This is a genomic window from Kribbella sp. NPDC031520 (genome assembly GCF_055580825.1).
Genome location: NZ_JBVIKS010000006.1, coordinates 112754 through 167091, shown reverse-complemented (window position 1 = coordinate 167091; position 54338 = coordinate 112754). Strand labels below are relative to the sequence as shown.

The window sequence follows — 54338 nt, the reverse complement described above, 5'->3', positions numbered from 1 at the left end:
AGGAACAGTGAGACATCGTCGTCCGAGACCCAGTAGTTGTCCGCGTCCGCCGGCCGGTACCCGAGCTCCTCGACGACCTGCACAGCGTCCTCGTCGGAGTCTCGGAGGATCAGCGTCATGCTCTTGAAGGTCCGCTCGGCAGTCACGGAACACTCTTATCAACGATTCGGGTCGTCATCCGTAGGTCACCCGGTGGGATCGTGCTCAGGGTTGAGCGCGCTGGACCGACCTGCTCACGCGTTGACGAAGTAGTTCGTCAGGGCCTCTGCCAGCGTTTCAGCCGGGAGCGTGTGGAACTCCCCGTCATAACCGGCCGCAGTCCCGTGCGGCAGCGCAGCCACGGTCTCCTGCACCGACCGCTGCAGCCACTCCGGGCTTCCGTTGCTGTAGAGCCCCAGTGTCGGTACGTCGATCGAGCCGAGCAGTTCGAGCGGTACGGCGCTGTCCCGCATCTGCAGCGCGTCGTACACCAGTGTGGGCGCCATCGCCTCCAAGCCTGCCCACATGGGTGTCTGCCGGATCTGCTCGACCACCTCCCGCGGCTGACCGACCGCCTCCACGATGAACAGCTCGGCCGCACCACCTGGGTCCCCAGCCGCCACGTACTCCTGCAGACGCTCCACGTAGCGCTCCGGCACCGGCGGTGCTCCCTCGACACGGAACGGCGGCTCCATGACGGCCTGCTTCTCGAACGGCTGTCCCGCCTGCAGCAGCACCATGCTCCCTGAGGAGAACGCACACGCGTACCGTGCGTCAGTGGCTGATCGCAGGGCGTCCAGGTCCTCCCACTCACGTTCCACGGCGTACGGAGTGGTGTCGCCGGAGTCACCGCGACCACGCCGGTCGTAGTTGACCACCGCGAACGCCGACGACAGCGCCTCGGCGTAGTGCGCGTAGTCCGCGCGGCTCGTGAACGCCCCCGCGATCAGTACCAGCCCGGGCCCGCTTCCCGTCACGTCGTACGCGATCTCCGTACCGTCCTTCGAAACGACCTTGTCCATCACACAGCTCCTTCTGGCAGATGTACTTCTGCCAGAACGTCGAACAGCCCAACGCAGGCGAGACGTGCTGTGACCCAGATCACAGCCGGGCGCCGCGGGCTAAGACGGTGGGGCCGTGCTGTTGCGGATCACCAGGCTGGTGGGGACGGCTAGCGGCGTGGGCTGGTGGTCGGTGGCGTGGATCTGCGCGAGCAGGGTGTCGACGCTGCAGCGGCCGACGTCGGTGAAGGTCTGACGGATCGTGGTGAGGGGCGGCCAGAACTGAGCCGCCTCCTCCATGTCGTCGAAGCCCACCACGCTCACGTCGTCCGGCACGGCCCGGCCGCGCGCGTGCAGGGCCCGCAGTACGCCGAGCGCCATCTGGTCGTTGGCGACGAAGACCGCGGTGACGCCGGGATCCGCGGCGAGATCGCAGCCCGCGTCGTACCCGGAGGCCGATGTCCAGTCCCCGATCAGGAACGGCGGTACGTCGCGGCCGTGGTCGCGGAGCGTCTGCTCCCAGGAACGACGGCGCTGGTCGGCCGCGAACGACGACGGCGGCCCGCCGACATGCCACACGGTCCGGTGCCCCAGTTCGAGCAGGTGCTCGGTCGCGAGCCGGGCGCCCTGCGTCTGGTCCGTGTCGACGACCGGATGGTCGTAGTGCGCGCCGGCGTGCACGATGACGACCGGAAGCCCGACGGGCAGCTGTACCTCGTCCAGGATCTGCGCCTCGATCATCATGATCACGCCGTCGACGGCCTGCTCCCCCAGCCGCGCGAACGCGTCGGCGACCGCCTGACGGTTGACCGAGAGCACAGGCATCAGGTTGACCGTGTACCCACGCGCGGTGGCGGCGGTGGCGATCGCGTCCAGCGTTCTCGTCGTACCGAAGGTGGACAGCTCGAACGCGATCACGCCGATGCTGCGGAACTCACCGTTGCGCAAGGCGCGGGCCGCGCCGTTCGGGCGGTAACCGAGCTGGCGCATCGCGTCCTGCACCCGGGCGCGGGTGACCGCGTCGACGTTCTGACGGCCGTTGGCGACCCGTGAGACGGTCTGCCCGGACACCCCGGCCAGCCGCGCCACGTCGGCCATCGACGGTCCTCGCCGCCGCCTTCCCAGCGTTCCCTCCACCCGGCACCTCCCGTGTGCCAGGAGTCTAGACATGTTTGCGTCAACACAGCGGCCCGTACGGCGAGCCACCCAGGCTCGTTCCGGATGACCGATGATTCCGGGCCGGGGCGGCGGTATGTACCGGCGCAAGCACCCGATCGAAGGAGCAGGATCATGGGCCACGTCATCGTCATCGCGTTCGTCAGCCTCGACGGCGTCGTCACCGACCCCGACGGGTCGGGCGGTACGCCGGCCGGCGGCTGGGCGTTCCGGCACGGACCCGAGACCGTCGGCGGGGACAAGTTCCGCCTCGGCGAGCTGATGGACACCGGCGTACTGCTGCTCGGCCGGAACACCTGGGAGCTGTTCAGCCGGCTCTGGCCGAACCGGACCGACGACTTCTCCACCAAGATGAACAAGATGGCCAAGGTGGTCGCCACGCACTCGCTGACCGACCTCTCCGCGTTCCCGAACTCGACCCTGATGAAGGGCGCTCTGGCCGAGTACGTACGGGCCGAGCCGCGGACGATCGCGGTCACCGGCAGCCTGAGCGTGATCCGCGCGCTGCAGACGGACGACCTGGTCGACGAGTACCGGCTGATGACGCTGCCGTCGATCGTCGGGACCGGCGAGAAGATCTTCGGCCCGTCGGATCAGCCCCTACACCTGAGGCTCGACTCGGTCCTGCAGACCGGCGCCGCCTCGCTGGCGACCTACGTACGGCCGTAGCTTTTCTTCTGTGACTTGGCCGGAGATGGCGTGGATCGGTGGAGCCCCTGGCGCGGGGAAGTCGACGATTGCGCGGGACCTTGCGCGGCGCGGCGACCTGCCGCTGCACCCGATCGACCTGTGGACCTACGCGCACCTGGACCGGCTGCCACCGCTCCGGCCACTGGCCGAGGACCTGGCCGCTGGTCCTTCGTACGCGGCAGACAGGTTCGTGGAGATCGCTCAGTTGCGGCTTGAGCTGGTGGCTGAGGACGTGCGCGAGCGGGGGCTCGGCGACGTACCTGCGCTGGTAGAGGGACCACAGCTGTTCCCGTCGATGGCTGACTCGGTTCCGGCAGCGGTCTGGTTGCTGCCCGACGCCGAGCAGACGAGGCTGGCACGGGAGGAACGCCTGGCGCGGGTGGACGACGGCCGGGAACGCTTGGAGAGCCTGCTGGCGCGGGACGCCCTACTGGCGGACCGGGTACGTCTCGAGGCTGCGGAGCGCGGGCGGGTCGTTGTGGAGGTCCCAGCGTCACCGGACTGGGATGCTGTCGCCCAGAGCGTTGCTGATGCGCTGGGACCACTCCCTCGGTTGCAGGCCGGTGACGGATTGCGTAGGCAGCGGCAGTACGAGAACCTCGCCGCGTGCCGCCAGGGGCGGCTGTGGCAGGCGGATCGTGGTCTCACTGAACTGCCGCCGTACCCCTTCGCGTGCGAGTGCGGCACGTCCGGTTGTGCGCGGACGTGGCCAGGAACACCCGACGAGTACGACGCGCGGCGTGGCGAGGGGTGGCTGACGGCTCATCCTGCGTGCTAAAGTTCCGGATCGTTGCAGTTTTGCAGTTCCACGTTCGTGTCGAAGCGCCCGCGGATTTGTGATCCGCCGGGCGTTTTGTCGTATCAGGAGAAAATCATGGCTTTGGGAACAGTTAAGTGGTTCAACGGCGAGAAGGGCTTCGGCTTCATCTCCCAGGAGGACGGCGGCGCCGACGTGTTCGTGCACTACTCGGCGATCCAGACCCAGGGCTTCCGCTCCCTGGACGAGAACCAGCGCGTCGAGTTCGAGATCGCCCAGGGCCCGAAGGGCCTGCAGGCGGAGAACGTTCGCCCGGTCTGATCTCGGCCGTCCTTCCGACGGTTGTTCGCTCGGCAGACCCGGCTCAGGCCGGGTCTGCCGTGCTCCACAGGTACTCGCCGTCCTCCAGTACGTCGGTACGCGCGAGTCCGATCGCGGTCGCGACGGCGGCCGACGCGGTGTGATCCGGATGGATATGCGCCACGATCTTCTGGGCCTTCCGTGCCCTCAGCCAGGTGACCAGTCCCTGTGCTGCTTCCTTCGCGAAGCCCCGGCCCTGCCACGCGGCGCCGATGACCCAGGCAATTTCTGCCGTACTTCCGGTGACTGTCGCCTGAACGAAGCCGATCAAGTTGCCGTCGTACTCGACGACCCAGTTCAGCCACTGCTCGTCCTTGTTCTCGGGACCGGCCAGTTGGCGCCGGTACCGCGCCTCGAGCGCCTCCACGGTCGGCGGTTGTCCGCCGATGAACGTGTAGAGACTCGGGTCGGACAAAACGTCAGCCATCGGTACGGCGTACTCGATCCGCAGCGGTAGCAACGACAGGCGGTCGGTGGAGATCACCCGCGCAACGGTAACCGCCTTTGCCGGACCGGCAATTCGACGTGAGCCCTGCGGCCGGGCGGTACCAGACTGGTCGGCATGATCGAGATCGACTGGGCCGGAGAGGCCGGGCGCCTGCGTGCGTCCGCGCAGGGCGAGAGCGACTGGAACGCGGCCGTGGCCGCGACCTTGGTACGGGACACCGACAAGGTGATCGCGGACGTCGGGTGCGGCGGGGGCGGGATGGCGAAGGCACTCGCCGAGGCGCTGCCCGAGGCGACGGTGGTGGCGATCGACGCGGACCCCGACGTACTCGAGCAGGCGCGCGAGCACACCGGCGGACTGGTCCGCTGCGAGCTCGCCTCGCTGGACGACGGAACAGAACCGTTGCGCCGGGCAATCAATGCGCCGGCGGACCTGATCTGGGCATCGGCGTCGGTACATCACGCGGCCGATCAACAGGCGGCTGTCAGCGCGCTCGCCGCATTGCTCGCGCCCGGCGGCCGGTTGGCGCTCGCCGAGGGTGGGCTCCCGGCTCGGTATCTGCCGTGGGATCTCGGGATCGGCGAACCCGGCCTCGAGCTGCGGCTCGACGTGGCGCAGGACCGATGGTTCAAGGTGATGCGGGAATCGCTGCCCGGGTCGGTGCCGATGGCGTACGGGTGGACCGACGCGCTGGCCCGGGCCGGGCTCGTCGACGTGACCACCCGGAGCGTACTGAGCGAGACGCCCGCGCCGCTGACCGACGTACAACTGGAGCGCGTTGTCCAGGGGTTGCGTACGCGGATCGAGCGGCTGACCGGGCAGGGGCACGGTCATGGACACGGGCATGGGCACGCGGCGGCTGACGAGGAGTGGCTCGAGCCGGCGGATCTGGAGGTCTGGCAGCAGTTACTGGACCCGGAAGGATCGTATTACCTCGGAGGCCGCACCGACCTCGCCGTACTGGCCGTCCGGAGCGTCCACATTGGGCACGCGCCGCGCTGACCCGGCACGCAGTCGCCGTACTGTCGGCCGCTCGCCGTAAGGTGGGTCCTCATGAACGACCGGCTGGTGTGGATCGACTGCGAGATGACCGGCCTCGATCTGGAGAACGACGCCCTGATCGAGGTCGCGGTGCTGGTCACCGACTACGAACTCAACGTGCTCGGTGACGGGATCGACCTGGTGATCGCCCCACCACCCGGCGCGCTCGAGCAGATGGGCGACTTCGTCCGCGACATGCACACCGCGTCCGGGCTGCTCGACGAGCTCGCCAACGGCATCCCGCTGGCCGATGCCGAACAGCAGGTGCTCGACTTCATCACGTCGTACGTCAAAGAGCCCCGCAAGGCCGCGCTCGCCGGCAACTCCGTCGGCACCGACCGCACCTTCCTGGTCCGCGACATGCCGCGCGTCGAGTCCCACCTGCACTACCGCAACGTCGACGTCAGCTCGATCAAGGAACTCGTCCGCCGCTGGTACCCGCGCGTCTACTACGCCACCCCGGCCAAGAACGGCAACCACCGCGCGCTCGCCGACATCACCGAGAGCATCGACGAACTGCGGTACTACCGGGAGACCGTCTTCGTGCCGCAACCAGGCCCCGACTCCAACACCGCACGGGCCGCCGCCAGCCTGTTCACAGCCCCCGCCGAAGACACCCCAACCGCCCCCTGACCTGCGGATTTCATGTCCCGCGACTTCGTCGCTATGATTGCTCAGCCGTCGCAGTTCGGGCGGCAATGGTGGGTGTAGCTCAGCTGGTAGAGCACCTGGTTGTGGTCCAGGTGGTCGCGGGTTCAAGTCCCGTCACTCACCCGATGGTCGGCCATGCCCGCGGAGAGCGCGGGCTTGGTCGGCTTCGTCATTTGTGCGGCTGCGCTTCGCTTGCCGCGTTGCGGGGGCTCCGCCACCCGCACCCCCTGCGCCTTCGCTTCGCTCGGCTGCTGTGGCTGGGTTCGCTTGTCGCTCGGCTGCTGGGGTTGGGATTCGCTTGTTGCTCGGCTGTTGTGGCTGGGTTGCGTGCGAGGATGCTCTGGTGAAGTTGAGTGGGAGCACTTGGTTCGGGTATGGGGTCGTGGTTGTTGTGACGTTTGTTGTGGGGTTCTTGGCGTTCGCGGTTTGGGTGCTTTCCAAGGTCTTCTGAGCTTGGTGTGATCTGACGCGGCTGTGGATGCGTCTCTTGGGGCAGAGGCATCTACGAGAGGCGGCGAATGAGTGCTACCGAGGACTTCGAGGAGTTCGCGCGGGTACAGATACCGCGGCTGTACCGGACTGCTTGGTTGCTGTGTGGGGACCGGCATCATGCAGAGGACCTGGTGCAGGACACGCTCGCGAACCTGATGAAGGCGTGGGGGCGGATCGACAGCCCGGGGGCTTACGCGCGGACTGTGTTGGTGCGGACGTTTGTTTCGCAGCGGCGGCGTAAGAGTTGGGGCGAGCGGCCTACGGAGAAGCTGCCTGAGGTGGTGGAGCGCGCGGGGGACGTTGAGCTGCGGGTCGCACTGCAGAGTGCGTTGGGGGAGCTCGCGCCGTTGGATCGGGCTGTGCTGGTGCTGCGGTTCTTCGAAGATCGCAGCGTCGAGCAGGTGGCGCTCGATCTTGGCAAGAAGACCAGTGCGATCACGACTCGCACCGCCCGAGCCTTGGAACGCCTGCGGGCGGTCCTCGGTGACGGTGCCGACCAGTTGATCGCCCTCTGAGCTCAGGAGAACCCCATGAACAACCTCACCGACCTGATGCAGCGGGCCACCGAGAACCTCGAGCCCGTCTCTCCCGACCTGCTGGAACGTAGCGTCGCGCAAGGCACCCGCCTACGGCGCCGTCGTACGACGCTGCTCGCCGCAGGCGGTACCGGGGCCGTACTGGCGACCGCGGGCCTGATCGCCGGCGGCATCCACGTACTCGGCTCCCCCGCCGACAGCGCCGCCGCCGGTACGCCGATCGCGATCACGAAGCCGTCCGCGAAACCATCCACGAAGCCGTCGATCAAGCCGACGCCGGCCGGCACGCACGCCGTCAACTCCCAGCAAACGCTCGCCACGTTGAAGTCGCTCCTCGCGGCGCCGGGACGGACCTTCTCGCACCCGGAGACGTGGGGCGAGGGCGACTTCACCGCAGCGGCGTACGTCGTCGACGACGGCCACGGCGCCGCCCGGGTCGACGTCATGCTGTCCGGTGGCGGCGAGCAGAACCCGTGCGTCCCGGTCCGCCAGGGCTGCAGCACCCTGCCCGACGGCTCCACCCTGTACTCGTTGAAGGAGTCACCGGAGTACACCGACGGCCGCCAGGCGCAGTACGGCGTCCTCAGCAACTACGTCATGCTGGTCCGCCCTGACGGCCGCAACATCAACCTCACCAGCTACAACGCTCCGGCGGAGAAGGGCAAGCCGCACACCCGCCCCACGCCGCTCCTGTCCGTCAAGGAGCTCACAGCACTCGCCAAGAGCAAGGCGTGGAAGCTCCCGCCGGTCTCAACCGTGAAGCCCAGCAAGTAGGCGAGCAGGCCCGGCGCTCAGGTGGGCGCCGGGCCCTACTTCGTCGCCGCGAGTACTCCGTGCGTCACGAGCTCGACGCCGATGGCCAGCGTGAGGAAGCCGATGATCCGGCTCAGCGCGCCCAGCCCGGTCGGGCCGAGCTTGTCGACCAGCGGCGTACCGAACCGGAGCAGCACCGCCACCAGCGCGGCGATCACGGCAACTCCCACAATTACCGCCAGCCGGTTGGTGATCCCGGGATGCCGCGCGGTCAGTGCGATCACGACACCGATCGCGCCCGGGCCGGCGACCAACGGCAACGCCATCGGCGAGAACGAAACGTCCGGCTTCACAACTCCGTGCGTCTTCTCGTCGGGCGTCAGCGTCTGCCGGGCGACGATCATCCCGAAGCCGGAGTGACCGACCACCAGCCCGCCGGCGATCTGCAGCGCGGGCAGGCCGATCCCCAGACCCTCCAGCACCAGCGTGCCGAGCACCGTGAACACCGTCAGGATGCCGAACACGTACACGCCCGTCCGCACCGCTTGGCGTTTCATCGAGGCCGGCTCGACGCCTGTCGTCAGACCTGCGAAGGTGGCCAGCGCGCCGACCGGGTTCGTGATCGGCAACAATGCAGCCAAAGCCGAAACCGCCACGTGTACGGGCTCCACGGTCGGGAAGCGTACACCCCGTACGACCTGGAACGCGTCACCTCGCGAACGTGGCCTAAGGCGTCGGCTCGACGTACCAGCGGGGCAGTTCGCCCGGCTGCAGACTCGTCGCGTCACCGGGCCGGGACAGCGTGAGGATCGCCTGCTGGATCTCCGGGCGGGCGTTCAGCGCGTCCTCGATCGCGTACAGCCGGGCGGCGACCTCCGACTCGACATCGTTGCCGGTGACATCGACCGCGGCGACCAGGAAGATCCGGTCCGCGCCGACCCACTCCATGTGCAGGAAGCTGATCCGTTCGATGTCCTTGTGCTCGAGCAGCGCGCGCAGCACCCGGTTCCGGGCCAGCGGCGTGACCGCCTCGCCGGTCAGGAAGTCCATGTTCCGGCTGATCAGGAACAGCGCGACGCAGCCGAGCAGCACACCGACCACGATCGACCCGGCCGCGTCCCACGCCGCGTTGCCGGTGAGCTGGTGCATCATGATCGCCAGTGTCGCGATCAGGATGCCGATCAGCGCCGACAAGTCCTCGACGAACACCGCCCGCAGCACCGGGTTGGACGTGAGCCGGACGTACCGCCAGGGCCGCAGCATCCGCTCCAGCGCACCGGCCTTGGTCTGCCGTAGCGCCTGCGCGAACGAGATCCCCTCGAGCACGAACGAGACCCCGAGCACGGCGTACGCCCAGCCGTACGACGTGGCTTCCGCCTCGCCGTGCTCCAACGACTGGATGCCGTGCCACACCGACACCGCGGCACCGACCGTGAACAGACCGAAGGCGGCGAACATCGACCAGATGTACCCGACCCGCCCGTAGCCGAGCGGATGCGTCCGGTCGGCCGGCTTGCGCGCGCGCCGCTCGCCGACCAGCAGGAACACCTCGTTGCCGGTGTCGGCCCAGGAGTGCGCCGCCTCGGCCGCCATGGAGGCCGATCCGGTGATCACCGCGACGACCGTCTTCGCGGCCGCGATCAGCAGGTTCGCGGTGAGCGCGACCAGCACTGTCAGGAGGCTCTCACTCCCTGTGTCATCCGCCTCCGAGCTGCTCACACCCAGACCTTACTCAGCTGACCACCCGGACGACGCGTTGCTCGCCGCCTGGGCGCGCTAGTCGCGGATGAGGCAGCGCGACGGAAGCTCGAACCAGCGGAGGTGGTCGAAGTCTCTGTTCACGTGGCCCTCGGGGTCGCCGCGGTCCTGCTGACAGGTGGACAGCAGGTCGCGGGCCTCGGCGAGGTAGTCGTCGAGCGCGGACTCGGGGGCGGTGTGGTCGTGGCGCGGGTACCTGAGCCTGCCGTCGGCGTCGTACCCGACCTGGGAGAGCCGCAGCGGCGGCTCGACCGGGCCGCGGTGGTGCCGCCACAGACCGTTCGCCGGGTCGAAGCGGTAGTCGCCGAGCAGCCGCCAGCCGTCCCGGGCGACGAGCTTGACGGCCTCGACGACGTACGAGAACACCGCCTCGGAGATGAAGTAGTTGAAGTTGACCCGCACCCAGCCCGGCTTGATCCCCTCACAGCCGTGCAGGATCTCCTCCTCGAACTCGTGCGACCGCTCGAGATCGATCCCGAGCAGCGTGTGACCGTACGGGCCCGCGCACGAGCAGCCGCCGCGCGACTGGATGCCGAACAGGTCGTTCAGAAGCGCGACGACGAAGTTGTGGTGCAGGTACCGGCCGGACGGCGCCTTCACCACGAACGACACGATCGACAGCCGCTCCGCGTCCAGATTGCCGAGGATCTGCAGGTTCGGCTCGTCCTTCCACGCCTCGACCGCCCGCCGCAGGTAGGCGTCCTCGTGCGCGCGGATCACGTCGATCCCGACGGCCTGCTTGAGCTGGAACGCGAGCCCGGCCCGGATCGACCCGATGATCGCCGGCGTCCCGCCCTCCTCGCGGTGCACCGGGTCGTCCAGGTACCGGTGCTCGAGCGGGTTCACGTACGCGACCGTGCCGCCGCCCGGCACGTCCGGGACCCGGTTGCGGAGGAGTTCGCGCCGTGCGACCAGCACCCCGGGCGTGCCCGGGCCGCCGATCAGCTTGTGCGGGCTGAGGAAGATCGCGTCCTTGTAGGAGAGCGGGTTCTCGTCGCGTCCGCCGTACATGTCGATCTCGACGTACGGCGCGGCGGCGGCGCAGTCCCAGAACGACAACGCGCCGTACTGGTGGAGCAGCGCGGACACCCGCTGCGTGTTGCTGACGATGCCGGTGACGTTGCTCGCGGCGGAGAACGAGCCGATCTTCAGCGGGCGGTCGACGTACTGCCGCAGGCGTTCTTCGAGCTGGTCGATGTCGATGTGCCCGTCGGCGTCCTGGCTGATCAGTACCACGTCGGCGATCGACTCGCGCCAGGGCAGCTCGTTGGAGTGGTGCTCGTACGGGCCGATGAAGACGACCGGGCGTTGCTCCGGCGGGATCTGGTCGGTCAGGTGGTAGGTGTCGTCGAGCTCGGCCGGGATCCGCAGGCCCATGATCCCGATCAGCTTGTCGATCGCCCCGGTTGCACCGGAGCCGCAGAAGATGACCGCGGTCTCGTCGTCGCCGCCGACGCTCTGGTGGATGATCCGCCGCGCGTCCTCCCGCAACCGGGTCGTCTGCAGACCGGTCCCGCTCGACTCGGTGTGCGTGTTCGCGTACCGCGGCAGGACCTCCTCACGGATGAAGTCCTCGAGGAACGTCAGTGCCCGCCCGGAGGCTGTGTAGTCGGCGTACGTCACCCGTCGCGGACCGTACGGCCCGGGCATCACCTGGTCGTCACCGATCACCGACGCACGGATCTGCCGCAGCAGCGGCGTCTCCGGCGGCATCCCCGCTTGTGCACCCATGCCTCAGAGTAGGTCGCCGGAGTGAGCCGCGTCTCGTGATCCGTACGCGCTGTCTGGATAGGGTCGGTTCCAGTCGACGGCGAGGAGTGGGGATGACGTTTTCCAGCGAGCTGTGGGATCGCGGTGCGGCCTCGGTGTACGACGAGATCGTCCGGCACCCGTTCATCACCGGGCTGACGGACGGGACGCTCGACCACGACGCGTTCCGGTACTTCATCATCCAGGACAGCCACTACCTGCGGGCGTACTCGCGGGCGCTCAGCCTGGTCGCCGGCCGCGCCACGGACGACGACGCGGTCAGCATGTTCGCCCTGCACGCCGCCAACGCGATCGCGGTCGAGCGGGACCTGCACACGTCGTTGTTGGAGTCACTGGGTCTTTCAGCCGCGGACGTGGACGCTGCGGGCTCCGGTCCGACCACTACGGCGTACATGTCCTATCTGACGGCCGTGTGCGCCACGGGCACGTACGCCGAGGCAGTGGCCTCCGTACTGCCCTGCTACTGGATCTACCGCGACGTGGGCCGCGAGCTGCTCAAGCGGTCGTCGCCGGACCCGGTGTACGCCAAGTGGATCGCGACGTACGGCTCCGAGGAGTTCGACGCGGTCGTCGAGGAGGTGCTTGCCGTGACAGACGGACTGGACGTCGGCAGCGCCGAGCGGGAACGTTGTCACCAGCACTTCGCTATGACGTGCCGCTACGAATGGATGTTCTGGGACGCCGCTTACCACAAGCTCGATTGGCCGGTGGGATGAAGGACTTCTACGACGTCGTCATAGTCGGTGGTGGGCACAACGGTCTCGTCGCCGCCACCTATCTGGCCCAGTCCGGGCTCTCAACGCTCATCCTGGAGCAGCAGGCACACACCGGCGGTGCTGCGGTCAGCGAACGCGTCTTCCCGGGCGTGGACGCGCGGCTGTCGCGCTACTCGTACCTGGTCAGCCTGATGCCCGACAAGATCGTCGCCGACCTCGGCCTCGGCCTGGACCTCCGCTCGCGCGCCGTGGCTTCGTACACGCCTGTACGTCGTGGTGGGCGCGACCTCGGCCTACTGGTGGAACGACCGGAAGGCCCCGGCACCAGGGACTCGTTCCGAACGCTCACGGGCAGCGACACGGAGTACAAGGCCTGGACGGACTTCTACGGAGCTGTGAGCTCGGTGGCGGCCGTCGTAGCCCCCACCCTGCTGGAGCCGCTGCAGCCGGCCGCCGAGATCCGCTCTCGCGTCGACGGCGCACTGTGGGACGAACTGGTCGAGCGGCCGCTCGGTGAAGCCATCGAACGCCGCTTCGCCGACGACACCGTACGAGGCGTTGTAGCGACCGACTCCGTGATCGGAACGTTCGCAGGCCTGCACGACGAGTCACTGATCCAGAACAGGTGCTTCTTGTACCACCTGATCGGCAACGGCACGGGTGAGTGGCGTGTGCCTGTCGGAGGCATGGGCGCAGTCACTGACGCGCTGGCCGCGGCCGCGCGGCGTGCTGGTGCCGCGGTGGTCACCAACGCGGCAGTCACCTCCGTAGAGGTCGACGGGACGCGCGGGTCGGTCACCTGGCTCGGTGGCGACGGAGAGCGCTCTGTTGACTGCTCCTGGGTGCTGTCGAACGTCGCACCGTCGACCCTGGCCACGCTCCGCGGCCAAGGCGGTGCCGAGAAGCCGGAGGGGTCGCAGCTGAAGATCAACCTGCTGCTGCGCCACCTGCCGGCGCTGAAGTCCGGCGACGACCCGGCCCGGGCGTTCGCCGGTACGTTCCACATCGACGAGGACTACAGCCAGCTGGAGTCGGCGTACCGTTCCGCCGCGTCCGGCTCGCTGCCGGCCGTACCGCCGTCCGAGGTGTACTGCCACTCGTTGACCGACCCGTCGATCCTCTCCCCCGAACTGGTTGCCGCGGGCTACCACACGCTGACCGTCTTCGGCGTCCATTTCCCCGCCCGTTTGTTTGCCTCCGACAACGATTCGTCCCGCGCCGAGGCGACCCGGCGAGTACTCGCCGGCCTCGAGTCGTACCTCGCCGAACCCCTCGCGGACTGCATCGCCCGGGACGCCGACGGCAACCTGTGCATCGAGGCCAAGACGCCGTACGACATCGAGGAATCCGTCGGCATGCCCGGCGGCCACATCTTCCACGGCGACCTCCAGTGGCCCTGGGCCACGACCCCCGGCGACACCGGCCGCTGGGGCACCGAGACCGACGTTCGAAACCTCCTGATCTGCGGCTCCGGCGCCCGCCGAGGCGGCGCCGTCTCCGGCCTCGGCGGCCACAACGCCGCCATGACCGTCCTCACCACCTAACCGATTTCGCATCTCCCCGATCCCCCTGCTACGATCCTCTTCGTTCGAAAGCAAGACCGGCGCCGCTAGCTCAATTGGCAGAGCAGCTGACTCTTAATCAGCGGGTTCGGGGTTCGAGTCCCTGGCGGCGCACAAAAGCCCAGGTCGCGCGAGTGTCCTGGGTTTCTTCATGTCTGCTGCGTCCCCTTTACGTCCCTCTTTGCCGGGATCCTGCCGCAGGCTGATCTGTCAGGCTCCTCCGCGCACGGACCCGCAGCTTTCCAACGTGATCGTTCCTGTGCGTCACATCACATCGTTTCGCGTCGCTGCCGACGTCTCGGATTTGCGGGCCCGCCCAGCGTTGAGCTGCCAACCACAACCCGGTTGGAGGCTTGACATGGCGAGGGCACCACTGCCTATCGGAACCTGGGGAAGCATCTCCACGCGCGTCGCGACCAACGCGAAGGGGAAACCTGTCAGCTACCTCTCGAAGGCCAACTTCCGCGACCACGACGGCCATCTTCGAGACGTGACCGCGTTCGGCAATACAAAGACCGCGGCCGAGCGCAAGCTACTCCAGAAGCTCCAGGATCGAGCGAGGACCAACCAGTCCGGTGAGCTCATTGCATTACACAAGGTCGACCATCTCCTCGACCTCTGGGAGAAACGCTTCGAGGCCCTCATCGCCGACGGCAAGAGGTCGCCTACCTCCCTCGACACCTACCGGCGCGTCCTCAAGAACCACATCCGGCCCGCCCTCGGCGAACTCCGCATCGGCGAGGCCACCACCCCACGCATCGACACGGTCCTCACCAAGATCAAAACCACCGCCGGCGTATCCACCGCCAAGACCTCCCGCGCCGTCATCTCCGGCGCCATGAAACTCGCCGTCCGCTACGGCGCCATCACCGTCAACCCCGTCCGCGAAATCGACACCATCGAAGCCCCCACCAAGAACCCACCCCGCGCACTCACCGCAGACGAAATCCGACTTCTCCGCACCAGCCTCGCCACCGACGAACGCGCCGTCGAAGCCGACCTCCCCGACCTGACCACCTTCATGCTCAGCACCGGCGCCCGTGAATTACACGCCGATAACAGAGCTTACGTCAGGTGCAATCGATCTTTTGAAGCTGACACGCTATCCGAACTGTGCGCCGATGATCGCTGCACCAGTACCGCGGCGACGCGTCCGGCGTACGACCCGTGTCGACTCTGCGGGATGCAGCCGGCTGATCGAGGCGACCCGTGCCGCGTACGACGCCGGCGTGCTGACACTGCTCCCGCGCAGGGTGGTTCCGGATTACTCGCGGATCGTCAGTTGTGGGAGGCGTCAGTGGTCAGTTCGGCCGGCACCGGTAGGCCGAGGTGATCGAGGAGGTCGGCCAGTTCGGTGTCGAGTTCTCGCCCTACTTGCGCGATGCGTGGGTCGTTGAAGCTGGCGAATAGGTTGCTGGGCTGGTCGATCGTGAACCACGTGCGATCGTCGTGATCCACGTAGATCGCGGTGCGCAACGGCGCATAGAGCATCACCGAGGGGTCGTGCTGGAACATGCGCTGGGCGAAGACGTGGTTGCCCATCAGGTATTGCACACACGGGCGTGATTCGGCGGCCAATTCCATCAGGGAGCCGACGTCGGTGCCCCAGTACCTGATGAAGCTGTGCGGGGCGTTTTCCTCAGTGGCCTGCCGGACGAGGTCCCAACTGGTCTGTTCTTTTTTGAACTGCTCGTATCGGTCTGCATGTAGCGCCGGTACCGCGCGTTCGTAGCTGTCTCGGAATTCCGAGAAGGTTGTCGTGACGGGGATGGCCAGGCGGAGCACCTCGTGCGGGAAACTCTGGATGGAGCGGGAATCGCTGGCGGTCATGGCGTTTACGGTCCTTCGATGGGTCATGGCTGTTGCTCGATCAAGGCCGGGGGAACCGGTGAAAGCGGCCACGGTGCCGATCGCCGACGGCACCGTGGCGACCCGCCCGCCGGACATGCTCGGTGTGACGTCCTGACACATCGGTGACACTCGATGTGTCAGGACACCAGTGACGATTCGCTTGGTCGGTCAGCAGGTGGCACGGGCCGCGGCGACGATCACGCCGGTGACTGCGTCCGGGTCGGAGATCATCGACAGGTGCGGCGCGTCGACCTTGGTGATGTGCGCACCGGCGCGCTGCGCCATGATTTGTTGCCCCGCCGCTGGGATCACTTTGTCCGCCGTACCGATGAGGTCCCAGGACGGGATGGTCTTCCACGCCGGAACACCAGCGAGGGTCTCACTGAGCGTGCTGGCGGTCAGCGGCCGCTGCGTGGCGGCCAGACCGGCGGCCTGCTTGGCAGGGATACCACCGGCGAAGAGGCCCGCGAACTGATTCGGCTTGATGTAGACGTCGGCGTTGACGACGCTTCCGCCGGCGTCGTGGATCGGCACCGTGACGATCGAGCTGTTCGGGTCCAGTTCGGAGCCGGGCACCGCGGCGGCGAGCGAGCCCACGCTGTCGCCTTGGTCGGGGATGAAGGCATCCACGTAGACGAGGGCCTTGACGTTGGGGTTGCCGGTGGCAGCGCTGGTAGTCACCATGCCGCCGTAGGAGTGCCCGACGAGCACAACCGGGCCAGAGATGGTCGCCAGCAGATCACGCAGGTACTGCGCATCGGTTGCGAGGCCGCGCAACGGATTTGCCTCGACATCGACGGTGTACCCGGCGCTCTGCAGCTTCGAGGTGACGGCAGACCAGCTCGAGCCGTCGGCCCACGCGCCGTGCACGAGCACGATCGTCGGTTTGGGCGACGCGTCGCTCTGCGTGGTTTGCGCGCTGCTGGCGCTGGCGCTACCGACGCCCAGCGCGAGCACGCCGGCGGTGAGCGCCGCGACGGCCAGGGGCAGTGCCTTCTTCGATGTACGCATGGCAGGTCCTTTGCAGGGGTTCGTTGTCCGCTCGGCGGGCTCGCTGGGCGGGGGTTTCAGCGGCGGCACCGAGCTCGGAGAGGGAGCTTCGGCAGCGCGCCGTGAACAGCTCGGCGTGCGTCCGGAGGGGGCGTGTGGGCCCGCCCGTCGAGGACACCGTCGGTGGTGTCGGAATCGACGGTAGGGTCCGGCACACAGCCACTGGCGCCGTTGCGCGCGTTATCCTGCACACCGTGCAGATACCTGTGCACGAATGGTCGACTTACGGTCAGACCGCTGCGCGGTAGGCACTCCAGTGATCGATCTCTTCGAGCGCGCAGGGCCCGGGAGTATTCTGAGCGAGCCGGCGCCGCCTGTCGCGCCCGGGCCGCACGCCCCTGAGCCCGCGGCCCGTGAGAGTACGGAGGACTACGCCGTGTTCCAGATTGTTGACTCGCGCACGATTGCGGCCGGCATGCGGGCCGAGGCCATGCATGCAGTGGCCGCCAGGATCATTCCGGTGGAGCTGGATTTCCCGGAGCCGGGCCCTGTCGTACGAGGGAGGCTGGCCGACCTTGGTGGGCTGCGGATCTCCTCGATCCGATCCAATGTCGCCAAGGTTGAGCGCACCCCGATCCTGGCGCGCGACGATCTGGCACCCAGCCTGATGCTCGGTCTGCAAATCAGCGGGTCCAGCCTCGTCGTTCAAGATGGCCGCGAAGCCGTTGTGCGCCCCGGGGACCTTGTGGTGTACAGCTCGACATCTCCATACACACTGATCGACTCCGAGGGTTACCGACAACACCAGTTCCGCATGCCGTTGGAGAGGCTGGGCCTACCGAGGGATCTCGTGCGGCAGGTGACGGCGACGCGGCTCAGTCCCGGGCATCCGGTTGCAGGCCTGGCCGCAGGCTACTTCCGGCACCTCGCCGGTCGGCCGGGAGGCTTCGCCGACGCCGGGGCCGACGCGGTCAGCCAGTCGTCCATGGAACTCATCCGGGCAGTGATCAGCACGCATCTCGACGTCACCTCGGCGGCGACCAAGGCATCATTGGAGACCACGTTGCAGCTGCGGATCTTGGAGTACGTGCGTGAGCACCTGGGTGATCCGAGCCTCAACGCCGCTCGAATCGCAGCCGAACTCCACATCTCCCGCCGTCAGCTGTACAACGTGCTCGCCGCGGGCGGCATCTCGCTCGGCGACTGGATCCGCAGCCGCCGCTTGAAGGCCTGCCGAGACGACCTCGGCAGTGGCCTGTCACAGCACGTCACCATCGCCTCCGTGGCCCAACGCTGGGGATTTCGCGACCCATCGAGCTTCGGGCGCCTCTTTCGCGCTGAGTACGGACTCTCACCACGGCAGTGGCGTCAAAGCGCGACCAAGGCGCAACCTGCTCTGGCGAGCGACCCCACTCCAGCGACGTCGGCGAGGATCGTCAACTGAAGCAGCGCACGAACGGCAGCACGGCGGTCCCGATCTGTTCCGAGCCGGTATCCCGCTGATCGCCTGCGCCGCGGACAGAGCGATCTACCCGAAGCTGGGCGCGTTGTAGATGGAGTTCTGATCGTCAGAGGATCGATGCTCCGTAACCGGTTGGCGCAGCGCTCTACCGGTGCCACCGGCGGCATCATCAGCCAGGAGCAGGCTGCCGACGTTAAGGCGAAGCTCCGGCAGTTCAAGGCTCGAGTCGATCCCACGCGACCCCAGCAGCCCAGTAGGCATGAGCTGGTCCAGCGACCGATGCCGCGGTGGCAGGGAACACGTCGGCGTCTGCGCCGGAAGACGGCCTGATTTGGTGGATCACACGACAAGGAGAGAGCCGCTATGACGAACGTTCCCCGCCCGAGTTTCCTCGACGCCTATCTGGTCGCTGAGAACTCGATGGGTGCGCCCGCGCTCGGCGTTGTCCGTAAAGAGCGGAACGTCTGGAGAGTCCTACGCTTCGGCGTCAGCGCCGATCAACAGCCACGCGAGGCGTTCGCGACGCGGCAAGAAGCTGGCGCCTACCTGCTAGAGACGGAACAGCCCGGCGGATGAGCCAGGCCCGCGCCGGGATCTAGATCGCCCAAGGAGGACGGGAATATCGCACAGTTCGAATAGGCACTGGTTGCCGGTCCACCGGTTCTGCCCACATCGTGGCACCTGGCTCAGGGTACGGCGAGCGATCATCGTGGCCTGGCCGCCGTTGCGCCGGCGCGAGAACTAGCAAGACCGTGACACCGGCCAGACCACGCGCTGAAGCACCACCCCGGCTGACCTGGCCGGGCCGGTCCAGGTCGCCCTGTCGAAGCCGACCGACCTCATCCGCACTGCCCAGTCCGACGGCGATCTCCGCCCGGACATCAGCGTCGCGGACATCTACCTGCTCTTTTCTTCCGTACCCAACGACTGTCCGCCGACGACACGCACCCGCTGGCTCACCCTCGTCCTCTTCGGACTCAACCCACATGGCCGCACCGGCGATCGCACGAGTGCGCGATGAAGGGAGCGCTCATCCAGTTGATGCGGATCGGCGTCCCTCGGTGGCGGGCCGAGCGGGTCGCCGCGATCAATTGGGCCTTGACCTAGCCCGCCGCCGCCAAGGTTGCCCGTGGAAGCTCCCACCCCTGACGCGAGACCGTGGCGTGCGCGTCATCGTTGGGCTGGGCGAACCGTTTGGCGAGACCAGTCGCAGCGTCTCGCCCGGTACCTCCAGCGGCGGAGTACGCCAAGGCGCTCGCCCAGCGATTGGCCGCCGTGGCACCAAAGACGTCAATGGCGGTGATGACCACGGCGAAGTGCGAGGGTCGGGTGCTCGTCGACTGGAGCCGAACAACCCGGCCAAGACCACGGTCGCCCCACGTCCTTGCGGGTAGGAAACATCCGACCGTCTCGGCGCCGACTAGGGCGTGTTTCGGAACTGGTCAGCGTTGTCGGATCCAGGTCAGGACTTCGGTGACGATCGTGATGTGGTCGGCCGCGGCGGTCGTGTCATGCTGCCCGGTCGCCGCATCGCGCCGCTCGACCTCGTAGCCGCCCAAGCCATTGGGGCGAGAAGCCCCACACCGCGAACTCGGGAATGTCTTCCTGGTCGCAGACCGCGAGGATGTGCTCGTGGATGCCAGCTGAGAGTTGTCAACGAACCCGGGTTTCAGCGACGGCCAGCTGACTCTCTGCCTCGGCACGACGCTGACGCAGATGCTTCAGCGACTCCTCCAAGGCGGCGACCTCACCGAGCCAGACCCTGTCTTGGGCCTCGGCTAAGCGTGCTTCGGCATTGGAGGTCATCTCCTCGATGCGGTGCAGTTGGGAGGGGTCGACGCGCAGAAACCTGCACCGGCTGCAGGCGTGCTCGTGGACACAGGGCGTGCCGTAGGGACGGTGGCAGTCGCCGAAGGCGACCTTGCGCAGCAGGAAGTTTCTCTGCACTTGTCAAATCTGATCTTGGATCGGGTGTCAAAGTCTGCGCACGCGAGTTGTTCCGAAGCGGAAGCTGTCCTGCTGGGCCGCCTCGTAGGTGAACTCGACGCGCCCGCCGTCCATCAGCGGGCGCGCAGCGACAGCGCTTCGAAACATCCGCTATTCCGACGAGCGTGCGTTTGCCGAGGTGCCCGGCGATGCCGGCGCGGTGAATGGCGTTCAGCCATCCGGAGTCTTTCGGGCCGAGTCAGACGACTGCCCCACGTCGAGCGATGTGTTCGGGTCTGGTTTGGACCGGTCGATCACCACGGGTTCTCGGACGATCAAGATCCTCCCGGGGGCGGCGGAAGGTCGCGGGCGCGTTTTGTCGAGGTGTCACGCGGGGGCGGACAGGATCACCCGGACTTCGGTGTTGCGATAGCCGGCGCGGTCGAACGCGGCAGCCATCGGGCGGTTGCCCAGGTCGGTGGTGGCGGTGATCCGGTCCGCGCCCTCGGCGGCGTGGAACCGGGTGATCTCCGCCAGGATCTCCGCGACCAGGCCCTGGCCGCGCAACTCAGGCACGACGCCGAGGTAGCCGACATTGCGGTTGTACGAGGTCGCCGAGGGGATGGCCAGCCCGGCCAGCGCGCCGTCGGGGGTGTGGGCAAGCCGCCACCACTCCCGTTTGCCGGGCCGGTCCAGGTAGAACTCCAACGCCTCGCGGGCGGTGGCCTCCGCGCCATGGGCCGCCTCGTTCTCGCGGGTGTGGGCGTCCAGGCTGCCCTCGGCCACCCGCAGCAGCGCCTGCAGGAACACCTCGTCGTCCGGCTCGGGGGAGAACACCAGCCGCCCGCCCGGCTCCGGGATGCCCGCGTCGGGGGCCCACTCGTATTGAAGCCGCTCGACCTCGGCGGTGAGCCCGGCGCGGTGGGCCGCGTCCTGCCGCCAGGCCACCGCGGCAGCCATCGCGGGGTCGTCCCGCCAGCCGCCGGGCAGCTTCATGATGTTGTACAACGGCGGCCGCTGCGCGCCGGCGTCCAGGAACGCCTTGTGCGCGGCGGTGAGCAGCTCGGCGGCGACGCCGGCGCGGTCGGTGACGCAGTCGTCGGTGACCAGGCAGTCCAGCGCCAGAGGGTGCTCGCTGTCGGTTTGGCCCCACCACACGGCGCGGGCGAGGATCCGGCCGCCGTCCTCGGCGATCCAGGTCCATTCCGGACGGTACTGGCGCTGGGCCGCCTCGGCACGCCAGGCGTCGGCGGCCAGCCACCAGACCGGCTCGGTGACCGGGATGGACAGGGCGCGGTCCTGATCGGACTCGGTTATGGGGTGGAACGACATCTCACGGGACATCTGTGGAGCCTTTCGGGTCAGTGCTTCGGGCGCGTCGGCCCCTCGATGAACTCAAGCAGGCCGGCGTTGAGCTGGTCGGCGTGGTGGCGTACAGGCCGTGGGCCGCGGCCTCGTAGACCTTGGGCACAGCCCTGGGGACGAGTCCGGCGGTCTGCGCCCCGGTGAGCTCGAACGGCGCGTTCACGTCCGCCAGATAGTCGAGTTCGACTGGGGCCGCTGGAGTCCATGACGGGGTTCTCGCCACCGAACGGAGCCAGGAGGAACTGATGGTACGAGACCTCGATTTGGTAAGTCTGTGGCGTAGTCATCACGAGAACGCTACCCGGGAACGGGTCGCCGCTGGGCATTCGCTGCTGGAGGTACAACCCGCTGAGGTAACCGCCCGCCGACTGGTTCTGCGTTTCGTCGATGAAGCGGCGGCTGAAGCCGGTGGGTCCGGTGCGTGGCGGGTCGGGCATCTCGCAACCGTCCCAGCTGCGCGGGGTAGCGTCACCGCTGGTGTAAGCGCCCTCATAGGTGCTGCGGAAGGGGTACTCGTCACACTGCTTGCCCGGTGGGCGTGGCAGGTTTGCCGATCGGCCGAGTACTTCGCCGTTGGCCAGGTTGATCACGACGATGAAGAAGGCGGTGTGGTTGCAGCCGTTGCGGCGGTCGAGCGCGATCCAGGGCGTGGTGTTCGAGACGGTCGCGGAGCAGTTCGTCGGCCAATCGACCATCGGCGCCAGTATCGGCTCGATCGCAATGCAGTTCTTCGGCGGGCTCTTGACTTGGCCGGCCTGCACCTTCGCGGCGAGCGCCTGGCAATCGGCCACGGTTCGCGACGTCGCAGGCGGCGCGGCCGCCGACGGCACGATCCTGGAGCCATCTGCCTCAGGGCCCGGTTTCGCGGCGCCCGGCTGGACTGACGGCGACGCTGATGGCGTCGGCGAAGATGCTTGTGAAGGTGCTGATGGTGCGGCGTAGCTCTGCACCGCCGCCGCACCTAGCAAGCCCGCTGCCGCGAGCATGAGAACCAAACGTGAATTCAGTGCCGCCTGTTCACGTGGAGAACCCGCGCATGCATCCGCATTTCAACTATTGGAGGCCGGAATGTTCGACCAACCCCCGCGGACTGCCAGAAGACGAGGGCTGCGCCTCGGCGCTCTCGCAGTCGGCCCGCTCGCCTATCTACAAAACCCTGTGCCCGATCGCACAACCTGCCTGGACATCACAGCTAGCCGATCGCTGCGCGGATCGACTCTCGTAGGGAGCCCAGGGTCGCGACTACCGCGGTTGGTTCGTAGCCGCAGTGAGCCATGCAGTTGGCGCAGCGCGGGTCCCTGCCGCGGCCGTACCTGGACCAGTCGGTGTCGTCGAGGAGCTCCTGATAGGTGGAGACGTACCCGTCGTCCATCAGGTAGCAGGGTCGCTGCCAGCCCTTCAGCGAGTACAGCGGGATCGCCCACGCAGTACAGTCGAAGTCGATCTTTCCTTCCAGGAAGTCGAGGAACAGCGGCGAGTGGTTCAGCCGCCACTTCTTCCGCCGCCCGTCGCCGAAGGCCTTCCGGAACAACTGCCGGGTCTCGTCCGGGCCCAGCCAATGCTCCTGGTCGGGAGCCTTCTCGTACGCGAACCCCGGGGAGATCTGCATGTTGTCCACGTGCAGGTCGTCGTTGAGGTAGTCGAGGACGTCGATGACGTCCTGGGGGCTGTCGGTGTCGAAGAACGTCGTGTTGGTCATCACGCGGAAGCCGGCGGCCTGTGCCTGCTTGACCGCGTCGACGGCCTGGTCGAACACACCGTCCTTGCACACCGACCGGTCGTGCCGCTCGCGCAGCCCGTCGATGTGCACCATCCAGGCGAAGTTCTTGTGCGGTGTGAACTTGTGCAGGTGCTTCGGCAGGAGCACGGCGTTCGTGCACAGGAACACGATCTTGTTGCGCGCCAGCAGTTGCCGGACGATCTCGTCGATCTCCTTGTGCATCAGCGGTTCGCCGCCCGCGATCGAGACCATCGGGGCGCCGCACTCCTCGACGGCCGCGATCGCCTGTTCGACGGGCATCCGCTGCTTCAGCCAGTCGTGGGTCTGCTGGATCTTGCCGCAGCCCGCGCACTTCAGGTTGCACGCGTACAGCGGCTCGAGTTCGAGCAGGATCGGGAACTTCTCCCGGCGGCGGAGCTTCTGCTTCATGAGGTATCCACCCAGGCGGATGGACTGCCGAAGCGGCATGCTCACGACTGACTCACCTCTTTCGGTAACGAGAACAAGACGTCCTCGGTCAGATCGCCGGTCTCCGTCACCGTGATCGGCCCCAGGCCGGACAGGCAGTCGACGAGTTCGTCGACGAGCGTGGGTGGGGCGGAGGCGCCGGCGGTGATGCCGATCCTGGCGGCGCCGGCCAGGCGGTCCAATGGGAGCTCACCCGCGTCGTCGATGAGGACGGCGGGGGCGCCGGCGTTCTCGGCAACCTCAGCGAGCCGCCGGGAGTTGGACGAGTTCTGGGAACCGAGGACGATGACGAGATCGGACTGCCCGGCGATCGCACGAACGGCTGCCTGACGGTTGCTGGTCGCGTAGCAGATGTCATCGGTACGTGGGCCTTTGAGTGCCGGGAAGCGACGCCGGAGAACGGCTGCGGTTTCCAATGCTTCCTCGACGGCGAGGGTGGTCTGCATCGCGTAGGCGACCCTCGCCGGGTCGGGCACATGGATCGCTTCGGCCTCGGCGGGGCTGGAGACGACGATCACGTGGCCGGGTGCCTCACCTGTGGTGCCGATTACCTCCTCGTGGTCCGCATGCCCGATGAGTACGACGGTGTTGTCGCGTCCGGCGTACCGTCGTACCTCCTGGTGGACCTTCGCGACCAGTGGGCAGGTGGCGTCGACGACGCGGAAGTGACGCTCGGCAGCCTGTGCGCGGACCTCGGGTGCGACGCCGTGCGCCGCTAGCACCAGCACACTGCCCTCCGGGACCGCCTCGACCTCCTCGACGAACACAGCACCGCGACGCTCCAGGTCGTCGACCACATGACGGTTGTGGACGATCTGGCGACGTACGTACACCGGCGCACCGAACCGCTCCAAGGCACGCTCTACCGTCTCGATCGCCCGCTCCACGCCGGCGCAGAACGACCGGGGGCCCGCCAGCAGCACCTCCCGCTCGCCCGTGGCCGCGCTCCAGGCGTTGATCACGCTCGCCGTACGCCGCAGCTCCCGCAACGCACGCACTCCGCGCCAAGGCATCCCCATCCGCCACAGGGGCTCCCCCGGCGAGTCCACAACGGCCCGCACCACGACGCTCCGGCCATCGTCTCCCGCCAACAGCCCCGATTCGGTGTCAACGGCAACAGCGCCACCGTCCGCCAACGCAGCCCGCTCGGCGGGTGAGTCGACGACATGATCTGTCGTGACGATCGGCCCGGTATGAACTGTGCAGCCTTGCCGCCGGAGATTCCCTGCCATCAACACCGCGGCATGACTTGGCTTCGTACTTCGTCCCACCCGGATCTCGGTTGCCACGACGAGGTCGCCGGGAGCGATCCCTTCGACCAGACCGCCGGCGACTCCTGCGATGAGGACCGGACCTTCGTGAGCGGCACCACGAGAGCGACCAGTGTGAACAGGCCCAACTGCTCTGAGCGCGAGCCACTCGGCGAACAGCGGTGTGCAGACCACTCCTGTCATCGTGTGCTCCTCAGGTAGCGGCCCAACGCCCAGATCGGGAACACCAAGCGGTACAGGTGGTAGCCGATGTAGAAGTCGCCGGGGAAACCGGTGCCGGTGTAGCGATGTTCGTCCCAACCACCGTCCGCCCGCTGCGTCTCGACCAGGTAGCCGAGACCCCGCTGAACAGCCTCACTGCGGGCCTCGGCGGCCAGCAAGGTAAGCAGCGCCCACGCGGTCTGCGACGGCGTGGAATCACCCCGGCCGATCCACGACGGATCGACGTACGAACGCAGATCCTCGCCCCATCCGCCGTCCGGGTTCTGGTGCTCCTCCACCCATCGCACAGCCCGCTGGACGACCGGATGGTCCGCTGACATCCCGACCGCGATCAACGCGGGTATAACGGCACCCGTGCCGTACACGTGGTTCGTTCCCCACCGGCCGAACCACGAGCCGTCGTCCTCCTGCGCGTCGAGCAGCCACTGCACGCCTCGCCGGCATTCGTCCGTGTCGGCCTTCCCCTCCGCCGCCAGCATCTCCACCACGTGCGCGGTGACATCGGCCGACGGCGGGTCGATCACCGCGCCGAAGTCGCAGAACGGCAGCTTCAGCGGCGTTGTGTCCGTGTTGTCCGCGTCGAACGCACCCCATCCCCCGTCGGCCGACTGCATCCCGGCCGTCCACGCGACCGCATCGTCGAGCGCCTTCCGCAGCCGCACCGGCTCCGGGTGCTCGACCCGACGGAGCGCAAGAACGATCTCCGCCGTGTCGTCGGTGTCGGGGTAACCGTCGTTCGCGAACTCGAACGCCCACCCGCCGGTGACCAGCCCAGGCCTGCGGACCTGCCAGTCACCCGGCGCGTCGATCTGCTCCGTCAGCAACCAATCAGTTGCCTTGAGCACCGTCTTGTCGTCCGCAGGTACGCCGGCGTCGAGCAACGCCGCCACCGCCAGACCGGTGTCCCACACCGGCGACTGGCACGCCTCCAGCCAGCGCACAGGCCCATCAGCCGTCTCCGCGTGCACCGTGAATCCCTCGAGCCCGCGCAGTCCCGCGGCCAGCACCGGATGATCGACGGGATAGCCCATCAGCTGGAGCGCGATCAGCGAGTACACCCACGGCGGCTGGATGCCACCCCAACCGCCGTCGGCCTCCTGCCGCGCCACGATCCATTCGGTCGCCCGGCGCATCGCCAGTCGACGCAGGCCCTTGAGCGGTCCCCGCGGACCCCATCGCGTGTAGGCGTTCAAGACCACGTCCAGCCGCTGAAAGGCCCCGTCGAGTCTCCACAGCGGCGCGGACGCCTCCGCCGCCGTACCCGAACGCAGCTCGTCGACCGTGAAGCCGACCGGCCGGATCGGGCGATGCGCACTCACAATGGTCAGCGGCACGATCGTCTGGCGGGCCCAGCAGGCCCAGTTGTAGACGTTCAACGGTGCCCAGGCCGGCAGGAAGATCAACTCCGGCGGAAGGTCCGGACAGTCGTCCCACGCCCAGAGACCGAACAGCGCGAGCCAGATGTGCGTGAACACCCGCGCCTGCTCAAGTCCGCCCGCCGACCGGACGAACTCCGCCGCCTTCGCCAGGTGCGGCGCCGCCGGATCGTCACCCGCCATCCGCAGCGCGACCCAAGCCTCCACCGTCGTCGACAAGTCACCAGGCCCGCCGGGGAACGTCGCCCAGGTCCCGTCATCGCGCTGCTGCGACCGGATCCACCGCGCCGTCTCCGCATCCGTCTGCACCGTCGCCACCCCGAGAAAGTGCCGCAGCATCAGATCCTCGGCGTCCATCGTCACGTTCGTCGCCAGGTCGCCCTTCCACCACCCGTCGTCATGCTGCAACGACCGCAGGTACGCCACCGCCGCGTCCAGGCATTCCCGCACGCGTACGTCGGCCCGCACTTCCCCGGCCACGCGCTCTGCCGTCACAGCTGCCGCTCCGCGACGAACTGGGCCAGCTGATCGAACTCCGCACGGTTGGCCGAGTCGACACCCGCCATGTACAAGGCCCTCCCGGCCCGCCGCACCCGCTCACCGGCCTCCGCGAGGGCCCACTCACGCCCGCCGGCCCGTTCCACGAGTACGGCGGCCCGCCGTAGGTCGTCATCGGACGGAACCCCGGGCTCCGTGAGCCACGCGGCCAGTTCCTTCCCGTACGTCCCGCCGTACTCCAAGGACCACACGACCGGCAACGTCTTCTTGTGCGCCCGCAGATCCGAGAACACCGGTTTGCCGGTCTTCTCCGGCGCACCCCAGATCCCGAGCAGATCGTCGACGAGCTGGAACGCCAGCCCCAGCTCCCGTCCGTAGCTGCGGAAGGCCGCGCAGGTCGGCGGGTCGGCGCCGGCCAGTATCGCTCCGAGTTCGGCCGACGCGCCGAGCAGCGAGCCGGTCTTCCCAACGGCCATGTCCACGCATTCGGCCAGCTCGACGTCGTCGCGTTGCTCGAATGCCACGTCGAGAACCTGCCCGCGGATCAGCTCCCGCGTCGCGACCGTCAGCGCATGCCCGGCCCGTGCCGCGTACGGCGACTCACACTCCACCAACACCTCGTCGGCCAGACACGCCATCGCATCCCCGGCCAGCACTGCCGTGGCGTCGCCCCAGATCGCCCACACGGTCGGGCGATGCCGGCGCTGGGCGTCACGATCCATCAGGTCGTCGTGGATCAGCGAGAAGTTGTGCACCAACTCCACCGCGACACCTGCTGGTATGCCAAGGTCAGGCGTACCACACATCGCCTCGGCGACGAGCAATGTCAGCGCCGGCCGGATCGCCTTGCCGGAGCTGCCGGTCACTGGCCGGCCGTCCGCGTCACACCATCCGAGGTGGTACGACGCGACCAGCCGAGTGTGCTCGTCGAGACGACTCACCGCTTGGCGCAGCGACGGCTCGATCAGGTCCCGCCCGCGGGCCAGCAGACCCGGCACTTCGGTTGCCGAAGGCATCGGTTCGACGGCGGTCATGACGCGACGTCCGCGACCGGGAGCGTCGAGGCGCTCAGTACCGAGGCCGCCGCCGCCACACCACTGCGGACGGCACCTTCCATCGTGGCGGGCCAGCCGGTCGCGGTCCACGCACCGGCGAGGTGCAAACCGGTGCGCGCTGTGGTCGCGCCGGGACGGAGCCGGCCGGATCCTGGTGCCGGCCGGAAGGTGGCATGTCGTTCTCGGGTCACGAAGAACTCCTTCACACGCGCGTCGGCAGCTGCGGGAAGCAGCTGCTGGAGGGCAGGCACCAACGTGTCTCGCAACTCGGCGACCGGGGTGTCGATGAGCTCGTCGGCAGCCGACAACGAGACTGCGACGTACTGTTCGGCACCGCCGCCGCCACGGCTCTGCGTCGTCCGATCGAACACCCACTGCAGCGGGCTGTCGACGCCGGCGACGAACGGCTCGTCCAGCACCACCCGGTCGAACACCACGTGCGCGTTGACGATCGGCGAACTGCCGAGCGCATCCGCCCATCCCGGTGGCAGATCAACCGCGCCGTACGGAAGCAGCCGCGCCGCCTCGGTCGGCGGCACCGCCAGTACCACGTCGTCGTACCGCTCCCCCTCGATCACCCATCGACCACCGCTTTCCCCCAGCGACCGGGCCCGGGCCCGCAACCGCACCTCGGCACCGGCGGCGGCCAACGCCCGCGCGGCGGCGTCGCCGTGCAACTGCTGCAACGGCACCAACGACCAGCCGATGTCCGCGGCGTCTTTCTGTTCGAGCAACCCGAGCTGGAACACTGTCGCCGCTACCGCGAGCGACGCGTCATCGGCCCGCGCGTTGAGCGTCGCGATCCCGATCAGCTCCCACAACGCTTCGACGGCCCGCGCGGTCTGACCGTGCGCCGCCAGCCAGTCTCCGAACGACTGCGCGTCCACCTCCGCGGCGGTCCGGTGCACCCGCCCCATCGCGAGCGCCGCGCGCATCGCCGCTACCCGCTCCGCCACGGTCAGCCAGCGGTACGACGCCAGCGCCGGCCCGAGGTGCAGGGGCGCCGGCAACCCGTTGCGCCGGATCCGGCCGAGCCCGCTGTACCGACCGCTTCGTACCGGTACGTCGAGGCGGCGCTGCAGGTGTACCTGGTCCCGCACGCCCAAACGGTCGAGCAGTCGCAGGTACGACGTACAACACCGGAGGAACACGTGCTGGCCGTTGTCGATCCACCGGCCCTGCCGCTGGAACGAATGCGTCAGCCCACCCAGCTTGGACCGCCCCTCCAACAGGACCACTGCACAACCCGCATCGGCCAACTCGAGCGCGGCACTGATCCCCGCCAGACCACCGCCGACCACCGCGACCCGCCTCACGACGGCACCGACTTCCGGGCTCCGGCCAGCGATGCGAGAGCCACCTGGGCCTTCTCCCCCGCCGACAACGACAACCGCCGGTCGTAGACGAGGACCGGGTTCGCACCGATCCGGCGCAGCAGGTGGTGATAGATGCCCGACATCGCTCGGCAGGACGCACCGCTGCGCCGGTCCAGGTACGGCAGCAGCCGCCACCCGAGTGAGTACCAGTCCTGTGCCCGGCCGGCGGCGTACCGGACATACCCTGCCAACCGGCCTTGCGGATCATCGAGCGCACCGTGCTCGTCGAGCGCGATCCGGGCGCCGAAGTGCTCCAACTCGTCGGCCGGCAGGTAGATCCGGCCGTTGCCGAAGTCTTCCCGGATGTCGCGCAGGATGTTGGTCTGTTGCAGGGCGATACCGAGCTGGTCGGCGTACAGCGAGAGCGTCTCGACGTCGGTGCCGGCAGGGCTGGAACCGAAGATCGACAGGCACAGACGGCCGACGGATCCTGCCACCCGGCGGCAGTACACGACGAGTTCCTCGAAGTCGGCGATACGTACGTCGCACAGGTCGGTCTCGACACCTGCGACGAGCTCCTCGAAGGCCCCGAGCGGGACCGGGTACCGGCGGGCGGCATCGGCCACCGCGACATACACCGGCTCGTCGAGGTCGTCGAGCCGCCCGAGGTCCTTGCGGACGCCTGCCAGCGCGGTCCGCTTGTCCTCCAACGGCAGGTCGCCGTCGCCGATGTCGTCGATCCGCCGAGCCAGCGCATACAGCGCCGACAGGGCGTTGCGTTTCGGGGGCGGGAGCAGCCGGATGCCGTAGTAGAAGTTGCGCGCCTCCGCTCTGGTGATGTCCAGACAGGCCGCGTACGCCTCCGCAACCGACGATGTCATCGCGGTCATCGCGCCACCGCCTTGACCAGCAGGCAGATCGTGGCTGCTTTCGACGGCCGCGCCTCGTGGGCCAGCACATCTCCGCCGGTACGGCGCAACGCCCGGACCGTCGCCTGCCCGCCGGCCACGAAACCGGCCACCGAAACCCGCGCCGGCCCACGCAACCGCCGTACGATCGCAGCGCCTTCCTCGAGCATCCGCGCGGCCCGCTCGGTCTCGAAAATGATCAGTTGCCGCAGCGGTCCCGACGCGCTGGGGCGATCGAGATCGCTCTCAGGCACGCCGTACGTCGCCAGGTCCTCCTGCGGAAGGTAGATCCGCCCGGCCCGACGGTCCTCCGCGACGTCCTGCCAATGCTCGACCAGCTGCAGTGCCGTACAGACAAGATCCGACAGCCGCTCGGTCTCCGGATCGTTGACGTCGAAGACACCCAGCACCATGCGGCCGACCGGGTCGGCGGACAACCGGCAGTAGCCGCGAACGTCGTCGAAGGTTTGGTAGGACGTGACCGTCTGGTCCTGCAGGTTCGCCTGGATCAGCCGGTGGAAGGGCTCGGACGGGAGGTCGTGGGCGCGGACGATCGGGAGCAGCCGGCGCAGGACGGGGTGCTCCGGTTGCCGCCCGGTCCAGATCCGGTCGAGGTCGACGGCGAGGGCATGCAGGGCCGCTACCCGGTCCCCTGGGTGGCTGTCGCCCAGTTCGTCGACCGTGCGGGCATAGGCATAGATGGCGTGCAGGCCTTCGCGCCGTGCGGCGGGAAGGAATTTCAACGCGACAGGGAAATTCTCGCCCTTTTCCCTGCTACCGAGGTCGCTCTGCAATCCTTCTGGATGCACCTCTCCATGATCGGAAGCAGATTCCTGCCAACTCTGCCCCGATGGTGAACATTCACCCGGCCAGAATTTGTCACTGCGTTACAGTTATCTCAAATGCGCATCCCCTGAGCTTTCCGCGTGGGAGTCATCGCATGACCGTCGACACCTTCGACCGCGCCGGCCTCGAGAAGGCGCTGCTCAACGGGCTGCCCGACCTGCTCACCGAGGTCCGCGACCGGCTGGCTGAACACTGGCCGGACTATGCGGCGTTCCTGGATACCGACCGGGACGCTGTGCTCGGGCCTGCCGAGCTGTTCGTGCACCGGCTGATCGACATGTCGATCGCCAATCTCAGCAGCCCGGAGCAGACCACGCTCGAACGCGCCGACGAGGCCGTCCGCCGGGTGTTCGAGGAGATCGGCCGCCGCCAGTTGCGGGAGGGCACCGACCTGACCCGGCTGCTCACCGCCTTCCAGCTCGGTGCTCGGGTCGCCTGGCGACACGTCGCGGCCACTGCTCTCCGGCTGGAGTTCGCGCCGGACCACCTCGCCGCGCTGGCGGACTCGGTGTTCGTCTTCGTCAACCAGCTGTCGTTCTCCGCCGCGAACGGATACCTGCAGGAGCAGATCGACGACGCGATCGCCCGCGAGCGGCGTCGCGAGGAACTGGCCAACCTGCTGCTGTCCGGCCGGGCGAGCATCGAAGCGATCCGCAGCGCCGCAGCGCAGGCAGCCTGGCGGATCCCGGAGACCGCCGCGGTGGTCATCTACAGCGGTGACCAGCACGCGGCAGGCACACTGGTCGCGCGGCTCGAGCCCGGTGCACTGCCGATCCGGCGCAACGGACTCGTGGTCGGCGCCATCGTGCCGGAACCGTCCGGTCCTGGTCGCCGGCTGCAGCTCGGTCGCGAACTCGCCGGGATGGGCGCCGTGGTCGGCAACTCCGTCGCCGTGGCGCAGCTTCCGCGCAGCCTGGAAATCGCCCGGATCGCCGCCCGGCTGCAGAACACCGGCGTACTGTCCGACGACCCGGTCTTCGCCGACGAACACCTGGACGCTCTTATCGTCTGGCGGGACGAGGCTTTGGTCGCCGCGCTGCGCGACGAGATGCTCGCGCCACTCGAGGATGAGACAGCGGCCGCGCGGGAGCGGCTCGCGGAGACGCTGGCCAGCTGGCTGCGGCACTTCGGCGACCGGCAGGCGATCGCGCACGAGCTGAACATCCACCCGCAGACCGTGCGCTACCGAATGGCGCGGCTCAGAACCCTGTACGGCGATCGCCTGAACGACCCGGACTCACGCGCTCGCCTCTTCCTCGCCCTCGAGTGGCCCGGTCCGTGATTCGTCCCGCAGCTTCCTGAGTGCGCGGTCTACGTGCGCCGCCAGCGCCGTACCGTCGATCAGCTCGGGGTCGGTCGCCAGACCGATGCCGAGTACTCCCGCCCAGCTCAGCGCCCCCACTGCGAGCGGTGTGCCTGGCACCAGCGGAAGGATCGGGTAGGTGCTGCGGTGCGGTACGCCGGCGAACGTCAGCTGGATCGTCGGCCCGGGCATGTTCGAGACGACCGCATGCAGGAACCGCGGGCCGTAGACGGTCCGTGCGAACCACTGTGCGAACGGCTCCGGCACGATCCGCAGCCCGGTCGCCACCACGAATCGTGACGCCAGCGCCCGCGTCGGCCGCCGCAGCCGCCCGGTCCGCGCGGACACCTCGGCGAGCAGCTCGTCGAACGGCCGGCCGTCGACCGGCACCTCGACGATGATCGCCGCGGTCGCGTTGCCTTCCGCCGTACTGTTCGGCGTCCGCACCATCGTCGTGACAGCGAACCGCATTGCCCGCGGAAGCCCGGACGAAACAGCATGCACGCCGTCGGCAAGCAAGGCGATCAGCAGGTCGGTGATCCGCACGCCGCGAGCCGCCGCGGCCCGCCGTACGATGTCGAGCCGCACGTGGGCCATCGCGAAGTCACGACGCGCCGATCCACTCGGCAGCGGCTTCGCAGTGCCGTCGGTCGCGAGCTGGGCGAGGCCGACGGTGACAGCCGCCGCACGCGCCAGTCGTCCAGGACCGCGACCCGTCGGCACGGCGATCGTCGCGTGAGGCTCGAACAGGCTCAACGCCTGCAGCACGGTTCCGATGCCGTCGGCAATCGCATGGTGCACCAGCACCACCAGTGCATCTGTGCAGCCAGGTCCGTCGCGGCCGTCTGGGCCGATGTCGCGAACGAACGCGATCCGCCACAGTGGACGGTCCCGCGGCATCGGCTGTTCGGCCAGTTCGCCGACGAAGGTCAGCAGGCCTGAGTACCCGTTGGGCGACTGGTGCTCGATGACATGCCAATCGAGGTCGACGCGGTCCGCCGCGACCCAGCGCGGGCGGCGCCAGCGCCTCGCCGGTGCGAGGCGTTGCCGCATTCGCGGCAGCCGCGCGAACCCGGCCGCCACCAGCGCGCGGACATCGTCGATCGACGGCCGCCGCTCAGTGGGTTCGAGGATCACGACACCGCCGACATGCTGCGCCGCGCCCGTACGCTCGATGTGCAGGAAGAACGCGTCGGCGGACGGCACGACGGTGCCTCTCATCGACCCCTCACCTGCCCCTCACCTACTCAGCACCTGCTCGCCGAACCGTGCGGACAAGCGTCGGTAGAGGCCGGGAGCCAGCGCCCGGACGACCGGCGCGATACGAAGCCGGCCAGGCACCCAGATCTCGGCCTGGTCGTTGGCGATGCCATCGACCAGCGCCTGCGCGACCACGGCGGCGGCAACCGGACGCGGGTGCTTGCGGTCGTACGGCCGACCGCGTGCGCCGAAGAACCCGGTGTCGACCACGCCGGGGACGGTGAAGCTCACACTCACACCTGTATCGCGAAGCTCCAGGCGAATGCTCTCCGCGAAGATGTCGAGAGCGGCCTTGGCGCCCGCGTAGACTGCCTCGCCCGCGACCCCGGTACGCCCGGCGATCGATCCGACGAGTGCGATGTGACCGGACCGCCGCTCGATCATCGAGGGCAGCAGGCAACGGACCAGGTGGAGCGGAGCGAGCAGGTCGAGCGTGACCAAACGGTCCAGCTCGCCACTGTCCAGCTCCACGAACGGACCGGACCAGCCGGCGCCGGCGTTCGCGACCAGTATGTCGATCTGCCCATGGACGGCGATCGCGGCGCCGGCGACGTCGGCTGCCGCCCCCGGGACAGCCAGATCTCCCAACACGACCGCACCACCGACCCGCTCGGCGACTGCGGTACTGCGCTCGCCGTCGCGCCCGTGCACGACCACCCGTGCTCCGGCTGCGGCGAGCCGCTCCACCACAGCTGCACCGATGCCCGCCGACCCGCCGGTCACCAGCACGACCCTTCCATCCAGTCGCATCACACCTCCCACCGCGTTACTTGCTCCAGCATGCCCCAGCCAAAGACGCCAAGGCGTTGCCCGCCCTGGTGAATCGCAGATGTAACCAGCCGGTCAATCGTCGCCACAGCATCCGATCTGTCCGGATCGATACCTGGTTGCGGACGAAGGCACCGTCATCGTCGACTTCGGAGGCGGGCGGCTGTTGCGAGTCGTCGCCCCCTTCGCCAAGCCGGACGCGATCAGACGGACAGTTCAGCGCAGAAGACGACCACAACCGCCGCCATGTCCCTGGTGGGTCCGAGGTCCGCACCGTCGATGCCGGCACCCCATCGCTGCCGGCAGCTCAGGGTTGGTCGTGCGTTTCAAGATCGGTGTGAGCCAGCAGGTGCACCAATTGGCCAACTGTTCGCTGCCGTAGCAGAGCCTCTGGCAGCGGCTTGTCGGCCTGAACGTTGTAGCGGTTGCGGCGGCCGTTCTTGTCCTTGACCACGTATCCGGCCTCCACCAGATCGGTGACGATGCCGAATGCGGCGCGCTCGGTGATACCGAGCGTCGTCGCGATCTCCCGCAGCCGGATGCCCGGGTCATCGGCGATGCACAGCAGAGCCTGCGCGTGGTTCGTCAGGAAGCCCCAGGCCATGACCCAGAGTATACCGGATTTTCAGATCTAGGAACCCCATTGCTAGTATTGAAGTTCTAGCGTAGCTTGAAAGTTGTGGAACCGGCTTCGAGTCACGCAAGCCTCTCCACCAAAGGAAGGCACATTATGCGCAGCACGCGCGTTGCTCTGTACGACATCAAGCCCGGCACCTTCGACGAGGTAGTCGGCCAGGCCAAGTCCGGCATGGTCCCCTTGTTCAAGGCAAGCAAGGGCTTCGTCTCCTACGGGATTGCCCAGGTCGACGAGAAGGCCTTCGTGTCCATCAGCACCTGGGAGACCCGGGCACAGGCTGACGACGCCGCGGTCAAGGCCGCTGACTGGGTGAAGGCCAACAGCCGCGACCGTTTCACCCTCCGCAACAACTACGTCGGCGACCTCGCCATCGACACCGGCCACCGCGAGCCGGCGCCGATCACCCACTAGATCGCCCAGACAGCAGCCCCGCCGCGCATCGCGGCGGGGCTCGCTGCTGTCACTGTCGCAGCTGTCCGCCTGGCCGATGACGCTCCTTCCCGGCCTGGTGCCCCGTAGGGTCGATGGGTCAGCGCCATTGAGCCTGCTTCGCGTTCTTGGGCAGAATGGCGCCGGGAGACCATCTCAATGAGAAGGGAAACCATGGCCGACCCCGGCATAACCCGCGTCGCCGTCTACATCGACTTCGACAACATCGTGATCTCGCGCTATGACCAAGTTCATGGCCGTAGCCAGTTCCAGCGTGACAAGGTGCGGGCGTTGGACCGGGCGCAGAGATCAGCCGAACCCGACATCGCGGACAAGCTCCGGCGCGCCACGGTCGACATCGGCGCGGTCATCGACTTCGCGTCGTCGTTCGGCACCCTCGTCCTGACGCGCGCCTACGCAGACTGGTCGGACCCGGTCAACGCCGACTACCGCGGCCAACTTGTCAGCCGCGCGGTAGACCTGGTGCAACTGTTTCCCGCCGCGGCCTACGCCAAGAACGGTGCCGACATCAGACTGGCCGTGGACGCGGTCGAAGACATGTTCCGCCTTCCGGACCTGACCCATGTGGTGATCGTTGCCGGAGACTCCGACTACATCGCGCTCGCCCAGCGCTGCCGGCGTCTTGGTCGCTACGTCGTGGGCGTCGGGGTGGCAGGATCGACCAGTAGATCACTCGCCGCGGCCTGCGACGAGCTCGTGATCTACGACGCGCTACCCGGCGTCACTCCCATTGACACCTCCCAAGCGGCGACCGAACAACGCGCAACCCCCCACGTCGGATCCGAAGAAGGGCCCGACACCTCCTCGCAGCCCGGCTCGCGCCGTACCAGCGCCGCGGGCGCCGCGGTGACCAACGAGACCGATCCCGACTCCGAAGACCCCCAGCAGCTGGCGACGCGCCTCCTCGAACGAGCGCTGCGCCTGGGACACGAGAAGGATGACGCCGACTGGCTGCACAGCTCCGCGGTGAAAAGTCAGATGAAGCGCATGGACCCGTCATTCAGTGAGAGGGCACTCGGCTACCGATCCTTCTCGGAGTTCGTGCGGTCACGAGAAGCCGTAGCCGACCTCGACGAGACAACCCCCGCGCGGCTCGTACGGCTCAACCCGACGCTGGCTGCACGGTAGCGGTTGACGCCAACCGCTCGACCGCCACATCAACCCGCCGCTACCTCGGCCTCGACGCCTTCCACCGCAGCCGACTCACCCTCATCGCAAACTCCCAGCAAGACACCACAACCGGCAGCGCGATCAGCGCCTGACCGCAGAGCAACGAGGGACCAAACGTCGTACACCACATGACGGGACTTGACCTACCAGTCGCGCACTACAGGCGCTCAACGCACCGCTTTACGCACCCCAATCAGCGCGAGAGGATGGTTGCCGATGAGAACCTATGCGCACCAAGCAGCCGCAGAGTCCGTTACCTGTAAGGGGTTCCGAGCATCATTGAGCAACGCTGATCGACCTCAGCTGGAAATCAGCGGGTTCGGGGTTCGAGTCTGGGTCTGTGTCCCAGGAGCGGCAGGGGCGTCAGTGGGGCTGCCGGTACGGCGTCGAGAAGGCACTGCCGCACCGCAGGTCGCGGCGGTCAGTGCAAGGACGGCGCTTGCGACGAGGGCGGCACTGGCGCCGTCGATGAACGTCGAGGCGGAGGTGTAGCTTCCGCTGCCGGCGAATACCGCGACCAGGATCGCCACGCCGAATGTTCCGCCGAGTTGGCGCAAGGTGCTGAACGCGCCGGCAGACTTGCCGACGTCGGCGGGTGCCGCCGTCGTGAGGACGCTGCTCTGCGCGGCCGGCGACGCCATCGCGACGCCGATTCCGGACAGCACCAACGGAGCGATGATCCACGCGTAGTTCATCGTGGGGTGAGCGATCAAGGCGATCCACACCATCGCCAGCGCGTGCAACACCATCCCGGTGACGATGAACGCCCGCTCACCCCAGCGCGGAATCCGTACCCCCACAGCGCGCGGTACGAGCATCACCACCGCGCCCCAGGGCATCAGCCGTACACCGGCGTCCAGCGGTCCGAATCCGAGTCCGGTCTGCAACAACTGCGCCATGAAGAAGACCGCACCCAGAACCGAGCCCCAGAGGAAGAACATCGCGAAGTTGCCCGCGGTGAAAGACCTGTTACGAAACAGGTGAAGCGGCAGCATCGGCTGTTCCGCCCGACCTTCCCAGACGACGAAGCCGACGGTCGACAGGCCCCCGATCGCAAGCGTCAGCAACACCTCGGCGTTGTCCCAGCCGGCTGAACCACCCCGCACCAGCCCCCAGACCACACCAAGTGCGCCAATGGTCACCAGCAGGAGACCTGGAAGGTCCAGCGCCGTGTCACGGCCTCGGCTTTCGTCGATTCGCAGGCGAGCCAACGGGATCAGAACCAGAGCGACAGGAACATTGAGCCAGAAGATCCAAGTCCACGAGACGCCTTGTACGACGAGCCCCCCGAGCAGCGGGCCCAGGGGAACGCTCGCTCCAAGGACCGCTGCGTAGATGCCCAGCGCTTTGGGCCGCAGCGCCGATGGAACCGCCGCACTGAGCAGGCTCAGGGTCAGCGGCGTCACTGCAGCGGCACCCGCACCTTGGACTGCACGTCCGACGATCAACCAGTCCGCGCCGGGTGCGAGCGCACAGCCGATCGAGGCACCAGCGAAGACGGCAACCCCGACGACGAAGACACGACGCCGCCCGTACCGGTCACCGAGTGCGGCCGCCGTCATCATCAAGACAGCGAAAGCCAGGGTGTAGGCATTCACCGTCCACTCGAGCTGTTGTACTGACGCGCCGACCTGCACGCGGATCGTACTCAACGCGGTCGCCACGACCAGGGCGTCAAGCCCGACCATGAACGCCGCCGCCGCGGTGAGGCCGATCACCCACCGCTGGGCGACGGTCCATTTGCGTGTTGCCACTTCAGATCGCGGTTGCATCACGCAATCACCATATCTGCTTGTGCTTTCGTGATGCAAGCTACTCAGAGACGGTCGCGTCAACGACTCACCACTATCCCGCTTGCATCATGCAATCATGAACAGATACCGTCACTTGCGTCACGCAAGTGACAGCATCCGCCCGAACACTCCGGAGGACATCGTGAGCGAGTTCGACTTCGAGCCTTTGAGCCAGACGCAGATGCCTGCGAGCACGACGAGGTATGTCGTCTGCGGCGCCAGCGGGCGCGTTGGCCGGTTGGTTGCCGAGCGCCTGCTCTCTCAGGGACATTCGGTATGCGCCGTTACCCGCGACGCCGGCCGAGTCAGCGACCTGGCCGAGCGGGGCGCCGACATCAGAGTCGGGTCGCCGCAGGACGCCGGATTCCTGGCCGGCGTGATGGACGGCGCCGACGCCGCCTTCGTGCTGACCCCTGTCGACGTGATGCAGCCGGACGTCAACGCCGAGCAGGCCCGCGTCGTACGCGGTACTGTCGACGCGATCCGCCGTTCCGGACTGCGACACGTCGTACTGCTGAGCAGTTGGGGCGCCGAACTCGCCGAACCTGTCGGCGGCGTCATCGCCACCCATTGGTTCGAACGAGGCCTCAACACGATCGACGAGCTCAATGCCGTCTACCTGCGCCCCGTCTGGTTCATGGAGAATTTTCTGTTCAACATCGGCCTGATCAAAGCTGCCGGCATCAATGAGCAGGCGATCGACCCTGATGTACCGTTCCCCATCGTCGCCACGCCGGACATCGCCGCGATTGCCTCCGAGTACCTTGAGTCACTCTCGTTCACCGGCCGAACGGTCCGGTACCTCAGCGGCCCCAGGGACTACACGATGACAGAAGTGACGCGGATCCTGGGGACCTCGATCGACCGTCCCGACCTCCAGTACACGAGGCTCCCGGACGCGGTAATGCAGAAGGCGTTGGTCGACTCGGGACACTTGACCCCGAACGCCGCCCAGCTCCTGATCGAGATCAACCAGGCAATCAGCACAGGCCGGCTCCACGCGGAGCTCCGTACGGACCACAACTCCACACCGACCACTCTCGAGCAATTCGCCGAGAAAACCTTCGCACCCGCGTATCACGCCGCTCTGTAGGTGAACGGGCAAAGCGTTACTACGTGACGGGTTGAGGTCGACGGGTCGCGAGATATTCGGCCGGCATCCCAGGACCTGGCCGGACCGTCACCTCGTCGGCATGAACGGTCCCGCAGGTGGCGCACACGAGCTGCTGCGAGATCGATCCATCGCAGGTTGCGTGAACATATCGGACGGGCGGCTCCGCCGGGGCCGCCCACCGGTCGCCCCAGTGCGTGAGCGCAATCAGCGCCGGGCCGAGCTCGCGGCCCTTCGTCGTGAGCAGGTACTCGTACTGCTCGGGCTTCTCCGAGTACTTGCGTCGCTCCATGATGCCGTTCTCGACGAAGGCATCGAGCCGGGTGTTCAGGATGTTCGTGGCGATGCCGAGATTGTGCCTGAAGTCGCCGAAACGCGTCACGCCGCTGAAGAGCGCGTCGCGGATGATCAGCAGGCTCCAGCGCTCACCGACCAACTCGAGAGCGCGTGCTATCGAGCAGATCTGGTCGTCGTAGGTGTTTCCGAGCATGCTTCCAGCGTAGCGAGGCTGTTTGCATCATGAAAGTGCCATCAACATGCATCGTTCAGCGCTGAAGGATTCAACGGACGGACGGAAGAGATCCCCGGCGATCGACCGCGGCTCAGTCGTTGTCGTCGAAGCTGCTGAGGATCTTCTCGCACAGGAGGCGCAGTTGGTGCTGCTCGGCGGGAGTCAGAGGACTGAGCACATGGTCGCGGACGACGCGGGTGTACTCAGGGCGAGCAGCCTCCATGGCGCGGATGCCCTCGTCGGTCAGTGTCGCGGTGCTCCCACGGCCGTCGGTGGGATGCGCATCACGTATCACCCAGCCCGCCGACTCGAGCCGATTGACCGCGTAGGTGATCCGGCTGGGCTTGCTACGGGTTGCGGCTGCCAGCTCGTTCATCCGCAGTTGCCCACCCGGCGCGTGCCGTAGCTGGATCAGCAACTCGAAGTAGCTGGGCGGCATGCCGGCGCTGTTCTGAACTCGCCGTTCCAGCGCGTCACGGACCCGTTCCCCCGCGTACGAGAAGGCCTCCCAGACGACGCGATGCCCGTCCTCGAAACAGGAGGTGTCGGCCATTTCGGACTCAGCTCCCGGCGAGCCGTCCGCGAGGACCACCGACCAGTCGGCCAACGCATCGATCGCAGGGCGCAGACCCTCGCCGCGGGAGGTCACGGCGTACCACCCGGCCGTGCGGGTCACGACGCCCGCCTCCTGGAGCTCCGTCAGCCTTTCGGTGAGGACGCGGTTCGACAGGCCAGGCAGCGCGGAGGCGAGCTGACCGAAGCGGGCCGGCCCCTGTAGCAGCAGGTCGACGATCTGCCCGCTCCACCGCTTGCCGAGCAGCCCGAAGACGGCTCCGGTCCGGGGACCGCAAGGGCAGACGTCATCCGGTCGAGACATGGCCTCAGGGTACGTCCGGGATCGGCCCGGCACGGTGTAGGTTGGAAATAGTAACCTGCGAGGAGAGCGCACATGGACATCGGTGTCGGGCTTCCGTCGACCATCCCCGGCATACCCGGCCGCCTGATCCTGGACTGGGCGAGAGCTGCCGAACATCAGGAGTTCTCGACCCTCGGCACACTCGACCGCCTCGTTTACGGGAACTTGGAGACCGTTCCGACGCTGGCCGCAGCCGCCGCCGTGACCGAGCGGATCGGGCTGACGTCAGCGGTCATGATCGGTCCGTACAGAGGCAACGGCGCCCTGTTGGCGAAGCAACTGGCCACGGTGGACGTCATCGCCGGTGGCCGGTTGACGGTCGGGATCGCTGTGGGCGCGCGCCAGGACGACTTCGATGCGACGGCGTCGCCGTACGCCGAGCGTGGCAAGGCGTTCGATGCGCAACTCGCGGAGCTGCGTGCAGTGTGGAACGGCGAGCCGCGGGGATACGCCGGTCCCATCGGACCGACCCCGATTCGCCCGGGTGGTCCCCCGCTGTTGATCGGCGGCGGATCCCCCGCGGCTCTCCGCAGAATGACTGAGTTCGGCGCAGGCTGGATCCTTGGCGCCGGCGGGCCCGACGCGTTCGCCGCGATGGCCGGCAAGGCCAGGCGGGCATGGAACGACTCGGGCCGGGCGGGCAAGCCGCGTCTGGTTGCCATCGGCTACGTCAGCCTCGGCGCCGACGCCGCCGAGCACGCCGAGCGGTACCTCGGCAGCTACTACAGCTTCGCAGGCGAGTACGTCGAACGGGTCGTGTCCAGTGCACTCACAACCGAAGAAGGAGTCGCCGACGCAGTCTCCAGCTTCACCGCGGTCGGATGTGACGAGTTGATCCTCTTTCCCTGTAACCCCGACATCGGCCAGCTGTCGCTCATCGCCGACGCCGCTGGGCTGCGCTGAACCCCTCCCCCTCCGAAAGGATTGTCATGTCGTTCACCGACACCGAGCTCGAGTACCTCTCCACCCAACGGCTGGGCCGATTGGCCACCGCGCAGCCGAACGGCACGCTTCAGGTAAGCCCGGTCGGCTTTCTCTACAACGAGCGGACCGGAACGATCGACATCGCCGGACACGGGATGGCCCGCAGCCAGAAGTTTCGCAACGTCACCGGGAACGGCCGGGTCGCCTTCGTGGTCGACGATCTCGCCTCGACGCAGCCGTGGCGGCCGCGGTGCGTGGAGATCCGCGGAGCAGGCGAGGCGATCGCCGAGCCCACCGACTCGGCGTGGGAGCCCATGATTGCGCGAACCGGTTTCGACGGAGCCATCATTCGCATCCACCCGAAACGCATCATCAGCTTCGGCCTCGAAGATTCCGACGACGGAGTCCTCGGCTACAAGGTCAGCAAGCGCACTGTCAGTTGACCGTTCCCATCCCGACCTAACCTGCTGAGACAACGAGGAAAAATCAGATGAGTTTCACCACCCGCAACGGTACTCGCGGCGCTCGCCAGCCGAAGGCCGGTCGCCTGATGAAGTGGTTCAACACCCGCGCCGCCAACCGGATACGCACCAAGGGCGGAAAGATGATGGGCTTCAATGCCTTGGTACTTACGACCGTCGGCGCGAAGAGCGGCGCCGAACGCACCAACCCGGTCGGCTGGTTCCCCACCGGCGAGGACGACAGTTGGCTGATCGTCGCGTCCGCTGCGGGCGGACCGAAGAACCCAGCCTGGTATTACAACCTCGCCGCCGATCCCGACCGAGTCACCATCGAGATGGCCGGACGCACGATTCCCGTGACCGCCGAGCAACTCCACGGACCGGAACGCGAGCTTGCCTGGCAGCGCATCATCACCGAAGCTCCCCGATTCGCCCAGTACCAGGTCAAGACCGACCGAGAACTACCCATCATCCGACTGACCCAGCGATCCAACTGACACAGGTTCCTGGACGTTCTCGACGGCCCACATCCGCGTCCCGCTGGTCGAAGCCTGCGTCCGTCCGGCACTGGACGCTCGCGGCGAACGAGGAGGCAACGCCGGCAAGATCGTCCTCCGCATAGACAACCACGGTGACAAAGGATCGGGTGATGTCGGAAGCCACCACGGGTGGCAACTGAACGCCCTCGGACTGTGGGTGGACGCTTCGGGCGCCCACCCACAGTATCTAGAGGAGATTTACGAGCCGAGGATGGCGGAAGTCACCTGGGCCGGTGCGTCGATGGCCACGTTGTGATGAGCGTGCGGCAGGACGGTCAGCGTGCTGCCGGTGAACGCGGAATGCAGCTCGTTCGCGATGTTGAGGTTGAGGTCGGGGTCTTGCGCGCCCCAGACGAGACGGGTGACAGGCCCGAGCTTCGCAAGCTGGGGCACGCGTTCTCCGTCAGCTCTCACGGTGTTGCCGACATCGGCGGCCAGCGATGTCATCGGCCTGATGCTGCTGGGCGCGCTGTCGAATTGGTGCGCGAACAGCGGTGTGAAGGCGCTCGCGTCCTGCGGACGTTCGAAGAACGTGCTCTCCTCCCACCGGAAGACGGTGGCGAACAGCCCAGGCTCCGTGCTGTAAGCCTTGACCAGGCTGTTGAGCCCGAAGGCAGTTCCTGACGGTAGCGGGCCCAGTGGCGCGGACTGAGGGTACTGGCCCAGGATAAGAGTGGTTGTCAGAGCCGGCGGACCGGATTTGTCCACAGGACCGTAGAAGCCGTTGTTGAGGACGAGGCGCTGGGTCCGGCCGGGATTGTCGAGCGACCAGTTGATGGCCGTCGGGACACCCGAATCGGAGGCGACGAGGATCACGGGCCCGAGGTTGAGCTGGGTGATGACGGCGTTGAGGTCCCCCTCCTGCTCTGCGAATGTGTAGTTGTAATTCGAGGGCTTGTCGGATGCGCCCCACCCGAGGAAGTCGAAAGTGACAACATTACGACCCTTGAGGCGAGCTGCGACCTTGTCGTACAGGTGGTGGTTATCGGGGAAGCCGTGGAGGAGGACGATCGCTGGTCCGGCGCCCTTTTGCTCATAGGCTGCGATGCGATAGCCATTATGCGAGACGAACACCTGGTGCAGATCGGATACATCGGTATCACCACGCGCCCCGAACGAGGGGACAGCGAAGACGGCGCCGAGCGTCACAGCAACCGCAGTGAGGGCGACGAGCAGCGCTTTACGCGCCTTGAGAAATGAGAGCGACATGTCTTCTTCCTTCTGGAAATGGTCGTGGGTATTACTGGGCTGGTATCGGGGCCGGCTCGGCCGAACTCGTGCGCTGGTCGGGACGGGCCGGGAGGAACACAAAGGCAGTGATCGCGCCGGCTGCGGCGACGCACGCGGCGACCACGCAACCGCCGGCGAAGCTGTGCATGAACGCGAGGATCGCCGCGTCGGAGAGGCCGTGCGCGAGGGCGGGGTGCCCGGCGTCTGCGATGTGCTTGGCGGCGGCGGCCGCACCCGCGACCGAGCCGTTCGCGGCGGTGACGGCCGACGCCGGAAGGCCGGCGGGAAGCGTTGACGCCAGCCGGTTGGTGTACAGGGATGCGGCAGCACTACCGATCACAGCGACGCCGAGAGTGCCGCCGAACAGGCGTACGGCGCTGTTGACGGCCGAGCCGATACCGGCCTTCTCCGACGGTACGGAACCCATGACGGCCTCGGTGGCCGGCGCCTGAGTGAGTCCCATGCCGAGCCCGAACAGCGCACCCTGCACGGCGATGACGTCGAACGAGGTCCCCTGGGACACCGTCGCGGTCCAAAGCAGGGCCGCGCAGTAGCACAGCAGCCCACCGGTGACGACGAGCTTGTTGCCGATCCGCACCGCGAGCCTGGTCCCCACGACGGCCGCTACTGCCACCGACCCGGCGACCGGAAGCAGCCGCACGCCGGTGCTCAGCGGGCCATACCCCTTGATGAACTGCATGTACTGGGTCATGAGGAAGATGAACCCGTTCAGCACGAAGAACGCGATCGCAATCGAGCCGCTGGCAGCGGTGAAGCGCAGGTTGCGGAACAGCGCGACATCCACCATCGGATGGGCGGCCCGGCTCTCGACGGCCACGAGTACGGCCAGTACCACGACACCCGCTGCGAGCACGCCGATGGTCCGCGCCGAGCCCCAGCCCCAATCATGAGCCTGGATGAGTCCCAGGACGAGCAGCCCCATGCCGGCGGCAGAAAGGACCAGCCCGGTCCAGTCGATCCGCGGGGTACGAGGATCGCGGGAAGTCGGTACTGCGACCGCGACGACCAGCGCAACCACCGCCGCCACCGGTGCCATGAACGCGAAGATGCTGCCCCACCAGTAGCGTTCCAGCAGCCACCCGCCGATGATCGGCCCGGTGGCGATCCCGACTCCGGTGGTCGCGCCCCACAGGCCGATCGCCACCGCCCGCTCCCGCCGCGCGGTGAAGACGTTGGTCAACAGCGAGAGGGTCGCGGGGAACATCATCGCGGCACCGAGCCCCATCACCGCGCGGGCCGCGATCAGCTCACCAGGAGTGTTCACGAACGCTCCGACCAGGCTGGACACACCGAACACACCGAGGCCTGACAGCAGCATTCCCTTGCGGCCCAGCCGGTCCGACAGGCTCCCGGCGGCCAGGACCAGCGCGGCGAAGACCAGGTTGTACGCGTCGACGACCCATTGCAGATCCGTGGTGGTCGCATTGATCCGTACGACCAGCGTCGGCAGCGCGACGTTCACGATCGTGATGTCCAGGCTGATGATCAGCGCCGCCAGGCACAGGCCGGCCAGGACGAGTCCTCTGCCCTTCATGAAGCCTCCTAAGTTGCTTTTTTAAACTCACTCGTTGCGATGCTAAAGTAGTGAGTTCAATAACGCAACCAACTAGGTGGGCGCCATGCGGCAGACAAGCTTCGCCTCGATGCAGTGCTCGATCGCCCGGAGTCTGGAGGTGATCGGCGACTGGTGGTCGCCGTTGATCATCCGGGACCTCTACTACGGAGTCAGTCGCTTCGACGACCTGGTCGAAGACCTCACCATCTCCCGGAACCTGCTGACCGCCCGCCTGACCCACCTGGTCAAGCACGGCATCGTGTACCGCCGGCCGTACAGCCAGCACCCGGTCCGTCACGAGTACCTGCTGACCGAGTCCGGACGGGACCTGATGCCGGTACTCATGGCCCTGATGGCGTGGGGTGACCGCTGGGCCACCCCCGACGGAGGCCCTCCCGTGGTTCTCGAGCATCGGCCCTGCGGACACAGGTTCACCGCGGTCGTGAGCTGCGACGCCTGTGGCGAAACGGTTCGTCCGGGCGAATTCGACCCCTTGCCCGGTCCAGGTGGACGACCGAGCCGCGGCACCCGGGTACTCGCCGGGATGCTCTCCGCCCGCCGGCAGCAATCCCCCGCGTAGCGCCCTGAACTCTGTACCTATCGGTATGTACAATCCTGGCTGAGTTCGGCGACCACATCGTCCACTGACCACGATTGAACGAAGGCGACGACACCATGCGTATAACCCGCAAGCCCGCCACCAGCGTCACCGCTCCGTCCCAGTGGATCACCGGCGAGGCTTGGATCGAGCCGATCGCCGAACCCGAGGGAGGGTCGCGGATGCAGATCGACAGCGTTCGCTTTGCCCCGGGTGGCCGCACAGTGTGGCATCGCCACCCGCTCGGGCAAGTGCTCATCGTCACCGAGGGCGTCGGGCGTGTGCAGAGCCGCGGCGGGTCCGTCGAGACGATTCACGCCGGCGACACCGTACACATCGAACCCGGTGAATGGCACTGGCACGGCGCAGCTCCCACCGTTGCCATGACCCACCTGGCTATCGAGCCGATCCCGGACGACGGCGCCACCCCCGAGCGTGGCGCCCCGGTCGCCGACAACGAATACCACCACGACGATCACCTTGTGGCCGCTGAGGACATCCCGCCGGTCACCCGCTCGGTGCTGCTGGACCAGCTTCTGTCGGCGCCACAGAGCACCAACCGGGTCGAGGTTCGGCGCATCACGATCGCGCCCGGCCATGCGGGCGGGTTGCATGTGCACAACGGCCCGGTGTTCGGCAGCATCGAGAACGGTTCGGTGGTCTATCAGATCGAAGGCGAACCGGCATCCGTACTCGGGCCAGGAGACGTGTTCTACGAGCCCAAGGGCGTCCGCATCGCGCGTTTCGACGCCGAGGACGAAGGAGTGACATTTCTCGGGTACTTCCTTCTGGCCGCCGACGAGACACCCGAGCTCGATTTTCCCAACTCGTGAGCGCAGCCCTGCATGGTGAACTGTAAAGCCTGGCCGAGCAGGAGAAATTCATGGTGAACACCTTCATCACCGGGCAGATCAACGGCGCGCCTCAACCAGCGAAGGGAACCACAGGAATGGCCCACCCCTTCGCGTCCGTATCGCTCGGCTTCTCCGTCATGGGGGCACACACCCTGTGGTGGGGCGGCTGCGCCTTGGACTCGTTCGCCATGCCCCATCTGCTCAGGGACGAGTCCGACGTCCTGGTCGCCACCCGCTGCCCGGCCCGCGACACCCCGCACGCCTGGGTGGTCGGACGAGAGGCCCCGCCGAAGGGTGACCACGTGGCCCATTTCCTTACCCCGATGCAGCGGGTTTGGGACGACGTCGTGTACACCTGCGGCAACCAGCGCCTGTTCTGCTCCACCGACTGCGTCGACACCTGGCTGCAGAAGACGGGTCAGGAACGTGGCTACGTCATGGATCTGGGTACGCTATGGCGCCTCGCCGCGGACTGGTACGCCGGGCGCCTGGAACCGGGCTACACCCGCCGCGATCCCGCCTCCGCCAGCGCCTACTTCGCGGAAGTCGGCCTCCGCGGTTCCTTCTGGGGGCTGCCCGACTGATATCTGGCTTTCTTAGCCGGCGCGCGTACCGTCAGGTACCTGTCGCTCCGGCATCGCGAGCGCCGGGGTCAGGCCGTCGGCGTAACCAAGGTCGAAAATCATGCCTTCGGAGACGAGCCCCGCCATCTTCTGTGGTTCCAGGTTGACAACGAACAGAGCCTGCTTCCCCACGATCTCACGCGGGTCGTCGCGCTCCTCCTTCATCCCAACAAGAATCGTGCGGCGGTGGTCGCCGAAGCCGACCGTGAGTTGCACCAGCTTCTTGGAATTAGGCACATCATCAACAGCCTCGATAGTGCCCACACGAATGTCGAGGACGTCCAGTGCGGAGATCGAGACGATCGGCTTCACGGGTGCAGGAATCATGTACTTATGCTGCCATAGTTGAAAGAACGTATATAGTACTTGAAAATATCAACTTGTCACGCATAGGCTTGCCTGCCATGGAGAACGATCAGCATGGCGAGGTGCGCCGCGAGGACCCGGACCTGGAGGTGGTCCTGGCGGCATACCGGGCCTTCGCCCTCGGCGACATCGATGCCGCAGTGGCGAACATGGCCGTGGACGTCGTCTGGATCGAGCCCGACGAATTCCCCGATGGTGGGCGACACGACGGTCGCGACGCTGTCGCCGGCTACCTCCGGCGTTCCCGCGACAGTTGGGAGAGGTTGCACTCGGTTCCGGTCGCTCGACGCGTGGGTGACACCATCGCCGTACGTCACCTCGTCGAAGGTATCGGTGCCGACGGCACCGATCGGAAAGCTGAGGTCGCGGACATCTTCACCGTCCGCAACGGACTCATCATCCACATGCAGGCCTACGCCGATCCAGACCGCGCGTTCCGAGACTGATCCACTCCACAGCCCAACCGGCCGATCGCACGCGCTCATCGAGAGAACGACCGAGGGAGGACCGCTGTGATTGTTCGGATTTGGCGTACGGGAATCGACAGGGAGCGGGCTGCGGAGTACGACCGTTTCGTGGTGGAGCGGTCGCTGCCGATGTTCCGGCGTCAGCCCGGGTTGACGACCGTGTACTTCACAAGGACTGGAGAAGAAGACCGGGCTGTCGTCACGGTCTGGGCTGACGCGGCGGCGGTCTCGGCGCTGGACACCTCGGACGAGTATCAAGAGACCACCGCGGCAATCCTCGCCGCAGGCTTCCTGCGGCCACCACAGACGGTAGAGCTGATGCCAGTCGACCAGTCCTGGCCGACCAGCACCCACAGCCGCGAGACAGCCTGAGCCGGCCACGTCCCAATCCGGGACGGCTTGTGCTGGCCTTGATCCCTGCACCACCGAGGAAGTGATCCGCATCGGACCACCTCAGCACTTGGGAAGAACTCCCGCCGAACGCGACCAGACCGCTCGGGCATTCGCCACCATTTGCGGGCGGCCTCGCGGTGAGTTTCGCCGTGGCCTGCGGCACATTGGTAGCGCTCCGCAGGCTGCGACACCGCTCCGGTGTCATGACGGGCACGATCGCGACGGTCGTCGGCGCTGCGACCGTCGTTGGCGGCTTGACGATATACGCGTCGACGCGATGAGTGTCTGCGGCGGCCGAGCAAAGATGCGCGCCGGTTCAGGAGACACGTCCGGCCGTCGTTGCGTCGTACTGTTAGTCAACCTCTGGCCTGGTCGTGAGCGGGCGCAGGCGCTGAAGTAGCTGTCGTTTGCCACGGATCGTTGAGCCGAGCGCCTTAGCTGCCTTGAGGTCGATCATTCCGGTCACCAGTCCGAGTACTGCGCGTGGTGGTCCGTCGATCACCAGGTCTGGGCGATCTACGTGCCCGACCGAGGTGCGGACGCGTCCGGCTTCCAGCGCGATCACCGCCTTCTGGTCCCCGGCGTTGAGCTGGATCGTGGCCGCCGGTCCGTCGGGGTCGGCGTCGGCGGTGAACCACGCCGGGGCGTAGGCCAGCCACGAGGCTTGAAACGCGTCGTCAGCACGGTCGTCCGTCATTCGGCGCAGTCCCCACAGGCCGATCTGTTTGAGAACGGGCTCGAGATCCGCGCCGTCTCGCGTCAGCTCGTACAGCACCGTCGCGACTGGCGGCGGCGCGTCGTAGCGAGTGATCAGTCCGGTCTGCTCGAGTTCCTTGAGCCGGCTTGACAGCAAGTTGGTGGCGACGCCCGGCAGGCCGTTCTTCAGGTCGGTGAAACGGCAGGGGCCTTGGAGGAGGAGCTCTCGCACGATCAGCAGCGTCCAGCGATCGCCGATGACATCGAGTGCCCGGGCTATCGAGCAGTACTGGTCATAGCTGCGCACATCCGCATACTACACACCAAAGTCAAAATGATAGTTGAAAAACTCAAATGAGTATGTCTAGTCTTCAACTATCCCTTTCGAAGCCGCTCATCCTCGTGGTACCGGTCCGGGGCCGGCGGACCCCGGACCGGTTCGAAGAGCTTTCGATTCAGGCGTCCTCGAGGATTTCCGCGAACGCGATCACCACACCGCCGGTGGCGTGCTCGAGGGTGGCGCCGACCAGGGGGCCGGCCTCCGCGGCGGCGGCACTGGCCGCCTCGTAGTCCTCGAAGTACAGGTCCAACAGCCGGTACGCCGGGGTTTCGCTGCCGTCCTCCTTCGGCCAGACCTTCGAGGCCTGCAGCCGGATCAGACCGGGGAGCTTGCGTGCCAGCGTGAGCTGCTCGGCGTACGCTGCCTCAAAGGCCTGCGGGTCCTTCGGGTTGGAATAGACAAAGCTGATCTTGGTCGGGTTCGCCATTGATGACCTTTCAATAATTTCGACGTGAAACCAGCGAGCAACTGCACTCGCGACGATTGTTGATCCTAGTTAGAGGAATACTGACCGACCATGACCGTTTCGCCGGGAAATCTTGCAGATCGTCCGACCGCCGCTCAGCCGGACGATCTGCTCTCGGAGTTGCTCCGCAGCGTCCGGCTGACCGGAGAACGGGTCGCCGCGCTGCGCCGGCCGCCGACCTTCTCGGTCGGCTTCGCCGACGTCGGCAGCCTGCACATCATCGAGGAGGGCGAGCTCGAGCTCCGGATCGACGGCGATCCGGCCGTCAAGCACATCGGTCGCGGTGATGTCGTCCTGCTCCCGCGCGGCGACCGGCACCAGTTGAGCAACGCACGCGGTCGCGCCTCCGAACAGGTGCGCTGGCTCTGCGGGACGTTCACGATCGGCGACCCGCAGGCGAGTCATCTGCTCGGGAGTCTGCCTGCCGCGATCGTCCTGGGTGGCACCGGCACCCCGGTACCCGAAGGCCTCGAAGTCGCCCGCCGGATGCTGCTGATCGAGATGCAGACGCCCTCGCAAGGTTCGGCGGTGATGATCGCCCGCATTCTCGACCTGATCTTCGTCCAGATCCTGCGTACCTGGGCCGCGGGCAAGGACGCCGAACCGAACTGGCTGGCCGGCGCATCCGACTCCGAGATCGGTCTGTCCCTGAGCGCCATCCACCGAGCTCCCGGCCGCGACTGGACGGTCGACGACCTGGCCCAGGTGTGCAACCTGTCGCGATCGACGTTCGCCGCACGGTTCGCCGAGCGCGTCGGGAAGCCACCGGCCACCTACCTCGCGCACGTACGCCTCGACACCGCCGCCGACCTACTCCGCAACACCTCCCTGTCGATCAACCACGTCGCGGCGAGAGTCGGGTACACGTCCGAGGCGGCGTTCAGCCGCGCGTTCAAGAGCCGCTACAACACACCACCAGCTCGCTGGCGCCGAGACGCTACGACGCCCGCTTCCAACAAGTAGCCGCCCTGCGCGGCTCGACCCGCGAGGACCGCGACGCTATCCGCTCCAACAACTCGTCGACTCCAGACGGCTCCGGATCACTGGCGGAGGCCACCGAGCTGGAGGATCATCGCGAGGTCGTCCCGGATCGCCCAGCGCTCGGCGATCCGGCCGTCACGGAGCCGGTACGCGAACGCTACGTCTCGGGTGGAGACACCCCCGGACAGCTCGAAGCCGCGGAACCCGCCGCCGGGCCAGTGCAGCTCGCGCGAGCCGAACTGCACGACCAAGTCCTCCTCGGCGACGACGAACGACTCCACCCAACGGCCGGGGTGCCGGTCACGGCCTGCTGCGCTCAAGAACCGCCTGGTGCCCTCGATGCCCGGCGGCATGTGCGAGCCGAGCGCGTGGTTGACGAGGTCCGGGGTGCACAGCGCGTCGAGGCGGGACAGGTCACCTGTGCCGTTGCCGAGCTCGTCGAACTCCTGCACGACCGCCTTGTTCTCAGAGAGGTTCATGCCCCTCTCGATACCACTCGCCCGCACCCCGGGGAAGCGCCACGCGTCGACCTGCCCGTCCTCCTGGGCATCGTCGCGCTGGCCCAAAGCTGAGCACGCATCGGGCGAGCTCGCCCGTCGCGGCGCTACGCCACCTCGGGGACTTGGTCGCGGTCGGTTGCTCACGATTCGGGGCAGTTGAGGTTGCTGGTGTCGCCGAGTTGGGGAAAGCGGCGCATACTTGAGGTCTGATGCAGACCAATCGCGGGACGACGCGTCGTCATCTGTCCACCAGTCCCTTCACGGTCCAGGCTTCTGAGCCGATCAAGACTTTCGATGTCGGTGAGCGGGTGTGCCACGACCGCGAAGGTCTAGGTCGCGTCTGCTCGGTCGAGCACGATGGCGCGGTGATCATCGACTTCGGCGGCGGCAGGATCCTGCGCCACGTCGCACCCTTCGCCAAGCTCCACTCGCTCTGACCAGCCAATAGTGGTCAGGGCGTCCGCCAGACCGGTGTCGGGTGAGCCGGTCCAGGTCACGTAGCCGTCCGGGCGGATCAGTACGGAGGCCGGGACCGGGACGTCGCCTTCGCCTGGGATGGGCCAGTGGGACTCGGCCGGACGTACTGCCACAGAGTCGATCCGGTCGATCGCGGGCGCCGGGCTGCCGTCGAGGGTCAGGAGGAGCGGCCGGCCGGTCGACAGCAGCTGATGGATCCGGCGGCCGTCCTGCAGGTCGGCGTCGGGGATCCGGCGGCCGTTCAGCGGGTGCTCACCCCTGACGTCGTACCGCACGTCGAGAGCCGAGATCATCAGCGCGAGCCGCCACCGGACCTCGTCGATCGCGATCAGGCCGGCGAACGTGTCCCGCAGCGCGTCGACGTGCGAGCCTGGCCGGCCGAGCGCGGTCTGTGCCCGGGTGTTGTGCAGGACGCGGGCCGCGACCGGATACCGCTCACTCTCGTAGCTGTCGAGGAGCGCGTCCGGCGTCTCGCCCCGCAGTACCGTCGCGAGCTTCCAGCCGAGGTTCATCGCATCCTGTACGCCGAGGTTCAGGCCCTGGCCGCCTGCCGGGTAGTGGATGTGGGCGGCATCGCCCGCGAGCAGGACCCGGCCAGCGCGGTAGCGATCGGCCTGCCGGGCGGCATCGCCGTACTGGGAGACCCAGCGCGGACTGTGCATCCCGAAGTCGGTGCCCGCGATCTCACGGTAGGACGTACGGAAGTCTTCGTAGCTCGGCTCGGTGCCCCGGTCGAGGACGCGGTCGTGCCGCTGCACCATCAGCCGCCACCAGCCGGGCTGGAAGGAGAGAGCCGAGAAGTCACCCTGCCCGCGACGCTCGGCGAACACGTTGCCGGCCGGCGGATCGGCCAGCTCGACAACCCGTACCGGATCGAGCAGATCAACCAAGAGGTCGACGCGGACCGGTTCCCGCTGACCGCGCGGATGGTGCGCGACGTGTTCGGCGCGGATCCGGACGTGGAGTTCCTGTACGGCCTGCGCACGATCCTGGCCGGGATCCGGCCCTGAAAGACCCGCAGCCGCGGCTCCGAGTGTCGGGTCAGGACGAAGTCAGGATGCGTGGATCGATGTGGAGTTTTGGTCCGTCGGTGGCGTTGCCGGGGCGCCAGCCGGCCAGTACGTCGCCGGCGCGGTCCAGTGGGACAACGCCTGCAACGTACGAGGTGGGGTCGACGCTCCCGTCACGGTAGGCATCGACAGTGGCGACCAGACCGGCGGATGCACCGAGGATGCCGACGACGGCGATGTCCTTGAGGGCGATCTGCCGGGTGTCGACGGTGCTCGAGGTGACCGAGAGCCCGATGAGAACCACGCGCCGCCCCGGCTCGACGAGCCGTATCGCCGTGGCCGGTACCGTCGAACCGTTGGAGGCGTCAACAATAGCGTCAAAGGGCTCGTCAGGGAGCTCGTCCAGAGTGGAGCAGCCACCCAGCGCGCGGCTCCGAGCGAACTCCAGCGACGGGCCAGGCACACCCGCGAGGTGTACACGCACCCCGGCTGCGGCGGCGAAGCCGGCGACCAGGAGTCCGATCGTGCCGGTGCCAACGATCAGCAGATGCTCACCGTCACCGACCTCTGCAGCCTGGAAGGCTCGAAGCGCATTACCCCCAGGCTCGACCATCGCGCCGGCAGTGTCGCCGACGACATCAGGTAACGGCAGCAGTGCTCGGCTCGGTACCCGCAGCTTTTCGGCGAGCGCACCGGCGAACTCTCCGCGGATGCCGATTTCGGAACGATCGTCGCAGACGTTGCTCCGACCGGCGCGACATCGGCGGCAGTGTCGGCAACCCACCATCGTGTCGCCGGTGACCCGGCGACCAAGCCAGGCGCGGTCGACACCGTCGCCGATCGCTGAGACAGTCCCGCACCACTCGTGCCCGAGCACCATCGGGTAGCTGGAGTAGCCGAGCCGCAGATACTCCATATCGCCGGTGAACAGTTCGACGTCCGTTCCGCAGATCC

Annotated in this window: 60 protein-coding genes, 2 tRNA genes and 1 pseudogene (2 of these 63 running past the window's edge); 29 read left to right on the top strand and 34 right to left on the bottom strand. The window is 67.4% G+C overall.

What is annotated here, in order from left to right; all coding sequences use genetic code 11:
• The 3 genes from ACZ5BU_RS29705 to ACZ5BU_RS29695 all read right to left on the bottom strand — a co-directional run.
• A protein-coding gene (locus ACZ5BU_RS29705; RefSeq protein ID WP_465703737.1) for a hypothetical protein crosses the window boundary here: on the bottom strand, window positions 1–146 show its start. Its footprint begins 421 nt before the window's first position; 146 of the gene's 567 nt are visible here — the first part of the coding sequence; it begins with the start codon at window positions 144–146; the stop codon falls past the left edge of the window.
• Window positions 147–233: 87 nt separating this feature from the next.
• Window positions 234–1001 (bottom strand): alpha/beta fold hydrolase, encoded by a 768-nt coding sequence (locus ACZ5BU_RS29700; RefSeq protein ID WP_465703736.1) that lies wholly within the window; start codon window positions 999–1001, stop codon window positions 234–236.
• Between the two features lie 99 nt (window positions 1002–1100).
• Window positions 1101–2078, bottom strand: a complete 978-nt coding sequence (locus tag ACZ5BU_RS29695) for a LacI family DNA-binding transcriptional regulator (protein WP_465703735.1) — start codon at window positions 2076–2078, stop codon at window positions 1101–1103.
• A gap of 192 nt (window positions 2079–2270) precedes the next feature.
• On the opposite strand from ACZ5BU_RS29695, the gene ACZ5BU_RS29690 reads away from it, so the two are divergent.
• The 3 genes from ACZ5BU_RS29690 to ACZ5BU_RS29680 all read left to right on the top strand — a co-directional run bounded on the left by ACZ5BU_RS29690 (window position 2271) and on the right by ACZ5BU_RS29680 (window position 3924).
• Window positions 2271–2825, top strand: a complete 555-nt coding sequence (locus ACZ5BU_RS29690) for a dihydrofolate reductase family protein (protein ID WP_465703734.1) — start codon at window positions 2271–2273, stop codon at window positions 2823–2825.
• 10 nt (window positions 2826–2835) lie between these two features.
• Entirely contained in the window at window positions 2836–3624 is a 789-nt protein-coding gene (locus ACZ5BU_RS29685; protein ID WP_465703733.1) for a hypothetical protein, read from the top strand.
• A gap of 96 nt (window positions 3625–3720) precedes the next feature.
• Window positions 3721–3924 carry a cold-shock protein gene (locus ACZ5BU_RS29680; protein ID WP_130381366.1) on the top strand — a complete coding sequence of 68 codons (204 nt, stop codon included), beginning with the start codon at window positions 3721–3723 and terminating at the stop codon, window positions 3922–3924.
• A gap of 43 nt (window positions 3925–3967) precedes the next feature.
• On the opposite strand, the gene ACZ5BU_RS29675 is transcribed toward ACZ5BU_RS29680, so the two are convergent.
• The gene (locus ACZ5BU_RS29675; protein ID WP_465703732.1) at window positions 3968–4447 is read right to left on the bottom strand and encodes a GNAT family N-acetyltransferase; all 480 of its coding nucleotides are present in this window, start codon (window positions 4445–4447) and stop codon (window positions 3968–3970) included.
• A gap of 78 nt (window positions 4448–4525) precedes the next feature.
• Here ACZ5BU_RS29675 and ACZ5BU_RS29670 point away from each other — a divergent pair, with 78 nt between their 5' ends.
• The 5 genes from ACZ5BU_RS29670 to ACZ5BU_RS29650 all read left to right on the top strand — a co-directional run bounded on the left by ACZ5BU_RS29670 (window position 4526) and on the right by ACZ5BU_RS29650 (window position 7905).
• Window positions 4526–5413 (top strand): class I SAM-dependent methyltransferase, encoded by an 888-nt coding sequence (locus tag ACZ5BU_RS29670; RefSeq protein WP_465703731.1) that lies wholly within the window; start codon window positions 4526–4528, stop codon window positions 5411–5413.
• Window positions 5414–5464: 51 nt separating this feature from the next.
• Window positions 5465–6085 carry an oligoribonuclease gene (gene orn, locus ACZ5BU_RS29665; RefSeq protein WP_465703730.1) on the top strand — a complete coding sequence of 207 codons (621 nt, stop codon included), beginning with the start codon at window positions 5465–5467 and terminating at the stop codon, window positions 6083–6085.
• 68 nt (window positions 6086–6153) lie between these two features.
• Window positions 6154–6226 (top strand) — tRNA-His (locus ACZ5BU_RS29660).
• Between the two features lie 395 nt (window positions 6227–6621).
• Window positions 6622–7110 carry a SigE family RNA polymerase sigma factor gene (locus tag ACZ5BU_RS29655; protein ID WP_465703729.1) on the top strand — a complete coding sequence of 163 codons (489 nt, stop codon included), beginning with the start codon at window positions 6622–6624 and terminating at the stop codon, window positions 7108–7110.
• Window positions 7111–7125: 15 nt separating this feature from the next.
• A complete protein-coding gene (locus ACZ5BU_RS29650) occupies window positions 7126–7905 on the top strand; it encodes a hypothetical protein (protein ID WP_465703728.1) in 780 nt (259 codons plus the stop codon).
• A gap of 35 nt (window positions 7906–7940) precedes the next feature.
• On the opposite strand, the gene ACZ5BU_RS29645 is transcribed toward ACZ5BU_RS29650, so the two are convergent.
• From ACZ5BU_RS29645 to ACZ5BU_RS29635, 3 genes are read right to left on the bottom strand one after another with little or no spacing between them, the layout of a single operon-like run.
• Window positions 7941–8555 carry a MarC family protein gene (locus tag ACZ5BU_RS29645; RefSeq protein WP_465703727.1) on the bottom strand — a complete coding sequence of 205 codons (615 nt, stop codon included), beginning with the start codon at window positions 8553–8555 and terminating at the stop codon, window positions 7941–7943.
• 55 nt (window positions 8556–8610) lie between these two features.
• Complete coding sequence (locus ACZ5BU_RS29640; RefSeq protein ID WP_465703726.1) at window positions 8611–9603, bottom strand: cation diffusion facilitator family transporter; 993 nt, start codon at window positions 9601–9603, stop codon at window positions 8611–8613.
• A 57-nt stretch (window positions 9604–9660) separates the two neighbouring features.
• Window positions 9661–11373, bottom strand: a complete 1713-nt coding sequence (locus ACZ5BU_RS29635) for an aminotransferase class V-fold PLP-dependent enzyme (protein WP_465703725.1) — start codon at window positions 11371–11373, stop codon at window positions 9661–9663.
• A gap of 92 nt (window positions 11374–11465) precedes the next feature.
• On the opposite strand from ACZ5BU_RS29635, the gene tenA reads away from it, so the two are divergent.
• From tenA to ACZ5BU_RS29615, 4 genes are all read left to right on the top strand, one after another.
• On the top strand, window positions 11466–12128 hold the full coding sequence (gene tenA / locus ACZ5BU_RS29630; RefSeq protein ID WP_465703724.1) for a thiaminase II: 663 nt from the start codon (window positions 11466–11468) through the stop codon (window positions 12126–12128).
• Window positions 12125–13672, top strand: a complete 1548-nt coding sequence (locus ACZ5BU_RS29625) for a phytoene desaturase family protein (RefSeq protein ID WP_465703723.1) — start codon at window positions 12125–12127, stop codon at window positions 13670–13672. The genes tenA and ACZ5BU_RS29625 overlap by 4 nt, the downstream gene beginning before the upstream one ends.
• 59 nt (window positions 13673–13731) lie before the next feature.
• Window positions 13732–13804: transfer RNA gene (locus tag ACZ5BU_RS29620), tRNA-Lys, on the top strand.
• Between the two features lie 244 nt (window positions 13805–14048).
• Entirely contained in the window at window positions 14049–15023 is a 975-nt protein-coding gene (locus ACZ5BU_RS29615; protein ID WP_465703722.1) for a phage integrase central domain-containing protein, read from the top strand.
• On the opposite strand, the gene ACZ5BU_RS29610 is transcribed toward ACZ5BU_RS29615, so the two are convergent.
• The gene (locus ACZ5BU_RS29610) at window positions 14969–15520 is read right to left on the bottom strand and encodes a DUF302 domain-containing protein (protein WP_465703721.1); all 552 of its coding nucleotides are present in this window, start codon (window positions 15518–15520) and stop codon (window positions 14969–14971) included. The two genes, ACZ5BU_RS29615 and ACZ5BU_RS29610, sit on opposite strands and share 55 nt — an antisense overlap.
• A 189-nt stretch (window positions 15521–15709) precedes the next feature.
• On the bottom strand, window positions 15710–16552 hold the full coding sequence (locus ACZ5BU_RS29605) for an alpha/beta fold hydrolase (protein ID WP_465703720.1): 843 nt from the start codon (window positions 16550–16552) through the stop codon (window positions 15710–15712).
• 415 nt (window positions 16553–16967) lie between these two features.
• Here ACZ5BU_RS29605 and ACZ5BU_RS29600 point away from each other — a divergent pair, with 415 nt between their 5' ends.
• Entirely contained in the window at window positions 16968–17975 is a 1008-nt protein-coding gene (locus ACZ5BU_RS29600; RefSeq protein ID WP_465703719.1) for a helix-turn-helix domain-containing protein, read from the top strand.
• A gap of 381 nt (window positions 17976–18356) precedes the next feature.
• Window positions 18357–18569: a hypothetical protein gene (locus ACZ5BU_RS29595; RefSeq protein ID WP_465703718.1), complete on the top strand. Its 213-nt coding sequence runs from the start codon at window positions 18357–18359 to the stop codon at window positions 18567–18569.
• Window positions 18570–19646: 1077 nt separating this feature from the next.
• Here the strand turns inward: ACZ5BU_RS29595 and ACZ5BU_RS29590 are convergent.
• The 3 genes from ACZ5BU_RS29590 to ACZ5BU_RS29580 all read right to left on the bottom strand — a co-directional run bounded on the left by ACZ5BU_RS29590 (window position 19647) and on the right by ACZ5BU_RS29580 (window position 21979).
• Entirely contained in the window at window positions 19647–19940 is a 294-nt protein-coding gene (locus tag ACZ5BU_RS29590) for a hypothetical protein (RefSeq protein ID WP_465703717.1), read from the bottom strand.
• 366 nt (window positions 19941–20306) lie between these two features.
• On the bottom strand, window positions 20307–21263 hold the full coding sequence (locus tag ACZ5BU_RS29585) for a GNAT family N-acetyltransferase (protein WP_465703716.1): 957 nt from the start codon (window positions 21261–21263) through the stop codon (window positions 20307–20309).
• Window positions 21264–21280: 17 nt separating this feature from the next.
• Entirely contained in the window at window positions 21281–21979 is a 699-nt protein-coding gene (locus tag ACZ5BU_RS29580; RefSeq protein ID WP_465704255.1) for a NucA/NucB deoxyribonuclease domain-containing protein, read from the bottom strand.
• On the opposite strand from ACZ5BU_RS29580, the gene ACZ5BU_RS29575 reads away from it, so the two are divergent.
• Window positions 21879–22226 (top strand): hypothetical protein, encoded by a 348-nt coding sequence (locus tag ACZ5BU_RS29575; RefSeq protein ID WP_465704266.1) that lies wholly within the window; start codon window positions 21879–21881, stop codon window positions 22224–22226. The two genes, ACZ5BU_RS29580 and ACZ5BU_RS29575, sit on opposite strands and share 101 nt — an antisense overlap.
• Before the next feature lie 250 nt (window positions 22227–22476).
• Here the strand turns inward: ACZ5BU_RS29575 and hpnH are convergent, their stop codons facing one another.
• From hpnH to hpnC, 8 genes and pseudogenes are all read right to left on the bottom strand, one after another.
• Complete coding sequence (gene hpnH / locus ACZ5BU_RS29570) at window positions 22477–23472, bottom strand: adenosyl-hopene transferase HpnH (RefSeq protein WP_465704254.1); 996 nt, start codon at window positions 23470–23472, stop codon at window positions 22477–22479.
• Window positions 23473–23474: 2 nt separating this feature from the next.
• The gene (ispH, locus tag ACZ5BU_RS29565; RefSeq protein WP_465704253.1) at window positions 23475–24533 is read right to left on the bottom strand and encodes a 4-hydroxy-3-methylbut-2-enyl diphosphate reductase; all 1059 of its coding nucleotides are present in this window, start codon (window positions 24531–24533) and stop codon (window positions 23475–23477) included.
• Window positions 24534–24572: 39 nt separating this feature from the next.
• Window positions 24573–24926 (bottom strand): annotated as a pseudogene (locus ACZ5BU_RS29560) (phosphorylase family protein); the annotation flags it as partial.
• Window positions 24923–26836 carry a squalene--hopene cyclase gene (gene shc / locus ACZ5BU_RS29555; RefSeq protein WP_465703715.1) on the bottom strand — a complete coding sequence of 638 codons (1914 nt, stop codon included), beginning with the start codon at window positions 26834–26836 and terminating at the stop codon, window positions 24923–24925. The gene shc and the pseudogene ACZ5BU_RS29560, both read right to left, overlap by 4 nt.
• Window positions 26833–27873: a polyprenyl synthetase family protein gene (locus tag ACZ5BU_RS29550; RefSeq protein WP_465703714.1), complete on the bottom strand. Its 1041-nt coding sequence runs from the start codon at window positions 27871–27873 to the stop codon at window positions 26833–26835. The genes shc and ACZ5BU_RS29550 overlap by 4 nt, the downstream gene beginning before the upstream one ends.
• On the bottom strand, window positions 27870–29210 hold the full coding sequence (hpnE, locus tag ACZ5BU_RS29545; protein ID WP_465703713.1) for a hydroxysqualene dehydroxylase HpnE: 1341 nt from the start codon (window positions 29208–29210) through the stop codon (window positions 27870–27872). Before hpnE ends, ACZ5BU_RS29550 begins: the two co-directional genes overlap by 4 nt.
• Window positions 29207–30100, bottom strand: a complete 894-nt coding sequence (locus ACZ5BU_RS29540; RefSeq protein ID WP_465703712.1) for a squalene/phytoene synthase family protein — start codon at window positions 30098–30100, stop codon at window positions 29207–29209. The genes hpnE and ACZ5BU_RS29540 overlap by 4 nt, the downstream gene beginning before the upstream one ends.
• Window positions 30097–30927: a squalene synthase HpnC gene (gene hpnC / locus ACZ5BU_RS29535; RefSeq protein ID WP_465703711.1), complete on the bottom strand. Its 831-nt coding sequence runs from the start codon at window positions 30925–30927 to the stop codon at window positions 30097–30099. The genes ACZ5BU_RS29540 and hpnC overlap by 4 nt, the downstream gene beginning before the upstream one ends.
• Window positions 30928–31058: 131 nt before the next feature.
• On the opposite strand from hpnC, the gene ACZ5BU_RS29530 reads away from it, so the two are divergent.
• Window positions 31059–32246, top strand: a complete 1188-nt coding sequence (locus ACZ5BU_RS29530) for a PucR family transcriptional regulator (RefSeq protein ID WP_465703710.1) — start codon at window positions 31059–31061, stop codon at window positions 32244–32246.
• On the opposite strand, the gene ACZ5BU_RS29525 is transcribed toward ACZ5BU_RS29530, so the two are convergent.
• The 3 genes from ACZ5BU_RS29525 to ACZ5BU_RS29515 form a co-directional block, all read right to left on the bottom strand.
• Window positions 32202–33488: a wax ester/triacylglycerol synthase domain-containing protein gene (locus tag ACZ5BU_RS29525; RefSeq protein WP_465703709.1), complete on the bottom strand. Its 1287-nt coding sequence runs from the start codon at window positions 33486–33488 to the stop codon at window positions 32202–32204. The two genes, ACZ5BU_RS29530 and ACZ5BU_RS29525, sit on opposite strands and share 45 nt — an antisense overlap.
• A gap of 18 nt (window positions 33489–33506) precedes the next feature.
• Window positions 33507–34277 (bottom strand): SDR family NAD(P)-dependent oxidoreductase, encoded by a 771-nt coding sequence (locus tag ACZ5BU_RS29520; protein ID WP_465703708.1) that lies wholly within the window; start codon window positions 34275–34277, stop codon window positions 33507–33509.
• A 325-nt stretch (window positions 34278–34602) separates the two neighbouring features.
• Window positions 34603–34899 (bottom strand): helix-turn-helix transcriptional regulator, encoded by a 297-nt coding sequence (locus ACZ5BU_RS29515; protein WP_465703707.1) that lies wholly within the window; start codon window positions 34897–34899, stop codon window positions 34603–34605.
• 126 nt (window positions 34900–35025) lie between these two features.
• On the opposite strand from ACZ5BU_RS29515, the gene ACZ5BU_RS29510 reads away from it, so the two are divergent.
• Together ACZ5BU_RS29510 and ACZ5BU_RS29505 are read left to right on the top strand one after the other, a co-directional pair.
• Complete coding sequence (locus ACZ5BU_RS29510; RefSeq protein ID WP_465703706.1) at window positions 35026–35343, top strand: hypothetical protein; 318 nt, start codon at window positions 35026–35028, stop codon at window positions 35341–35343.
• A 192-nt stretch (window positions 35344–35535) separates the two neighbouring features.
• Window positions 35536–36510, top strand: a complete 975-nt coding sequence (locus ACZ5BU_RS29505; protein WP_465703705.1) for an NYN domain-containing protein — start codon at window positions 35536–35538, stop codon at window positions 36508–36510.
• A gap of 341 nt (window positions 36511–36851) precedes the next feature.
• On the opposite strand, the gene ACZ5BU_RS29500 is transcribed toward ACZ5BU_RS29505, so the two are convergent.
• Complete coding sequence (locus tag ACZ5BU_RS29500) at window positions 36852–38306, bottom strand: MFS transporter (protein WP_465703704.1); 1455 nt, start codon at window positions 38304–38306, stop codon at window positions 36852–36854.
• A gap of 181 nt (window positions 38307–38487) precedes the next feature.
• On the opposite strand from ACZ5BU_RS29500, the gene ACZ5BU_RS29495 reads away from it, so the two are divergent.
• Window positions 38488–39438 carry an NAD(P)H-binding protein gene (locus ACZ5BU_RS29495; RefSeq protein ID WP_465703703.1) on the top strand — a complete coding sequence of 317 codons (951 nt, stop codon included), beginning with the start codon at window positions 38488–38490 and terminating at the stop codon, window positions 39436–39438.
• A gap of 19 nt (window positions 39439–39457) precedes the next feature.
• Here ACZ5BU_RS29495 and ACZ5BU_RS29490 read toward each other — a convergent pair whose 3' ends face one another.
• Both ACZ5BU_RS29490 and ACZ5BU_RS29485 read right to left on the bottom strand, forming a co-directional pair.
• Complete coding sequence (locus tag ACZ5BU_RS29490) at window positions 39458–39946, bottom strand: winged helix-turn-helix transcriptional regulator (RefSeq protein WP_465703702.1); 489 nt, start codon at window positions 39944–39946, stop codon at window positions 39458–39460.
• A 112-nt stretch (window positions 39947–40058) separates the two neighbouring features.
• The gene (locus tag ACZ5BU_RS29485; RefSeq protein WP_465703701.1) at window positions 40059–40844 is read right to left on the bottom strand and encodes a winged helix-turn-helix transcriptional regulator; all 786 of its coding nucleotides are present in this window, start codon (window positions 40842–40844) and stop codon (window positions 40059–40061) included.
• Between the two features lie 72 nt (window positions 40845–40916).
• Between ACZ5BU_RS29485 and ACZ5BU_RS29480 the strand changes: the two genes are divergently transcribed.
• The 3 genes from ACZ5BU_RS29480 to ACZ5BU_RS29470 are packed head-to-tail and all read left to right on the top strand — an operon-like array spanning window position 40917 to window position 42765.
• Window positions 40917–41786 carry an LLM class flavin-dependent oxidoreductase gene (locus tag ACZ5BU_RS29480; protein WP_465703700.1) on the top strand — a complete coding sequence of 290 codons (870 nt, stop codon included), beginning with the start codon at window positions 40917–40919 and terminating at the stop codon, window positions 41784–41786.
• Window positions 41787–41812: 26 nt separating this feature from the next.
• Window positions 41813–42250 (top strand): PPOX class F420-dependent oxidoreductase, encoded by a 438-nt coding sequence (locus ACZ5BU_RS29475; RefSeq protein WP_465703699.1) that lies wholly within the window; start codon window positions 41813–41815, stop codon window positions 42248–42250.
• A gap of 47 nt (window positions 42251–42297) precedes the next feature.
• Window positions 42298–42765, top strand: a complete 468-nt coding sequence (locus ACZ5BU_RS29470) for a nitroreductase/quinone reductase family protein (RefSeq protein WP_465703698.1) — start codon at window positions 42298–42300, stop codon at window positions 42763–42765.
• A 240-nt stretch (window positions 42766–43005) separates the two neighbouring features.
• Here ACZ5BU_RS29470 and ACZ5BU_RS29465 read toward each other — a convergent pair whose 3' ends face one another.
• Together ACZ5BU_RS29465 and ACZ5BU_RS29460 are read right to left on the bottom strand one after the other, a co-directional pair.
• A complete protein-coding gene (locus ACZ5BU_RS29465) occupies window positions 43006–44016 on the bottom strand; it encodes an alpha/beta fold hydrolase (protein ID WP_465703697.1) in 1011 nt (336 codons plus the stop codon).
• Window positions 44017–44047: 31 nt separating this feature from the next.
• Window positions 44048–45592 carry an MFS transporter gene (locus ACZ5BU_RS29460; RefSeq protein WP_465703696.1) on the bottom strand — a complete coding sequence of 515 codons (1545 nt, stop codon included), beginning with the start codon at window positions 45590–45592 and terminating at the stop codon, window positions 44048–44050.
• Between the two features lie 85 nt (window positions 45593–45677).
• Between ACZ5BU_RS29460 and ACZ5BU_RS29455 the strand changes: the two genes are divergently transcribed.
• From ACZ5BU_RS29455 to merB, 3 genes are all read left to right on the top strand, one after another.
• Window positions 45678–46193, top strand: a complete 516-nt coding sequence (locus tag ACZ5BU_RS29455; protein ID WP_465703695.1) for a winged helix-turn-helix transcriptional regulator — start codon at window positions 45678–45680, stop codon at window positions 46191–46193.
• A gap of 74 nt (window positions 46194–46267) precedes the next feature.
• Complete coding sequence (locus tag ACZ5BU_RS29450; RefSeq protein ID WP_465703694.1) at window positions 46268–47044, top strand: (R)-mandelonitrile lyase; 777 nt, start codon at window positions 46268–46270, stop codon at window positions 47042–47044.
• 50 nt (window positions 47045–47094) lie between these two features.
• On the top strand, window positions 47095–47649 hold the full coding sequence (merB, locus tag ACZ5BU_RS29445; protein WP_465703693.1) for an organomercurial lyase: 555 nt from the start codon (window positions 47095–47097) through the stop codon (window positions 47647–47649).
• Window positions 47650–47661: 12 nt separating this feature from the next.
• On the opposite strand, the gene ACZ5BU_RS29440 is transcribed toward merB, so the two are convergent.
• The gene (locus tag ACZ5BU_RS29440; protein WP_465703692.1) at window positions 47662–48015 is read right to left on the bottom strand and encodes a hypothetical protein; all 354 of its coding nucleotides are present in this window, start codon (window positions 48013–48015) and stop codon (window positions 47662–47664) included.
• 77 nt (window positions 48016–48092) lie between these two features.
• Here ACZ5BU_RS29440 and ACZ5BU_RS29435 point away from each other — a divergent pair, with 77 nt between their 5' ends.
• Window positions 48093–48500, top strand: coding sequence for a nuclear transport factor 2 family protein (locus ACZ5BU_RS29435; RefSeq protein ID WP_465703691.1), 408 nt, complete (start codon window positions 48093–48095; stop codon window positions 48498–48500).
• Between the two features lie 66 nt (window positions 48501–48566).
• Window positions 48567–48893 (top strand): hypothetical protein, encoded by a 327-nt coding sequence (locus tag ACZ5BU_RS29430; RefSeq protein WP_465703690.1) that lies wholly within the window; start codon window positions 48567–48569, stop codon window positions 48891–48893.
• Window positions 48894–49266: 373 nt separating this feature from the next.
• Here the strand turns inward: ACZ5BU_RS29430 and ACZ5BU_RS29425 are convergent, their stop codons facing one another.
• Window positions 49267–49917: a winged helix-turn-helix transcriptional regulator gene (locus ACZ5BU_RS29425; RefSeq protein ID WP_465703689.1), complete on the bottom strand. Its 651-nt coding sequence runs from the start codon at window positions 49915–49917 to the stop codon at window positions 49267–49269.
• A gap of 148 nt (window positions 49918–50065) precedes the next feature.
• Window positions 50066–50377: an EthD family reductase gene (locus ACZ5BU_RS29420; protein ID WP_465703688.1), complete on the bottom strand. Its 312-nt coding sequence runs from the start codon at window positions 50375–50377 to the stop codon at window positions 50066–50068.
• A 90-nt stretch (window positions 50378–50467) separates the two neighbouring features.
• Between ACZ5BU_RS29420 and ACZ5BU_RS29415 the strand changes: the two genes are divergently transcribed.
• Window positions 50468–51379, top strand: a complete 912-nt coding sequence (locus ACZ5BU_RS29415; protein ID WP_465703687.1) for a helix-turn-helix transcriptional regulator — start codon at window positions 50468–50470, stop codon at window positions 51377–51379.
• A gap of 77 nt (window positions 51380–51456) precedes the next feature.
• Here ACZ5BU_RS29415 and ACZ5BU_RS29410 read toward each other — a convergent pair whose 3' ends face one another.
• Window positions 51457–51876: an ester cyclase gene (locus ACZ5BU_RS29410; protein WP_465703686.1), complete on the bottom strand. Its 420-nt coding sequence runs from the start codon at window positions 51874–51876 to the stop codon at window positions 51457–51459.
• A gap of 350 nt (window positions 51877–52226) precedes the next feature.
• Window positions 52227–53135, bottom strand: a complete 909-nt coding sequence (locus ACZ5BU_RS29405; protein ID WP_465703685.1) for an FAD-dependent monooxygenase — start codon at window positions 53133–53135, stop codon at window positions 52227–52229.
• Between ACZ5BU_RS29405 and ACZ5BU_RS29400 the strand changes: the two genes are divergently transcribed.
• The gene (locus ACZ5BU_RS29400) at window positions 53121–53384 is read left to right on the top strand and encodes a hypothetical protein (protein ID WP_465703684.1); all 264 of its coding nucleotides are present in this window, start codon (window positions 53121–53123) and stop codon (window positions 53382–53384) included. The genes ACZ5BU_RS29405 and ACZ5BU_RS29400 overlap by 15 nt on opposite strands.
• 31 nt (window positions 53385–53415) lie before the next feature.
• Here ACZ5BU_RS29400 and ACZ5BU_RS29395 read toward each other — a convergent pair whose 3' ends face one another.
• Window positions 53416–54338: the 3' portion of a zinc-dependent alcohol dehydrogenase gene (locus tag ACZ5BU_RS29395; protein ID WP_465703683.1), read on the bottom strand. 103 nt of this gene lie beyond the right edge of the window; only the last 923 of its 1026 coding nucleotides appear in the window; its start codon lies beyond the right edge, outside the window; the stop codon is at window positions 53416–53418.

Coding starts and splice junctions, on each gene's coding strand:
- ACZ5BU_RS29700 (WP_465703736.1), bottom strand. CDS start 1,001: ATGGACAAGGTCGTTTCGAAGGACGGTACGGAGATCGCGTACGACGTG.
- ACZ5BU_RS29695 (WP_465703735.1), bottom strand. CDS start 2,078: ATGGCCGACGTGGCGCGGCTGGCCGGGGTGTCCGGGCAGACCGTCTCA.
- ACZ5BU_RS29690 (WP_465703734.1), top strand. CDS start 2,271: ATGGGCCACGTCATCGTCATCGCGTTCGTCAGCCTCGACGGCGTCGTC.
- ACZ5BU_RS29680 (WP_130381366.1), top strand. CDS start 3,721: ATGGCTTTGGGAACAGTTAAGTGGTTCAACGGCGAGAAGGGCTTCGGC.
- ACZ5BU_RS29670 (WP_465703731.1), top strand. CDS start 4,526: ATGATCGAGATCGACTGGGCCGGAGAGGCCGGGCGCCTGCGTGCGTCC.
- orn (WP_465703730.1), top strand. CDS start 5,465: ATGAACGACCGGCTGGTGTGGATCGACTGCGAGATGACCGGCCTCGAT.
- ACZ5BU_RS29655 (WP_465703729.1), top strand. CDS start 6,622: ATGAGTGCTACCGAGGACTTCGAGGAGTTCGCGCGGGTACAGATACCG.
- ACZ5BU_RS29650 (WP_465703728.1), top strand. CDS start 7,126: ATGAACAACCTCACCGACCTGATGCAGCGGGCCACCGAGAACCTCGAG.
- ACZ5BU_RS29635 (WP_465703725.1), bottom strand. CDS start 11,373: ATGGGTGCACAAGCGGGGATGCCGCCGGAGACGCCGCTGCTGCGGCAG.
- tenA (WP_465703724.1), top strand. CDS start 11,466: ATGACGTTTTCCAGCGAGCTGTGGGATCGCGGTGCGGCCTCGGTGTAC.
- ACZ5BU_RS29625 (WP_465703723.1), top strand. CDS start 12,125: ATGAAGGACTTCTACGACGTCGTCATAGTCGGTGGTGGGCACAACGGT.
- ACZ5BU_RS29615 (WP_465703722.1), top strand. CDS start 14,049: ATGGCGAGGGCACCACTGCCTATCGGAACCTGGGGAAGCATCTCCACG.
- ACZ5BU_RS29610 (WP_465703721.1), bottom strand. CDS start 15,520: ATGACCGCCAGCGATTCCCGCTCCATCCAGAGTTTCCCGCACGAGGTG.
- ACZ5BU_RS29605 (WP_465703720.1), bottom strand. CDS start 16,552: ATGCGTACATCGAAGAAGGCACTGCCCCTGGCCGTCGCGGCGCTCACC.
- ACZ5BU_RS29595 (WP_465703718.1), top strand. CDS start 18,357: ATGACGAACGTTCCCCGCCCGAGTTTCCTCGACGCCTATCTGGTCGCT.
- ACZ5BU_RS29585 (WP_465703716.1), bottom strand. CDS start 21,263: ATGTCCCGTGAGATGTCGTTCCACCCCATAACCGAGTCCGATCAGGAC.
- ACZ5BU_RS29575 (WP_465704266.1), top strand. CDS start 21,879: ATGAAGAAGGCGGTGTGGTTGCAGCCGTTGCGGCGGTCGAGCGCGATC.
- ACZ5BU_RS29580 (WP_465704255.1), bottom strand. CDS start 21,979: ATGGTCGATTGGCCGACGAACTGCTCCGCGACCGTCTCGAACACCACG.
- hpnH (WP_465704254.1), bottom strand. CDS start 23,472: ATGCCGCTTCGGCAGTCCATCCGCCTGGGTGGATACCTCATGAAGCAG.
- ACZ5BU_RS29550 (WP_465703714.1), bottom strand. CDS start 27,873: ATGACCGCCGTCGAACCGATGCCTTCGGCAACCGAAGTGCCGGGTCTG.
- ACZ5BU_RS29540 (WP_465703712.1), bottom strand. CDS start 30,100: ATGACCGCGATGACATCGTCGGTTGCGGAGGCGTACGCGGCCTGTCTG.
- ACZ5BU_RS29530 (WP_465703710.1), top strand. CDS start 31,059: ATGACCGTCGACACCTTCGACCGCGCCGGCCTCGAGAAGGCGCTGCTC.
- ACZ5BU_RS29525 (WP_465703709.1), bottom strand. CDS start 33,488: ATGAGAGGCACCGTCGTGCCGTCCGCCGACGCGTTCTTCCTGCACATC.
- ACZ5BU_RS29520 (WP_465703708.1), bottom strand. CDS start 34,277: ATGCGACTGGATGGAAGGGTCGTGCTGGTGACCGGCGGGTCGGCGGGC.
- ACZ5BU_RS29515 (WP_465703707.1), bottom strand. CDS start 34,899: ATGGCCTGGGGCTTCCTGACGAACCACGCGCAGGCTCTGCTGTGCATC.
- ACZ5BU_RS29510 (WP_465703706.1), top strand. CDS start 35,026: ATGCGCAGCACGCGCGTTGCTCTGTACGACATCAAGCCCGGCACCTTC.
- ACZ5BU_RS29505 (WP_465703705.1), top strand. CDS start 35,536: ATGGCCGACCCCGGCATAACCCGCGTCGCCGTCTACATCGACTTCGAC.
- ACZ5BU_RS29490 (WP_465703702.1), bottom strand. CDS start 39,946: ATGCTCGGAAACACCTACGACGACCAGATCTGCTCGATAGCACGCGCT.
- ACZ5BU_RS29485 (WP_465703701.1), bottom strand. CDS start 40,844: ATGTCTCGACCGGATGACGTCTGCCCTTGCGGTCCCCGGACCGGAGCC.
- ACZ5BU_RS29480 (WP_465703700.1), top strand. CDS start 40,917: ATGGACATCGGTGTCGGGCTTCCGTCGACCATCCCCGGCATACCCGGC.
- ACZ5BU_RS29475 (WP_465703699.1), top strand. CDS start 41,813: ATGTCGTTCACCGACACCGAGCTCGAGTACCTCTCCACCCAACGGCTG.
- ACZ5BU_RS29470 (WP_465703698.1), top strand. CDS start 42,298: ATGAGTTTCACCACCCGCAACGGTACTCGCGGCGCTCGCCAGCCGAAG.
- ACZ5BU_RS29465 (WP_465703697.1), bottom strand. CDS start 44,016: ATGTCGCTCTCATTTCTCAAGGCGCGTAAAGCGCTGCTCGTCGCCCTC.
- ACZ5BU_RS29460 (WP_465703696.1), bottom strand. CDS start 45,592: ATGAAGGGCAGAGGACTCGTCCTGGCCGGCCTGTGCCTGGCGGCGCTG.
- ACZ5BU_RS29455 (WP_465703695.1), top strand. CDS start 45,678: ATGCGGCAGACAAGCTTCGCCTCGATGCAGTGCTCGATCGCCCGGAGT.
- merB (WP_465703693.1), top strand. CDS start 47,095: ATGGTGAACACCTTCATCACCGGGCAGATCAACGGCGCGCCTCAACCA.
- ACZ5BU_RS29440 (WP_465703692.1), bottom strand. CDS start 48,015: ATGATTCCTGCACCCGTGAAGCCGATCGTCTCGATCTCCGCACTGGAC.
- ACZ5BU_RS29435 (WP_465703691.1), top strand. CDS start 48,093: ATGGAGAACGATCAGCATGGCGAGGTGCGCCGCGAGGACCCGGACCTG.
- ACZ5BU_RS29420 (WP_465703688.1), bottom strand. CDS start 50,377: ATGGCGAACCCGACCAAGATCAGCTTTGTCTATTCCAACCCGAAGGAC.
- ACZ5BU_RS29415 (WP_465703687.1), top strand. CDS start 50,468: ATGACCGTTTCGCCGGGAAATCTTGCAGATCGTCCGACCGCCGCTCAG.
- ACZ5BU_RS29410 (WP_465703686.1), bottom strand. CDS start 51,876: ATGAACCTCTCTGAGAACAAGGCGGTCGTGCAGGAGTTCGACGAGCTC.
- ACZ5BU_RS29405 (WP_465703685.1), bottom strand. CDS start 53,135: ATGGTGCAGCGGCACGACCGCGTCCTCGACCGGGGCACCGAGCCGAGC.